Here is a 55,478-nt window from a genome sequence, read left to right on the forward strand (position 1 = left end):
AACATGACAATTTCACCGAGGCCAATCGGCTGGTGACGCCTGAGCACATCAAACCGGTCTGGTACTACACCCCGTATTACGCGATGTTGCGGGTGATCCCGAACAAGCTCGGTGGCGTGATGGTGATGTTCTCGGCCATCGCCATCCTGTTCCTGGTGCCATGGCTGGACAAGGCCACGGTCAAGTCGGTCCGTTACCGCGGCCCGATCTCCAAGCTGATGCTCGGTATCCTGGTGGTGTGCTTCGTGTGGCTGGGCGTGATTGGTTCCGGTCCGGGCACGGCGATCTGGGAGACCTGGGTGGGTCGCGTGCTGACCTTCCTGTACTTCGCCTTCTTCATCACCATGCCGCTTTGGACGAAGATCGACAGCACCAAGCAGGTACCGGACCGGGTGACGACGCATGACTGACAAGTGGATTGTGCGGTTGGCGATGGCTGCCGCGATGCTGTTCTGTGTGCCGGCGTTTGCCTCCGGTGGCGGCAAGTTGATGCAGGCCGGCAATGACCTGGGCGATCGGGCTTCATTGCAGCGCGGTGCGCAGGCCTATATGAGCTACTGCTCAGGCTGCCACTCGCTCAAGTACCTGCGCTACTCGCGCATGGGGGACGACCTGGGGCTCACCGAGCAGCAGGTGATGGACAACCTCAACTTCACCGGGGCCGCCTATGGCGAGCAGATCCAGGTGGCGATGCCGCACGATGAGGCGACCAAATGGTTCGGCAAGATGCCGCCGGACCTGAGCCTGATCTCGCGGGTACGTGGCAGCGACTGGGTCTACAGCTATCTCAAGTCGTTCTACGTGGATGAGTCGCGGCCGCTGGGCTGGAACAACAGCGTGTTCCCGAATGCATCCATGCCCAACCCGCTGTGGGAGCTGCAGGGCATGCAGCATGCAATCCATGGCAAGCCCGAGCAGGAAGGGCTGGAGCCGCCGGTAGTCGGCCTCAAGCTGGCCCAGCCGGGCAAGGTCGATGCGCGCAGCTATGACCAGACTGTGCGTGATATCACCAATTTTCTGGAATATGCCGGCGAACCTGCTGCCCTGAAGCGGCAGAGCCTGGGGGTCTGGGTGGTGTTGTTCCTGGCCCTGCTGACCTTCTTGGCCTATCTGGTGAAGACCGAATACTGGAAAGACGTACATTGAGCCTGGTGTAAGCCTTGGGTGTGCATGGGGGGCCTTGGCAATTGTGTCCAGGGCTTGGCACACTCGGGTAACCGTGGTCACCGTCGGCAATGGGCTGGCGGGGCCTTAAGGTTGGCGGAATCCGACCGATGGAGAGCCTTTGATGGCGGCGAGTGTGCGTATGCGTAATACCCTGACTTTGTTCTCTGCCAACGATGATGCCCTGTGCCATCGTGTGCGGTTGGTGCTGGCGGCCAAGGGCGTGACTTACGATCTGGTGCCGGTCGATGCGCAGAATCCACCGGAAGACCTGATCGACCTGAACCCGTACCACTCCGTGCCGACCCTGGTTGAGCGCGAACTGGTGCTGTACGCGGCCTCGGTGGTCAGCGAGTACCTGGACGAACGCTACCCGCACCCGCCGTTGATGCCGGTCGACCCGCTGTCACGGGCGCGGCTGCGCTTGGCGATGCTGCGTATCGAGCATGATTGGGTGCCGCAGGTGCAGGCTATTCAGATGGGCAACAAGACCCAGTCCGAGGCCGGGCGCAAGCGCTTGAAGGAGCTGGTGGCGCAATCCGTGCCGCTGTTCAAGGCGTCGAAATTCTTCCTCAATCCGGAAATGAGCCTGGCTGATTGCGCGATGGCGCCGATCATCTGGCGTCTGGAGTCATTGGGGGTTGCGCTGCCCAAGGACGGCAAGGCGATCGAGGATTATGGCAACCGCATTTTCCGCCACCCGGGTTTCATCCGCAGCCTGACCGATCAGGAAAAGAAGCTGCGTGACCTGCCAGGTTGAGCCAATACCTGGCTGTATCTGAACTTATCGATCGCCGCCTTCGGGCGGCGATCGCGCTTCAATGCCGCGTACACTTATGGCATGACTGAAGAAACTTTCCGGATGAGCAGCCACCGGCCGTACTTGCTACGCGCGTTGGTGGAGTGGATAAACGATAACGGCATGACGCCGCACGTGATGGTTGATGCCGGCGTGCCGGGCGTGCAGGTGCCGAGCAGTGCGGTCAAGGAAGATCGCGTCGTGCTCAATATTGCCGAGCGCGCCGTGGTTGGCCTGCATATCGACAATGATGCGGTGAGTTTCACTGCGCGTTTTTCCGGAACCAGTTTCCCGGTATATGTACCGATTTCCGCGGTGCTGGCGGTTTATGCGCGCGAGACCGGGCAGGGCATGGCGCTGCCCGACGATATCGCCGGTACCGACACCACGCCGGATGACGACGATACGCCGCCCACCGATCCGCCCGAGCGGCCACAGCCCGCTGCCAAGCGCCCGTTCCTGCGGGTAGTCAAATAATTCCACCGCCGCCGCAAGGCGGCGGTTTTGTTTTGTGCTGGCTGTGCCAATTGCTTTTGTGGGAGCGGCGTAAGCCGCGAAGCTGGTGACCCGCCAGATTGCATGCATTCGGTAGTTTCGAGGATGTCGGCTTCGCGGCTGACGCCGCTCCTACAGGGCGCATGCAGTCTTCAGGTTTGCTGGTAAGGCTTCTGCCGAGCATGGCTCGGCACTACCGAAGCGGTCCGCGCTGAGCGGAGAGTTGGCTTTGTAGGAGCGGCGTAAGCCGCGAAGCCGGTGCCTCGCCAGATTGCATGCATTCGGTAGTTTTGAGGATATCGGCTTCGTGGCTGACGCCGCTCCTACAGGACGCGTGCAGTCTTCCGGTGTGCCGGTAAGGCTTCTGCCGAGCATGGCTCGGCACTACGGTGGGTGTGTTGGTAAGGCCTCTGCCGAGCATGGCTCGGCACTACAGGGCTTAGATGTCTTCGGCTTCTTCGGTGCTTTTGCGCAGGCGGCCGATCTGGGCGGCGGCGGGGCCGCTGAACGAGATCAGTTCGCGGCCGCGCAGCACCATGCGCCCGGTATGCCGGTCCTGGCCGTCGTAGGAATAGTCGAAACGAAAGCTGCGCTCGAAGCCCAGCCAGCCATTGGGCAGGCGGCACAGGCGCAGGCCGGTGCTGTGCACGCTCTGGTCCAGCCATTGCACATCGGCGGCGCGGCAGGCATTGCGGCCCAGTTCGGTGGCGCGGTCGGCAGCGGCGCGGGAGCGGTCCCAGAACGCGAAACCAATCGCGCCGACAATCATCAGGATAAGAAGGGTAGGCATGCCCTCACTTTAGGCGATCCGCTCGCCCCTGCGCAGCCCCCGTCTCCGTGATTCGCGCCTTCGCGTCAGCCAACCTCAGTGGGTGACCGGAGCGGGAATGGGCTCATCCGGAGGCGGCGTCAATGGCGCGGTCGCGTTGAAGGCCGGTCAGGCGATCCGCTCTTCCCTGCGCAGCCCCCGTCTCCGTGATTCACGCCTTCGCGTCAGCCAAGCTCAGTGGGTGACCGGCGTGGGGATGGGCTCGTCCGGAGGCGGTGGCAATGGCGCGGTCGAGTTGAAGGCCGGTGCCGGGTTGGTAGCGGTCAGCTTCAGCAGTGCGGCCCAGTCCTGTCGGTTGAGGTTGCACTCTTCTTCATGGCCCGGGGAGCAATTCTGTTCGATGGGGGAGGCGCTTGCCGAGCCGGCATTGGCCTTGGTCAGCTCGATCAGCCCGGTGCGGTCGAGCATGAGCTTGCGCATCACCACCGAATTGGCAACGTTGCCGCCGATCAGATAGAGCGTGCGGTCACCGCCCATATTGGCGCTGACCACGATTTCGCAATGCGATTTCCAGTTGCCGGCACGGCCGCTGCCCAATGCCTGGATCAGCCCGCTGTAGTTCAAGGTGCTGCTGCGGTCGCGCAGGAAGCACAGCATGTCGCCGGGGGCGGGTTTTTCGCTGCCCGGGTCGGCCAGCCGGTACGGCATGCCATTGCTGCCACCTTGGTAGGCGGCGCGGATGTAGTCGATATGGCGCGGCGAGCGGGCAAAGCCGGGCACGGCGGCGCGGGTCATTACCCAGGAGATGAAGGCCGCGGACCACGGGTTGTCGATCAGAAACGCGCGGCAATCACTGTCGGTGTAACGATTGCCGGCCGGTTGCGCGCAGCTGCTGGCGCCGGCGATGGCGCCCATCGGGCCCAGCGTGGCGCTTTCGCGCCAATAGGCGGCGACCCGCTGCCAGGCGATCAGGCCGTTGTCGGCCAGGTGCTCGTTCTCGGCTTCGGTAACGCCAAGGCTGGCAATGCGGCCATCACGGTCGATGAAGGGGCGATACCACAGCCGGTGCTCGCCGCATGCGGCCGTGACAACGGCCTTCGCCACTTCGCTGACGCCATACCTGGGTGGGATATCGCAGGCTTCCGCTGCCATCGCAGGCAGGGCGGGGAGCAACAAGGTCATGCCGCACAGCAGGTATCGGTAGGCCACAGCAGGCTCCGCGAAAGAGGTTGGGAAAGTGTCGCAGCCGGGCCTGCATGCGCGCCGTGAGTCAGCCCGGTGGCGGGCCCAGCTTCAGCGACAGGTCGACGGCCTGCACGTGCTTGGTCAGCCCGCCGATGGAAATGCAGTCCACGCCGTCTTCGGCAATGGCGCGCAGGCTGGTCAGGTCGACGCTGCCGGAGACCTCCAGTGGAATCCGCCCGGCGGTGATGTGCACGGCGTCGCGGCGCATGGCCGGGCTGAAGTCGTCGATCAGGATGCGCTCGCAGCCCGCGGCCAGGGCTTCCTGCAGCTGCTGCAGGTCCTCCACCTCGACCACCAATGGCAGATTCGGCTGCTGCGCACGTGCGGCGTGCACGGCGGCAGTCAACGAGCCGGCGGCGCGGATGTGGTTTTCCTTCAGCATCACCGTATCGAACAGGCCGATACGGTGGTTGTCGCCGCCGCCGCAGCGCACCGCGTATTTCTGCGCCAGGCGCAGGCCGGGCAGGGTTTTGCGGGTGTCCAGGATGCGTGCCTTGGTGCCTGCCACGGCCGCGACATGGCGCGCGGTGGTGGTGGCGGTGCCGGACAGGGTCTGCAGGAAGTTGAGCGAGGTGCGTTCGGCGCTGACCAGGCTGCGGCTGCGCCCCTGCAGGGTCGCCAATACGGTGCCGGCGCTGACGTGATCGCCTTCCAGCACCCGCCAGGCGATCTGCACCTGCGGGTCGAGCGCACGGTGGGTGGCATCAAACCAGGGGCGGCCAGCGATCACCGAGTCCTGCTTGCACAGCAGGTAGGCGATGTCGGCGGTATCGGGCAACAGCGCGGCAGTGACGTCGCCGCTGCCGATATCTTCGGCCAAGGCACGGGCGACATCGGCGTCAATCTGTTCCTGCGGCGGGGCCAGGGGCGGGTGCGGCAGCATTATTTGGCCGGAAAGTCGGTGATCTGAGCGGTAGCGATGGCTTCATCGGCGAGTAGCACCGGAATGCCGTCATCGACGCGGAATACCTGTTTGCGGTCGCCGGTGATCAGCGCTTCGCGCAGCGGCTGGGCCTGGGTGCTGCCATCGGCGCGGGTGACGGTGCCGGCGCCAATGGCGCGGTTGAGGGCTTCCAGGCCGGCGCTTTCCAGCAGGAACAACGGCTGGCGGGTGTCGGGGGAGACAAGCAGGTCGAGTAGTTTGCGATCCATCGGGTCGTGGTCTTGCGGGGAAGACGGCTAGAATACGTCTTTGCAGCAGGTGACGGCCAATGACCCCAAACCACCCCGCGCCGCTAGTCGGCATCGTGATGGGTTCCCGCTCAGACTGGGAAACCATGCAGCACGCCGCTCAAAAGCTTGATGCTTTGGGTGTTCCCTACGAAGTGAAGGTAGTGTCGGCGCATCGCACGCCGGATGTGCTGTTCAGCTATGCCGAACAGGCGGGCCCGCGCGGCCTGCGCGCCATCATTGGCGGTGCTGGTGGCGCGGCGCATCTGCCGGGCATGCTGGCGGCCAAGACCGCTGTGCCGGTGCTCGGTGTGCCGGTGCAGTCCAAGGCGCTCAATGGCATGGATTCGCTGCTGTCGATCGTGCAGATGCCGGCCGGGATTCCGGTGGCGACCTTTGCCATCGGCAATGCCGGCGCGTCCAATGCGGCGCTGTTCGCCGCCGCCATGCTGGCTGCCGAACAACCGCAGATCGGCGCCGCGCTGGAGGCCTTCCGCGCCCGCCAGACCGAAGATGTGATGGCTGCGGACGATCCGCGCCAATGATCACGGTCGGCATTCTCGGTGGCGGGCAGCTGGCCCGCATGATGGTGCTGGCAGGGGCTCCGCTGGGCCTGCGTTTCGTGGTGTTCGATCCTGCCGCCGATGCCTGTGCCGGTCAGGTGGCGCCGCTGCAGGTAGGCAGTTTCGACGATACCGACGCCTTGGCCGCATTTGCCGCCAAGGTCGACGTGGTCACCTTTGATTTCGAGAACGTGCCTGCGGCCAGCGCGCATTGGCTGGCCGAACGCAAGCCGGTGTTTCCAAATCCGGCCGCGCTGGCGGTGGCGCAGGATCGCTTGAGCGAAAAGACCCTGTTCCAGGAATTGGGTATCGACCTGCCGGCGTTTGCCGATATCCGCAGCCACGACGAACTGGCGGCCAAGGTGGCCGAGTTCGGCATGCCCTGCATCCTCAAGACGCGGCGGCTGGGCTACGACGGCAAGGGCCAGTTCCGCATCCGCACTGCTGCCGACATCGACGCGGCATGGCAGGCGCTGGGTGCGCAGGTCGAGAAGACCGGGCTGATACTCGAAGGTTTCGTGGCGTTTGATCGGGAAGTCAGCGTGGTGGCCGTTCGTGGCCGCGATGGTGAATTCCGTGCCTGGCCGCTGACCACCAACTGGCATGTGGACGGCGTGCTGTCCGCCAGCCTGGCACCGGCCGTGCTGTCGGCCGAGCAGCAGGCCACGGCCATTGCATACGCGCAGCGGGTTGCCGAGCGGCTGGACTACGTTGGCGTGTTTGCGCTGGAGCTGTTCTGTCGCGGCGAGGCGCTGTTGGCCAACGAAATGGCGCCACGCGTGCACAACTCGGGCCACTGGACCAGCGATGGTGCGGAAACCTCGCAGTTCGAAAACCATCTGCGTGCGGTGCTGGGCCTGCCCTTGGGTGATACCCGCGTGCTGGGCCATGCCTGCATGCTCAACTGGCTGGGTCAGATGCCCGACAGCAAGCCGGTGCTGGCCGAATCGGCCGGTCATTGGCACGACTACGGCAAGCAGGCGCGCGAAGGCCGCAAGGTGGGCCACGCCAATCTGCGCGACGACTCGGCGCTCGCGTTGGCGGCGGCACTGCAGCGCGTAGGTGAGGCGTTGGGGCGGCAGGCACAGGTCGCGCCGGTGGTGGACACGCTGCGCGGCGGCGTGACGCAGAACTAAGCATTGCCGGCGTATGGTTCTCCAGTCCTCACTGGAGAACCTGCCATGCTCGATTGGAATGATTATCGTCGTGAGTTGAAGGGCCGCATCAGCGAGCTCGGCAAACTGTCGCCGGACACGCTCAAGGGCTACCTGACACTCAGCGGCGCCGGTGCCCAGACCAACCATCTGGACGCAAAGACCCGCGAGCTGATCGCGCTGGCGGTGGCGGTGACCACGCGCTGCGATGGCTGCATCACCACCCACGTCGACGCGGCATTGAAGCAGGGCGCCAGCCGCGAGGAGATCGCCGAGGCGCTGGGCGTCGCGGTGGCTCTCAACGCCGGCGCAGCGATGGTGTATTCGGCGCGTGTGCTGGATGCGGTGGCTGCGCACGATTGAGCCCGGCGCGGGTTCGCTTCACGTCGGTTCGAATATGCGCCAGCCCTATGCTGGCGCACATCCGTCATGGCGGCCAGCAAGCTTCGGGTCCTTTGATCCCGCCGGTGCGCGGATCAGGGTTCAATTGCGGGCTGCGGCGCGCACCATCCATTCGCCGCAGACCGGGGGGCGCAGCAAGCGTGCTCAGCGCAGCTGTGCCGCCACGAAATCCCAGTTCACCAGCTTCCAGAAGGCCTGCAGAAAGTGCGCGCGCTCGTTCTGGTAGTCGCTGTAATAGGCGTGTTCCCAGACATCGCAGACCAGCAAGGGGGTGCTGCTGCCGGTCAGTGGGGTGTTTGCATTGCGCGTGCTGACGATGGCCAGCTTGCCGTCCGGGTGCTGTACCAGCCAGGTCCAGCCCGAACCGAACACCGCCAGCGCGGCGCGGTTGAACTCCTCGCGCAACTTCTGCACGTCCCCGAACTGGCCGTTGATGCGCTCGGCCAGCAGGCCGTGCGGATCGCCGCCGGCGCGTGGATGCAGACATTGCCAGAAAAAGTCGTGGTTCCAGGCCTGTGCGGCGGCCTGGAACAGGCTGCCTTGGCTGTTGCGGACGATTTCCTCCAGCGGCAGCGCATCCAGCTCGGTACCGGCAATGCGCGCATTGACCGTGTCCACGTAGCCGCGATGGTGCCTGCCGTGATGCAGGTCCAGCGTTTCGGCCGAGATGTGCGGCTGGAGGGCGGTGCGGGAGTAGGGTAGGTCAGGCAGTTGGACGGGCATTGGAGATTCTTTTCGGGGCAGGGCGCCGGGAGTCGGCCGGCTCGGCTTACAATGGTCAACCACGGGAAAGTCTATCCGACCAGGACGGGCCGTTCTTTCGCAGTAGGGAGAATTCGAATGCCGGTGATGGAACAAATCCAGGCTGAGGTGGAGCAACACCCCCTCGTCTTGTTCATGAAAGGTACGCCGCAATACCCGATGTGCGGCTTTTCCAGCCGCGCGGTGCAGGCGCTGTTGGCCGCTGGTGCGATCAATCTGCGCACCGTCAATCTGCTGGAGTTCCCTGAGGTGCGGGCCAACCTGCCGCGCTATTCGAATCTGGCCACTTTTCCGCAGTTTTTCATGCATGGCGAGCTGATCGGCGGCTGCGACATTCTTCTGGAGCTGCTGGAGTCCGGCGAGCTCAAACGTATCGTTGCCGAGGCCGGGCAAGCGTGAGTGCCCAGCCTCGTGTGGGCGAGGGCGCCGATCTTGCCGGTCGGGTCATTCTGGTGGCAGGTGCCGCCGGCGGCCTGGGGGCTGCCGCAACCCGGGCGTGCGCGCAGGCCGGGGCTACCGTGGTGATGCTGGGGCGCAAGGTCGCCAAGCTCAATCGCGTCTATGACAGCGCCGCCCAGCTTGGTCCGGAGCCGCTGCTGTATCCGCTGGACCTGGAAGGGGCCAGCCCAGACGACTACGCAGCACTGGCTGAGCGGCTGGAGTCCGAGGTGGGGCGCTTGGACGGCGTGCTGCATTGCGCAGCCGATTTCGCTGGTTTGACCCCGTTTGCCTCCGGTGACCCGGCAGCCTTTGCCCGCGCCATCCACGTCAATCTGACCGCCCGCGCCTGGCTGACCCAGGCCTGTTTGCCACTGCTGCGGCAGCGTGATGACGCTGCGGTGGTGTTTGCACTGGATGATATCCAACGGGTCGGCCAAGCCTATTGGGGCGGTTATGGCGTGGCCCAATACGGGTTGCGCGGGCTGATCGAAAGCCTGCACCACGAGCTGCGCAATGGCCCGGTGCGGGTCTGCGGCCTGCAGCCCGGGCCGATGCGGACCGGCTTGCGGGCGCGTGCCTTCACCCATGAGGAAGATGCGGCGCCGGTGGATCCTGCCAATTACGCCGACGCAGCCGTGCAGCTGCTCGCCGCCGATGGCGTGGCCTGGCGTGGAAAGGTGCGGGACCTGGGCGGGTGACGATCCTTTCAGCGGCCCTGCTGCTGTTTCTGATCCTGGACCCGCTGGGCAATATCCCGGTGTTCCTGAGTCTGCTCAAGCCCTTGACGCCCAAGCGTCAGCGGGTGGTGCTGGTGCGCGAGCTGTTGATCGCGCTGGCGGTGTTGATGGCTTTCTTATGGGGCGGCAAGTACGCGCTGGAGCTGATGCACCTGCGGCAGGAGTCGGTGGCCATCGCCGGTGGCATCGTGCTGTTCCTGATCGGCATCCGCATGATTTTCCCGCGCCCTGAAGGCCTGATGGGCGCGGTGCCGGACGGTGAGCCCTTCATCGTGCCGATGGCCATACCGTTGGTGGCCGGCCCTTCGGGCATGGCGGCGGTGATGCTGATGGGCAGCAATGAGCCAGAGCGACTTGGCGATTGGAGCCTGGCCTTGCTGTTGGCCTGGGGCGGGACGGCGGCAATCCTGATGTCGGCAACCCTGCTTTACAAGCTGCTCGGGGCCCGCGCGCTGATCGCGCTGGAGCGCCTGATGGGAATGCTGCTGGTCGCAATTTCGGTGCAGATGCTGCTCGATGGTTTGGCGACGTATCTGGCCTCAATCAGGTAAGTGATTGATTGGCCGTGGGTGGCCCTGCCGCAGTGCAGCATGGCTGTCTTATGGCAGTCATAAACAGTCATTACCGTGTTAACCTTATCTTAACCGTTGCGGCTGAAACCGCCTCGGAAGGGACCCCCAAGATTCAAGACGATCAGGCGCTCGGTTGACCCCGGGGCTGATGGATCGCGCTTTTTCTCAATCGCCAACTCGTTTCGAGGCTACCCACCCATGAATCACCCGCGTATCAAGATGTCCAAGCTTGCACTTGGTCTTGTCGTCGCACTTGCGGCTGCTCCGGCTTTCGCCCAGAACACCTCCGCCGGTGTCGGTGGCCAGGTAACCAACAACGGCGGCCAGCCAGTTGTTGGTGCTGAAGTCACCATCACCCACGTCGAGTCGGGCACGGTCAGCCGTGCTACCACCGATGCTTCGGGTCGTTACAACGCACGCGGTCTGCGCGTGGGTGGCCCGTACACCGTCACCATCATCAAGTCCGGTGAAGGCACCAAGACCGAAGAAGGCGTGTACCTGAGCCTGAGCCAGACCAACACGGTCAATGGCACCTTGGGCGGCGACCTTGCAGCCACCAACCTGGAAGCCGTGCAGGTCATGGCTATCGGCGGTGGTTCGGACGTGTTCAGTGCGAACAAGATGGGTGCCGGTACCTCGGTGTCGCAGCAGCAGATTGAAGCGCTGCCGTCGATCAACCGCAACATCCAGGATTACGTGCGTCTTGATCCGCGCATCAGTCAGAGCGACAAGTCGCGTGGCGAGCTGACCGTCGGTGGTCAGAACCCGCGTTTCAATGCCATCCGCATCGACGGCATCAACACCAGCGACACCTTCGGTCTGGAGTCCAATGGCTTCCCGACCATGCGTCAGCCGGTTTCGATGGATGCCATTGAAGCCATCAACATCGACGTGTCCAACTATGACACCACCATCACCGGCGCCACCGGTGCAGTGGTCGATGCAGTAACCAAGTCGGGCACCAACGAATTCCACGGTTCGGTCTACGGCACCTACCGCGACAAGGACATGGTGGGTGACCACCCGGTCACCGATGCCAAGTTCAACGGCTTCGAAGACGAGAAGACCTGGGGCGCCACCTTCGGCGGCCCGATCATCAAGGACAAGCTGTTCTTCTTCGCCAACTACGAGAAGTACGAGCGTAGCCGCGCAGCCCAGTCCTACGGCCCGCGTGGTTCCAACGCCACCAACGTGGTCGACATCGATCCGGCGTTCATTGCTGAGGCCCAGCAGATTGCCAAGGACGTCTACGGCGTCGATATCGGCACCCTGGACGCTCCTGCTGAAACCAAGCAGGAAGTGGAAGAGTACGCAGTCAAGCTGGACTGGAACATCAACGACGACCACCGCGTCTCGGCACGTTTCTCCAAGCTGGAACAGGTTGATCCGAACCTGGTCGGCAGCAGCCGCTCCACCTCCTACGGTGGTCATGGCATTTCCGCCGCCGGTCCGGCGCTGGGCCTGAGCAGCCGTTGGTACGACATCAACAAGGAAGTGAAGACCAACGTCATCCAGCTGTTCAGTGACTGGAACGAGAACTTCTCCACCGAGTTCAAGGTCGGCCGCCGTACCTATGAATCGTTGAGCAACGTCTATTCCAAGCTGCCGCAGATCATCATCGGTAGTGGCCCGGGCAACTCCGCAGTTGCTCCGCCGTACCTCAATGCCGGTGCCGACGAATTCCGTCATGGCAACGACATCAGCACCAAGACCACCAATGCTTACGGCGCAGCCAACTGGTACCTCGGTGATCACACCCTGAAGTTCGGTTTCGATTGGGAATCCAACGACATCTACAACCTGTACGCGCAGAACATCTGGGGCACCTACGGCTTCGCCAACCTGGATGATTTCCGCAACGGCCACTACTGGGTGTATGACCTGAATGCGCCGGTGCCGGGCAAGGGCATGGATTCGGTGGCGATGCAGTACAAGCACCGCAATACCGGCCTGTTCGTGCAGGACACCTGGGCTGTCAATTACAACCTCAACCTGATGTTCGGCCTGCGCGTCGATATTCCGGATCTGGATGACGTGCCGGTGCACAACCTGCTGGTGCAGGAAATCTACGGTTACGACAACCGACAGACCCTGGACAAGGCGCTGGTACAGCCGCGCTTCGGCTTCAACTACACCTTCGACTACGACCGCCCGACGCAGCTGCGTGGTGGCCTGGGTCTGTTCCAGGGTGCGGCAGCCAACGTGTGGGTGGGTAACTCCTACCAGAACAGCGGCTTTGGTCTGATCGGCTACAACCAGCGCATCACCGCCAACCTGACCCAGGCGCAGCGCGAAGCGATCTGGGCCAACCTGCCGGTCTCGCTGGATGTGAACAACCCGACCGTGCCGTCGCCGGCATCGGGCTACACCATGATGGTCAACCTCATGGAAAAGGACATCGCACAGCCGTCGGTATGGAAGGCGAACCTGGCGTTCGATCACGAACTGCCGTGGTATGGCGTGGTCGGCTCGGTTGAGTTGCTGTACACCAAGGTCAAGGACGCCATCGCATTCGAGCGCCTGGATCTGGGCAACGTCAATGCTGTGCGCGGTCAGGACGGCCGTGACATGTATTGGGTGAACCCGTATGCGCCCAGCAACAGCACTGTTCGTGCAGGCAGCAACACCGGCGTCGCCGGTATCGCTGACACCATCCCGGGCTACGAAAACGTAACCGGCTGGCACAACGATGGTGTGATTCTGTTGAAGAACACCGACAAGGGCCGCAGCTACCAGTTCACCGCCAGCCTGAGCAAGCCGCTGACGGACGTTTGGGGCTGGTCGCTGGGTTACACCTACACCGACGCTACCGAAGTCAGCCCGCTGACCTCCTCGCGCGCTATCTCCAACTGGAACAACGTCGCCGGTATCAACCCGAACGACGTGGTCGCTTCGACCTCCAACTACGAGATCAAGAACCGCTTCACCGGCAGCCTGCAGTTCCGCAAGGCGTTCTTCGGTGACAACTACACGACCTTCTCGATGTTCTATGAAGGCCGTTCGGGCCTGCCGTACAGCTGGCGCTTCCTCAACGATGCCAACGGCGACGGTTACAGCAATGACCTGTTCTACGTGCCGGCAGGCCGTGGTGACGTCAAGTTCACCGGCGGCGCGGCAATGGAAGAAGCGTTCTTTGCCTGGTTGAATGGTCAGGAAGGTCTTGCCGGTTATGGCGGCCAGTCCGCACCGCGCAACAGCCAGCGCAACGCATGGGTCAACACCTTCGACGTGCGTATCAGCCAGGAACTGCCGACCTTCTTCAAGGGTCACAAGGCTGAGATCTGGTTGGACATCATGAACGTTGGCAATCTGCTGAATAAGGATTGGGGGCAGGTCAGCTACGCCTCGCCGTTCAGCGATCGCGGTGCCGCTTCCTTTGCGGGTATCGACCAGGCTACCGGCAAGTACATCTACAACTTCGACGAAAGCAAGGTCACCAAGGTCAACCTGACCGATTGGGAATCGCGCTGGTCGATGCAGATCGGCTTCCGCTACAAGTTCTGATCGTTTGACTGATCAGATGTGAATCGAAAACGGCCGGGGCAACCCGGCCGTTTTCTTTTTAATGGGGGGAGCGCTAAAGTCGATCGCCAAAGAGGAAGGAGCAGTTGTGGAAATGACCAAGAATGAAGGGGCAGCGAGGGCGCTGCCGGTGCAGGACGCACGTATTTATCCGCGTGGTGGTCTGGATGTGTTGTCGCGGGCAGAAGTGGCGCGGTTGCGCGACGCTTCCGGTGGCGGCATGCATGAACTGCTGCGCCGCTGTGCGCTGGCGGTGCTGACCAGTGGTAGCGCCTCGGATGACCCGCGCGCTGCGCGCGACCTGTATCCGGATTTCGATGTGCAGGTGACCCAGCAGGATCGTGGCGTCCGCATCGATCTGAGCAATGCGCCGGCGATGGCGTTCGTTGATGGCGAGATCATCCGTGGTATCGCCGAGCTGCTGTTCTCGGTGGTGCGCGATCTGGCCTACATGGCCATCGAGCTGGGGCCGGAATATGCCTCGGACCTGGAGACCTCGGACGGCATCACCAATGCGGTGTTCGGCGTGCTGCGCAATGCGCGCATTCTTGCGCCCAGCGATCCGAATCTGGTGGTTTGCTGGGGTGGGCACTCGATCTCGCGTGACGAATACCTGTACACCAAGCAGGTCGGCTATGAGCTGGGCCTGCGCAGCCTGGACATCTGCACCGGCTGCGGCCCGGGCGCGATGAAGGGCCCGATGAAGGGCGCCACCATTGCCCACGCCAAGCAGCGCAAGACCAATACCCGTTACATCGGCATCACCGAGCCGGGCATCATTGCCGCAGAGTCGCCGAACCCGATCGTCAACCACCTGGTGATCATGCCGGACATCGAGAAGCGCCTCGAAGCCTTCGTCCGTCTTGGCCACGGCATCATCGTGTTCCCGGGTGGCGTTGGCACCGCCGAGGAGATCCTGTACCTGCTCGGCATCCTGCTGCGCGAGGAGAACAAGGACCTGCCGTTCCCGTTGATCCTCAGCGGCCCGGCTATCGCTGCACCATACTTCCAGCAGATCGACCGCTTCATCCGGTTGACCCTGGGCGACAAGGCGGCGGAACGCTACGAGATCATTGTCGGCGACCCGGTTGCCGTGGCCCGCAAGATGTCACAGGGCATCAAGCGGGTGCGCGAGTTCCGCCTGGCCCACCGCGATTCGTTCTTCTACAACTGGCAGGTGGACATTCCGCTGGCCTACCAGCAGCCCTTCGTGCCCACCCATGAGGCGATGGCGGGCCTGGACCTGCACAAGGGGCGCCCCGCGCCGGACCTGGCCGCCGACCTGCGACGGGCGTTCTCCGGCATCGTTGCCGGTAACGTCAAGGAAGAGAGCATGGCGCGGATCGAGGAATTCGGCCCGTTCAAGATCCATGGCGACAGCGAGATGATGCAGGCGCTGGATGAACTGCTGCGCGCCTTCGTCGAGCAGCGCCGGATGAAGATCTCCGGTGAGTACCATCCTTGTTATCAGGTGGTTGCCTGATCAGTGTCGGGGTAGCTTGACTGTTGTCAGGTGTGTGTCGGCGGCGGTAGTGGTGCTCACTACTGCCTTGCCGCCGAAGTGCGCATCCAGGCGGCTCCGGGTTGATCTCAAGCCGAGTTGGTGTCCGGTAGTTGCCTCACGCGTGCCGGCTTGGAAAGGGTTGCTGATTTGAATGGTCACCCAGTCGGGATCTACGTCCACGCTGACGACCAGTGTGCCGCCATGGAGGCTGGGTTCGATGCCGTGGCGGATCGCATTCTCCATCAGCGGCTGCAGCGACAGGCTGGGGACCAACAGGGCGGGTAGGCTGTCCGGAACCCGCCAATCCAGGGTCAGACGTTCGCCAAAACGGGTTGCCTCTATATCCAGGTACTGGTGCGAAAGCTCCAGCTCCTGGGGCAGTGGCACCGTGCCGCTTCGCGACAGTGCCGCCCGGAACAGGTCGGCCAGATCGACCAGTAGCCGCTCGCTGGCAGATGGATTCTGGCGAACCAGTGCCACGGCGGAATTGAGTGCGTTGAACAGGAAGTGGGGATCGACCCGTGCGCGCAGTGCGTCCAGCTCCGCCTGTTTGGCCTGCAGGGCAAGCAAGCGATTGCGCCAGTGGCTCTGGAAGGCAGCTACCCCGAGTAGCCCGAAAATCAGGCTCAGCGCCACCATGTGGAACAGGAGCTGTCGCCAGCCTTCGGCGGGGGCAGGAACGGCACCGTCCAGCAACAGCCATAGCAGCAGGTAGGTGGTGCTGGTGCTGAGCAGTAGCGCGCCAAGAGCGGCTGTGGCGATCGTGGTGGGGCGATGTTTCTGTAACGGCTTCCGGAAAAGATAGAGCAGGCCCAGGCAGAGCAGGGTGGTCCACTGGATCGCCAGCGAGTTGAGCCCGAACAGTATCAGGCGGTCGCCGTCTACCCCTGGCGACAAGCTCATGGCCATGGCCAGCGCTTCGCCGATCATGATGATCCAGACGAGCGTATACGGCCGCCAGAGCACTTCAAGCGGCTCTGGTGCGTCCGCTGGCAGGTGGGGGGGGCTGGCAGTGTGGCCGTTCGTGGTGGTGGTAATACCGCTCATCCGGTTTGGGGTGACGCTCGCAATTGGACGCCGTTATCTTAACCATGGCCATTGCGCCGGGGGATGACGTAGATGCGTTTCGAAATACTAAAAGCGGGGTTGCGCTCAGCCGGGCGAGCCGAACGGGGCTTCACGCTGGTCGAACTGATGGTGACGGTGGTCGTGTTGGCGGTCCTTATCGCTATCGGCATGCCGGCCATGAACGGGCTGATCAACTCCAATCGCCTCACCACGCAGTCCAATGAGCTGGTCGGGGCGATTCAAATGGCGCGCAGCGAAGCGATCAAGCGCAACGCCCCGGTGTCCATGTGCGGCTCGCTTGACGGCCTTACCTGCGCAGCTGCGGGTAACTGGACGCAATGGCTGGTGGTGCTGGATTCGGACGATTCGGTGCTGCAGGCCGGGGAGGTCCGGCCGCCAGCTGTGGTCAATTCTGCCACCCCGCGTATCACGTTCAATTCCGATGGTTTGGCGCGGACTGCTGCAGGGTTGTTGTTTGCGGGCAATGTGGCGGTTTGCCTGCCAGTGACCCGTCCAGAACAGAACCTGCGCCGCGTGGCGGTCGTGTCGGGTTCCAGGACTTCCATTACGTCAGCGAACAATGGCGGGGCATGCCCATGAACACTTTCCGGACTTGCCGCCGCGAACCACTGCGTCGCCAGAAAATTGCCGGCGTCAGCCTGTTGGAAGTACTTATTTCAGTGCTGATCATGGGTATCGGCATGCTTGGTATTGCGGCCATGCAAGCGACTGCGTTGCGCAACAGCCAGAGTTCCGTTGAACGCAGCCAGGCGGTGATCCAGAGCTATACGATCATCGATGCGATGCGAGCCAACCGCGAATTGGCGCTGGGTGGCAGCTATAACACGGGGGGCTGGATGTGCAGCGCTCCCACCGGCAGCTCGTTGAGCGCAACAGACAGCGCATCCTGGTTGGCCTCGCTGCGTGCAGCATTGGGCAGTGCAGTCGATGATGCCGCTGTCTGCGGTCAGGTGAGCTGCACCACGAGCACGGGGATCTGTGTGGTGGGCGTGCGTTGGGACGACAGCCGTGCCGGCGCCAGCAATGGGAGCCAGCAAGGCTCCGACGAGTATTCGGTTGAAACGAGGGTGCGGCTATGAATGGGGGCCGGCGTATGGGGTCGCGCCGCGGCATTATCGGTCTGAGTCTGATCGAGTTGATGATCGCGTTGCTGTTGGGCACATTGGTGATTGGTGCGGCGATTGGCATTTTTCTGGCCAATCGGCAGACCTATAGGACCACCGATAGCCTGGGGCGGATTCAGGAGAACGTGCGTACGGCTTTCGAGCTGATGGCCCGGGATATGCGTGAGGCTGCGGGTAATCCTTGCTCCAATTCGGTGCCCCTGGTGAACGTGGTCAACAGCGCCGGCACGCGTTGGTGGACCCGTTTGGATACCTGGGGCAATGCGGCGCGCGGTTACGGTGGTACCGAGGCGTTTGCTGATTCGGCATTTGGTTCGGGCGCGGCGGAGCGGATCTCCGGCACCGACGCCATCGAGCTGATTTCAACCGACAGCAATGTCTCGACGTTGGAGAGTCATGATCCGGCTGCAGCAACGATGTTGCTCAACAAGGCCAACCATGGGTTTGTTGCCGGCGATCTGGCCTTGGTGTGCAACCCCAGACAGGCCAGTATTTTCCAGGTAAGCAGTGTTGTCGGCAGCAGCATCGGTCACGGCACGGGGGGTAGTCCTGGTAACTGTACGGCGGCGCTCGGGATGCCGCTCAACTGTGGAGGCGGGGCGACGTTCAAGTACCCGCAGCCCAGCTCGGTGGTTGCGCGGCTCAGCGCCACGCGTTGGTTCATTGCCAACAACCCCAATGGCCGGCCGTCCTTGTATCAGACCCGTCTGACCAGTGCCGGGCCGGTCTCACAGGAGGTGGTTGAAGGTGTCAGCAGCATGACCTTCACCTATTTGCTGGATGGTGCCGGGTCCTACGTCGATGCGGCAGCCGTGGGCAGCAGCTGGCCTCAGCTCAAGGCTGTGCGTGTTTCCATGACCTTCATTGGAGAGCCGAATACGGGGGTGGGTGGCGTGCCTTTGGCTCGTACCCTGACCCAGGTTGTCAGCATCCGGAATCGAAATCCATGAAGGCTTTCAATGGAAACAACGCAATGAGGGCGCAGCAGCGGGGCATCTCCTTGCTGATCGTGCTGGTGCTGCTATTGATCATGACGTTGCTGGGTCTGGCGATCCTCCGCAATACCATGATGGAGGAGCGCATGACGGCCAATATGTATGAGCGCAGCCTTGCATTCCAGGCCGCCGAATCCGCGCTCCGTCAGGGTGAGCTGATTGCCGCGGGGGCGCCAGCGGCACCCTCGTCGGGTTGCAACAATGTTGGCGTCTGCGCAAAGCCGGATGCAGTCGTTGCAGATCGCTGGGCGGATTCCAGCTTCACTGGTTGGGTGGAAGCTACCGCTATTCCGGATGCCAGTCCGGCGCCCCCGCCGTCGGCGTACTTCGTCGAGTACATGGGGGAGGCACCAACTTGGCCGGGCTGCGACCGTCAGGTGCCAATGCCTGCCCTGTGTATGGCTCCCAGTTTCCGGGTCACCGCGCGTAGTACGGACGATGCGCGGGCCACGGTGATTGTCCAGTCCAATTTCCTGGTTCGTTGAGGATTGACATGAAAACTCATATTCAAACCAAGCGTAGCCAGTGCGCGGACAGGTTGTCCAAACTTGCTCCTGGAGCTCTGGCATTCGCAGTGACATTGTTGGCGCTTCCGGTGAATGCTGGAATTAAGCTGCCGAATGACCCGCTGACCACCGAAACGCGGGTTGCGCCCAACGTGCTTTTCATTCTCGATGATTCGGGGTCGATGGCATTCGATGCAATGCCAGCGAATACAATTTCGGGTGTCACTGGCCAGGCGTACACCGTAAATACGCTTTACTACGATCCCTCCCGTACTTACCTGGCTTGGCAAAATGCCGATGGCGGGTTGATGACCGGCGGTACCACATACGGCGCTGTGTACGGGGATTTCAACCTCGTCGGTAATGCCACGATCGATCTTGCTGATAGCAGTAGCTGCCGCAGTTACAACCGGAATACCGACTCCACGAGTGGTACAACGGATAAGGGCACCAAGGTGTGCGGTGGTATCCAGACCTTTTATGTGCCTAAAGACAAGACACAGACAGACTCCGGCTATCTGACCAATCAGGCGAATTACTACCGTTATCAGATTCACACCGATGGTCGAGTGGTGCGTAGTCAGTATGCAACGCGGGTAGTTGGCACGGCCAATCGCGGTTGTGGTAACAAGAACAACGAGTGGGGTAGTTGCGAGTATCTGACCCCTACGACGCTCCGCGATGAAGCGGCGGAACGAGTCAACTACGCAACGTGGTTCTCCTATCATCGCACTCGCATGAAGGCGGCAAAAGCCGGTGCCGGCGTTGCGTTCAGCAAGCTTGGTCAAAATGTGCGGGTTGGCTACCGGACGATTTGGGGCCGTAACGGCTCCTCTACCGACAAGAACTGGCCAACCCAGACCGCACCGATTCCAGTCAACTATAACAACGGGATTTTCGCAGATCCCAAAGGTAGTGCCGGCGACAACAACAATCGCAGTCGTTGGTATGCCCGTCTGTACGGCACTATTGGCTACGACGGCACGCCATTGCATGGCGCGCTTGATAATGCTGGTCGGTACTTTTCCAGTGATGCCAGTGGCGGTGCCTATGGTCCTGAAGCGGCGAAAGACCAGTATTCATGCCGGCAGAATTTCACCATTCTGACAACCGATGGTTATTGGAACAATGTCAGCGGTGCGCCTGGCGAGCAGGACAATGAAGATGGCAAGGAGATCACTGGACCCGGTGATCGTTCCTATAAATATGTGAAAGGCGCTCCGTATGCCAGCTCCGCTTCCAATACGCTCGCTGACGTCGCCATGCGCTACTGGAAGAATGATCTTCGCACCGACCTGACCAATGATGTGCCCACCAATGGGTCGGATCCGGGGTTTTGGCAGCATATGGTCACCTTCGGTATCGCCATTGGTTTGGCAGGCAATACCGGCTACAAGAGTGTGTCGGAGGTTCCTGCGAATTTCAGCGCTTGGCCAGATCCGACCGACAAGGAAGACGGGGATCGCATTGACGATCTGCTGCATGCGGCGGTCAATGGGCGCGGGCAATTTGTTTCCGCTGGCGATCCGGACGCGTTTGCGCGCGGCCTTTCCAATGCACTTGCTGCCATTACTGAGCGCGTTGGCTCGTTCTCGAACGTGAGTGCGAACTCTACCTCGCTGGATACCGGTGCGAAGGTGTTTCAGGCCAGTTACATCTCGGGTGTCTGGACCGGCCAGGTTGCGGCGTATGGGGTGAGCAAACAGGTGGTGTCCTCGGACCCCACCTGGCGCGCCTCTGAAGGTGTTCCTGCGACCAATCGTAAGGTGTTCAGTAGTACTGGCAGTGCGGGCGCGGTGTTCCCCGCCGGTGCAACCGGCACTCAGTTGGCGGCATTGGCCCGTACCGGAGTGAATGACTATCCGGTTACCGCGGCGAACAACGCGGCTTACATCGCAGGGGCCCGAGATCTGGAGCAGCGCTTGGGTGGCACCCTGCGCAACCGCAACCACCTGTTCGGCGACGTCGTCAATTCATCTCCGGCCTATGTAAAGGAAACAGATACGATTTACGTCGGTGCAAACGATGGCATGCTTCACGCGATCAATGCCGCTGATGGCGCCGAGCTGTTTACGTTCATTCCCAGTGGTATCGATTGGACAAACCTTGGGTTGCTCAGTCGTCCGGACTACGCGCATCGGTTTTTTGTTGATGGGCCGATGGTGGTGTCAACGCGCGCACAGACCCCAGATCAGAATGTGCTTGTTGGCGCGCTGGGGAAGGGTGGTAAGGGCTTGTTTGCACTGGATGTGACCAATCCGGCAACATTCAGCGCGCGTAGCTATAAGTGGGAAACCAGTGCCAGCAATGCAAATATCGGCTTGGTACAGTCGCGTCCTATTATTGCCAAGCTCAACGATGGCTCGACTGCGGTCATCGTGGCCAATGGCATAAACAGTACGAATGGTCACGCGGTATTGATGATCTATGACCTGCAAACGGGTAGCCTGATCAAGCAGATCGACACCGGGGTTGGCTCGGCGGTCGATGCTGATGCCAATTCCAACGGTCTATTTGCCCCTACCGGTTGGGACGCGGATGGTAATGGCACCGTCGACTACGTGTATGGCGGCGACATGCTGGGTAATGTCTGGAAGTTCGACATCTCGGCGGCGGCTGCATCGAGCTGGGCTGTGTCCGGCGGGGCTCCGCTTTTTCAAGCGGTTGATTCTGCGGGTGTGGCTCAACCGATTACTTCAGGCCTCAGCGTTTCAATGCACCCGACTACCTATCAGACATGGGTGACGTTCGGTACGGGTCGGCTTATGACAGTGGGTGACATGAGCAACAAGGCGGTGCAGACGCTGTATGGCTTCGTTGACGATGGTTCGGCCAAGGCGCGGCGTGGGCAGAATGCCAACTTGACCGGTCGCAGTGTGGTTGCCAATGGAACGTATGGTGGCTACCTGGTCCGCTCGTTTGAAGCTAAGACAGCGCTGCCGGCAGGCTCCAAGGGCTGGTATGTGGATCTGTTGAACCCGACTGCAGATGGCGCCAAAGCTATTGGCGAGCGTGTCGTCAGTGACTCGCAGGTTGTTGGGGACGTGTTGATCGTTTCCAGTGTCATTCCGACGTCCGAGGCTTGCCAGCCTGACGGTAAGGGTTATCTGAACGCCCTTGATGCCTATACCGGGACCAGTACTGGGCCTTCCTTGTTCGATCTCAACGGTGATGGTAGTTACACCGATGAAGTCCTGACCAGCGGCGACACCAAGCTGCCTATCGGCTCGGTTGATCTGGGTGTCGGTATGCCGACCCTCGCGGACGTGCTGCGTGGCATCGCGGTGCTGGGTGGTTCCAGTGGCGGTCGAGCCAAGGTCAATGTGCGTGAGACGCGCAATGTGGGTCGCGTGTCCTGGCGTGAAATCATTAACAATTGATGGGGGCGGGGATGAAGCAGTTGAGGTGTCGGCAGCGTGGCTTCACGCTGGTTGAAATAATGATTGTCGTGGTGATCATCGCTGTACTGTCGGCGATCGCTTACCCGAGCTACCAAAACCACGTTGTCAAGACGCGGCGTGCGGCAGCTTCGGCCTGTTTGCTGGAGTCGGCGCAGATGGCCGAGCGCTATTTCACGACCAACCTCACCTATGTGGGGGCGGCAGTGAGCCAGTGCGGTAATGGTTTGGATAATTTCTACACCATCGGTTTTGACGGCGATCCAGCCGCACGTTCTTACACGCTGCAGGCTGTTCCGAAAGGCTTGCAGGAGACCAAGGATGTCAAGTGTGGGACGCTCAAGGTGACGTCGCAGGGCGTAAAGAGTGTTACTGGCTCGGATAGTGGTGCGCCGACCAAGTGTTTTTGATCGGCCGAAGGGGAGTTGCGGTGCAGCTCCCCTTCGCTATGTTTCATGCAAAAAAAAACCTGCCGATGGCAGGTTTTTTTTTGGCGCCCGAAGTTGGACTCGAACCAACGACCCCCTGATTAACAGTCAAGTGCTCTAACCGGCTGAGCTATTCGGGCGGGGAGGCGCATTATAGGTAGATGAGCGGCGGTTCGCAACACCTTCCGTTCGAGTGCGCTGTCAGTGGCAGCTTGTACGCACTGGAGCGGCTTCGCTACGGACGCGTCCGCCATTGCTGACCACGATTTTGCTCAGCATGACGCCCGATGTGCAGATTCGAAAGCTTGTGTTCGCGCCGCTGCTGCGGCCATCGGGAAGATAGCGCAAGCGCGTCCGGCCTTTGTTGCTGTAAATGTGAACCCGGGTGTTGGCAGATAGTTGCGCCGTCATCAGGATTCGCGTTGAGGTTGTGGTTGTTGGGTTTAGCGCCGAATCCATTACCAGCCAGCCAAAGCTCCAGTTGTTGTCCGCGCGGCAGCTGTTGCCGTCCGAGGATGGGCAGAGTATGGCAATGCGGCGCTGGGTCACGGCGTGGTTGCGCGCGAAAGCGATATGGGTAATCAACAGGTTCGCGGAGCTGATGGCGCCTTGTCTTTCGCTCAGTTTTCGCATGTAGGGCAGGGCAATGGCGCCAAGAATCAGTCCGATTGCCATCACCATGGTGGCTTCCAGCAGCGTAAGGCCGCGCATGGCATGAGGGGTGGCTGTCCTGGGCTGGTTCATGTTCGGCCTGTGGCTGCGCGGATGGCGCAGGATGATCATCCTGTGGCAGTGCTTGCTTCGCCTTCGGCATGGGCTGCTCTGAGAGGTCAGGCTAGTGCGTGATCAGGGCTCCGTGACGGCGGGGCTATACTTGGCTGTCCGTATAGGCGCCATCGATATGTCAGACAGCTTCCAGCTCGTATCGCCGTATTCGCCCTCCGGCGACCAGCCGGCTGCCATCGAAAAGCTGGTGGCCAACTTTGAAGCGGGCATCGCCAAGCAGACCCTGCTGGGCGTTACCGGCTCCGGCAAGACCTACACCATCGCCAATGTGGTGCAGCAGGTGCAGCGGCCGACGCTGGTGATGGCGCCGAACAAGACCCTGGCCGCGCAGCTGTACGGCGAGTTCAAGGCGTTCTTCCCGAACAACGCGGTGGAGTACTTCGTCAGCTACTACGATTACTACCAGCCCGAAGCTTATGTGCCGTCCTCGGATACCTTCATCGAGAAGGACAGTTCGATCAACGAGCACATCGAGCAGATGCGGCTGGCGGCGACCAAGACCCTGCTGTCGCGGCCGGATGCCATCGTGGTGGCGACGGTGTCGGCGATCTACGGCCTGGGCGCGCCGGAAGACTATCTGTCGCTGCGGCTGATCCTGTCCAAGGGCGAGCGCATCGATCAGCGTGACCTGATCAAGCACCTGACCCAGCTGCAGTACACCCGCAACGAGTACGAGTTGCAGCGCGGTACCTTCCGCGTGCGCGGCGAGGTGATCGATGTGTTCCCGGCCGAGCTGGACAGCGAGGCGCTGCGCATCGAGTTGTTCGATGGCGATATCGAACAGCTCAGCATGTTCGACCCGCTCACCGGTGAAAGCCTGCGCAAGATGCAGCGCTACACCATTTACCCGAAGACCCATTACGCCACCACGCGCGAGCGGGTGCTGGCGGCGGTGGAGACCATCAAGGCCGAGTTGAAGGAGCGGCTGGAGCAGCTGTACGCGCAGAACAAGCTGGTCGAAGCGCAGCGCCTGGCGCAGCGCACCCAGTTCGATCTGGAAATGATGGCCGAGGTCGGCTACTGCAACGGCATCGAAAACTACTCGCGGCATCTCACTGGCAAGGCGCCGGGCGAGCCGCCGCCGACTCTGTTCGACTACCTGCCGCCGGATGCGCTGCTGGTCATCGATGAGTCGCACGTGACCATTCCGCAGATCGGCGCCATGTACAAGGGTGACCGTTCGCGCAAGGAAACGCTGGTCGAATTCGGCTTCCGTCTGCCATCCGCGCTGGATAACCGCCCGCTGCGTTTCGAAGAGTGGGAAGCGCGCTCACCGCGTGCCATCTATGTGTCGGCCACGCCCGGCCCGTATGAACTGCGCGAGTCGGGCAATGACATCACCGAGCTGGTGGTCCGCCCGACCGGCCTGATCGATCCGCAGGTGGAGATCCGCCCGGTCGGCACCCAGGTTGATGACCTGATGTCGCAGGCCAATGAGCGCATCAAGATGGGCGACCGGGTGCTGGTCACCACGCTGACCAAGCGCATGGCCGAAAACCTCACCGAATACCTTAGTGAGCACGGCATCCGCGTGCGCTATCTGCACTCGGACATCGACACGGTGGAGCGCGTGGAAATCATCCGCGATCTACGCCTGGGCAAGTTCGATGTGCTGGTCGGCATCAATCTGCTGCGCGAAGGTCTGGATATGCCGGAGGTGTCGCTGGTGGCAATCCTGGATGCGGACAAGGAGGGCTTCCTGCGCTCCACCGGTTCGCTGATCCAGACCATCGGCCGCGCTGCTCGTAACGTGCGCGGCAAAGCCATCCTGTATGCCGACAAGATGACCCGTTCGATGCAGGCGGCCATCGACGAAACCGACCGTCGCCGGCAGAAGCAGGTTGAATACAACGAGGCGCACGGCATCGTGCCGCAGTCAGTGGTGCGGCCCATCGTCGACATCCTCGAAGGTGCGCATGAGGAGAGCTCGCCCAAGTCCAGCGCCAAGGGCAAGGGGCGGCGCGTGGCTGAGCCCGAGAGCGATTACCTGCCGCTGGAGCCGGCCAAGCTGGCTGCGCGCCTCAAGGAGCTGGAGCAGCGGATGTACCAGCATGCGCGTGACCTGGAATTCGAGGACGCCGCGCGCGTGCGTGACCAGATCCATCGCCTGAAGGAGGCGAATCTGGGCTGAAGTCGGCCGGTGTGAAGTTTTTCCAGAAAACGGTTGTTCTTCGTGAAGAGCGGGGTTAAGATACGCGCCCTCGCAGCGAAGATTTGTTGCTGAGAAGGGCGGTTAGCTCAGCGGTAGAGCACTACCTTGACATGGTAGGGGTCACAGGTTCGAACCCTGTACCGCCCACCACTTCCTCGGGAAGTGGCCACCAAAGCCCGGCGCAGGCCGGGTTTTGTGTTTCCAGGTGATGTTGCGCGTTGCGGTGTGGGTGGGTTTGGCCCTCGCAGCGTGGATAGTTTCAAAACGGGCGGTTAGCTCAGCGGTAGAGCACTACCTTGACATGGTAGGGGTCACAGGTTCGAACCCTGTACCGCCCACCACTTCGGTTTCCTGCGGATCGAGGTGAAAAGTACAAAAGCCGGCACATGTGCCGGCTTTTTTTGTGCCCATTGATTTGTCATGTGTTGCTGTCGCGGAGGCTCATCGTGAACTCCCGTTGTGAAGGGAAGTGCTGGAGCATCATCGGTAAGGGCGTTCCGGTTGGGGCGCCTCATGGCTTGGCTGGCCGGTCGTTGAGTCAGCGGGCCTGACAAGTAGTGATGCCATTGGCGGAAGCGCAGCCAATACGGAAGCTGGGGCCGATTGGACCGGTGATCGGAATGCCCCTTCTTTGCGCCTCGATCAAGAAGTTCTGTAGATCGGTTGCGGGTGGGCCATTGAACTCGTATTCACGGTATCCACCCTTTGCGAAATCATCGTTGCTCCTCGGGATGGAGTTGTTGTGCGCGTCCTTGGCGCTGTTTGAGTCCTCTTCCCAGCGTTTGGTCTTGACGTTGTAGAAGATTTCCATCGAGCTTCCGTCGCCGAAGCCCAGTTCGACCGTCACCTGGGCGCCATCTGATTTCAGCCATGTGTACGGGTTGAGTACCCGCAGCACGCTGTTACCGCCGGCGATCAGGGCCGGCCACCGGTAGTCCATGTCGTCCAGCAGGTTGTTCATTTTTGCTGAGTTGTTGATTGCTTCCCAGGCGCTTTCGGGAAATTCTGCTTGGGCTGCAGGCGTAGCGCTGCGCGCGGAACTGCTGGCCTGGATGATCGCCAGATCGGCTATGTCTACGTGTACTCGTAATGAGTTGCCATTGGCTTGATATACCGCGATCAGATCGGCGAAGTAGTCGTCCAGGGCTGCTGGTGGTGTTGATTCGTGGAGTTCGAGGTTGCCGGTAATTACGTAAGTCTTGAGGTCGGCGGTGGAAAGGCTGAAGACTGCGACAGCGCCAAAGTCGATTTCGGATCTCGCGGCGGCTTGCATTTGTTGAGAGGAGCAGCTTTCACATTGTGCTGCGGGCCATTCTTGGGCATCGGCGCTTTGCAGGAAGCCTAGTGTGAGGAGCCCTGTCGCGAACAGTTTGTGATGCATGGCGATTTTCCCGTTAGATGATCCATATCAGTCGGACAAGGCAGAGGCTTGTCAGGGTAGTCATCCAGATGACGGCTCGTGGCTTGGAGGTCCGGGAAACAAATACGGCTGCCAGCGCGCAGATTGTTGCTGAGCCAGCTGCGGTGATTGCCAGGTTGCCGCGCGTTGTCGTGGTTGCGCCCAAGGCGCCGAGTGTGACGAGGGTTAGTGCCAGTAAGCTTCGGGTCGGATTGTGGGAGATGGGCCGCATTGCGGGGCGTTCCTTGCAATAAGTCGTCCTGGTTTATTGATGCTAATGAGTATCAATTACAATAACGTGACGACGGGCTGCTCGTTGAAAGGGCAGGTGAGGCGAAGTGTCGGAAGTCGTTTGGCGATCAGCGTTGTGGCTGTTCGTCATGTGATTGGCATTTATCGATAGGCCGCGGTTGCATGCTTGCGGCGATTTCAGGCAGTTTTGTCGTGATTGGTTTAATATCGTCCCAGTAACCTCTTCGGCAGCCAAGGTGGCCCGCGCAAAGCGTCGGCCGAGCGTGTGACATGAGCACTACCATCGCCCATTGCTGAACCCCGCCACCGCCCTGATGCCAGGCGCCGTCGTGGCGCTTTTTTATTGCCCTGATTCCCATGAACTCCCTTGAAACCGCGCCTGTTGGCGTTGTTTCCAGCCCGCCCGGCGGGCCGTGACCTTTGGTGACCCCATGATCAACATCACTCTCCCAGACGGCAGCGTCCGTCAGTTCGAAAACCCGGTCAGCGTCATGGACGTTGCCCAGTCCATCGGTGCGGGTCTGGCCAAGGCCACCATTGCCGGCGCCGTTGATGGCGTGCAGGTCGATGCCAGCGACGTGATCGACCACGACGCTTCGCTGCGCATCATCACCGCCAAGGACGAGGAGGGTGTGGAGATCATCCGCCACTCCTGCGCCCACCTGGTTGGCCACGCGGTGAAGCAGCTGTACCCGGAGGCCAAGATGGTGATCGGCCCGGTCATCGCCGAAGGTTTCTACTACGACATCTACAACGAGCGCCCGTTCACGCCGGAAGACCTGGCGGCGATCGAGAAGCGCATGGGCGAGCTGATCGCGCAGGACTATGACGTCGTCAAGAAGGTCACGCCGCGTGCGGAAGTGATTGAAATCTTCAAGGCGCGTGGCGAGGAGTACAAGCTGCGCCTGATCGAGGACATGTCCGACGACATCACCGCGATGGGTATGTACTACCACCAGGAATACGTGGACATGTGCCGTGGTCCGCACGTGCCGAACACGCGCTTTCTGAAGTCCTTCAAGCTGACGCGCATCTCTGGTGCGTATTGGCGCGGCGATGCCAAGAACGAGCAGCTGCAGCGCATCTACGGCACCGCATGGGCCGACAAGAAGCAGCTTGAGGCCTATATCAAGCGCATCGAAGAAGCTGAAATGCGCGACCACCGCCGCATCGGCAAGCAGCAGGATCTGTTCCACCTGCAGGAAGAAGCGCCGGGCCTGGTGTTCTGGCATCCGAAGGGCTGGTCGATCTGGCAGGTTGTCGAGCAGTACATGCGCAATGTCTACCGCGAAAGTGGTTACGGCGAAGTGCGCTGCCCGCAGATCCTGGACGTGAGTCTGTGGAAGAAGTCCGGTCACTGGGATAACTACCAGGACAACATGTTCTTCACCGAATCGGAGAAGCGCACCTATGCGCTGAAGCCGATGAACTGCCCGGGTCACGTGCAGTTGTTCAACCAGGGCCTGCACAGCTACCGCGACCTGCCGATCCGTTACGGCGAGTTCGGTGCCTGCCACCGCAACGAACCGTCCGGTGCGCTGCACGGCATCCTGCGTGTGCGCGGTTTCACCCAGGACGATGGCCACATCTTCTGCACCGAAAGCCAAGTCGAAGCCGAAGTGACGGCGTTCCACCAGCAGGCGCTGGCGGTGTACAAGGCATTCGGCTTCGAAGAGATCCAGATCAAGATCGCGCTGCGTCCGGAATCGCGTCTGGGCGACGACGAAACCTGGGACAAGGCTGAAGGCGCACTGCGCACCGCATTGTCCAGCTGCGGCGTCGAGTGGCAGGAGCTGCCGGGCGAAGGCGCGTTCTATGGCCCGAAGATCGAGTACCACCTGAAGGACGCCATCGGCCGTACCTGGCAGCTGGGCACCATGCAGGTCGACTTCATGATGCCGGGCCGCCTCGGAGCTGAATACGTCGATGAGAACAGCCAGAAGCGCCATCCGGTGATGCTGCACCGGGCAATCGTGGGCTCGATGGAGCGTTTTCTGGGCATTTTGATCGAGCAGCACGCCGGCTCGTTCCCGACCTGGCTGGCGCCGGTGCAGGTGATGGTGGCCAATATCACTGACGCCCAGGCCGATTACGTCAACGAAGTTCGCAAAAGCCTTGCAAATCAAGGCTTCCGGGTTGACGCCGATTTGCGCAACGAAAAGATCGGCTATAAGATTCGCGAGCATACGCTGCAGCGGGTGCCGTATCTGCTGGTCGTGGGTGACCGCGAGAAGGAGAACGGGGCGGTGGCGGTACGCACGCGAGCCGGTGAAGACCTTGGCTCGATGTCGGTTCAGGCCTTCGTCGAGCGGCTGCAGGCAGAATTGAAACACTGAAGTAAGTAGGGCCCCGGCCCCGGCGGACACTCCGCAGGGCCGGTACTAATCCACTTGGAGATTGCAATATCAGTATCCCTGACAACAAACAGAACCGTCGTAACCAGGAAATCCGCGTTCCGCGCGTGCGCGTGATCGGTAGTGATGGTGAAATGATCGGCGTGCTCACGCGCGACGAGGCGCTGTCGATGGCCGAAGACGAAGGTCTGGACCTGGTCGAGATTCAGCCGCAGGCTGATCCGCCGGTGTGCAAGATCATGGACTTCGGCAAGTTCAAGTTCGAAGCGCAGAAGAAGGCCAACGAGGCCAAGAAGAAGACCAAGCAGGTCGAGATCAAGGAAGTGAAGTTCCGTCCGGTTACGGATGAGGGCGACTACCAGATCAAGCTGCGCAAGATGCGCGGTTTCCTCGAAGAGGGCGACAAGATCAAGGTCAACATCCGCTTCCGTGGCCGCGAAATGAGCCATCAGGAACTGGGTCGCGAAATGGCCAACCGGATCGAAGCCGATCTGGGTGAGGACATCGTGATCGAGTCCCGTCCGCGCCTGGAAGGCCGGCAGATGGTCATGATGATCGCGCCGAAGAAGAAATAAGCCGCCGGCCTGCGGGCCGCTGCTTTGCTGAGCGGGGAGGGGCCTTGGCTACCTCCCTGTTTGCATGCCTGTTCAGCTGATTTGAGCGCCAGCCCACTTGCTGTTTGCAAGCGACTGACGCGCAAGGCATAATGGGCGGCCCGGTTCGCCGGGTTTGTTGTTTGCTTCACCCAGGACCTGCCTGCCTCCAGTGGGAGTGTGGGCTTTAAACAGACAAGGGCAGGGACGGAAAGTGTGGGTAAAACCACCGCCCAGTCAGTGAAAAGAGACCATCAAGGACATAGCAATGCCCAAGATCAAGACCAACCGGGCGGCGGCCAAGCGTTTCCGCAAGACCGCCTCCGGCAAGTACAAGTGCGGTCACGCCAACCGTAGCCACATCCTCACGAAGAAAGCGACCAAGCGGAAGCGTAACCTGCGTCAGACGAATCACGTCCGCGCAGAAGACGCAGGCCGTCTGGACCGTATGCTTCCCTACCTCTGAGGACTGAACCATGGCACGAGTAAAGCGTGGTGTGCAGGCGCGCCGCCGCCACAAGAAAGTATTGGATCTCGCAAAGGGCTATTACAACGCCCGTCGCAAGGTCTTCCGCGTTGCCAAGCAGGCAGTCATCAAGGCACAGCAGTACGCCTACATTGGCCGTAAGCAGAAGAAGCGCAATTTCCGTTCGCTGTGGATCACCCGCATCAATGCGGCTGCCCGCATCAACGGCCTGAGCTACAGCCGTTTCATGAACGGCCTGCTGAAGGCCGGTATCACCCTTGACCGTAAGGTTCTGGCTGATATCGCCGTGCACGACGCAGCCGGTTTTGCCGCTCTGGCAGAAAAGGCCAAGGGCGCACTGGCGGCATAAGTTCTTCCTGCAGCGGTTGTAGCGTTCACGCGCAACGGCTGTGGTGAGACAATGCATGGGGAAGGGCGCAAGTCCTTCCCCATTCTTTTTTGTGTTGGTTGCCGCTGCCGATGGTTGCGCGGCGATCAGGCACTGGTGGCGACGGGGGTCGGCCCGGCGCATACCGCGTAGGCATGCCGGCCAGAGGTTTCGTCGATCCCATGAGTGACATCCAATCCTTGACCGCGCAGGCGCTGGCCGATGTGGCCGCGGCGCAGAGCCCTGACGTACTGGAAAGCCTGCGTGTTTCCCTGTTGGGCAAGAGTGGCAGCATCACCGCCCAGCTCAAGCAGCTCGGTGGCTTGCCGGCCGACGAGCGCAAGGCAGCAGGCGAGGCGATCAATATCGCGCGCGATGCGGTGTCCTCGGCCCTGGGTGAGCGCAAGGCGCTGCTGGAAAACGCTGCGCTGGACGCGCGTCTGGCTGCTGAAAACATCGATGTCACCCTGCCGGGCCGCCATGGCGAACGCGGTGGCCTGCATCCGGTCACGCGCACCCTGGAGCGCATCACCGAAATCTTCGGTCGCCTCGGTTACGAGCTGTCCGAAGGCCCGGAAATCGAAGACGACTGGCACAATTTCGAAGCACTGAATTTCCCGCCGCATCACCCGGCGCGTGCCATGCACGACACCTTCTACTTCGGCGACGGCCGCCTGCTGCGCACGCATACCTCCGGTGTGCAGGTGCGCTACATGGGCGACCACAAGCCGCCGCTGCGCATGATCGCCGCCGGCAAGGTGTACCGCAGTGACAGTGACCAGACCCACTCGCCGATGTTCCATCAGGTTGAAGGCCTGCTGGTGGACGAACACTCCAACTTCGCCGACCTCAAGGGCACCTTGTCCGAGTTCGTGCGCGCCTTCTTCGAGCGCGATTTTGAAATGCGTTTCCGCCCGAGCTACTTCCCGTTCGTGGAGCCGGGTGCGGAAGTGGACATCGCCTGGCAGCAGCCCGATGGCAGCACCCGCTGGCTGGAAGTGCTGGGCTGCGGCATGGTCCACCCGAACGTGCTGAAGTCGGTTGGTATCGACCCGGAGCGCTACACCGGCTTCGCCTTCGGCCTGGGTGTGGAGCGTTTCGCGATGCTGCGCTACGGCGTCAACGACCTGCGTGCCTTCTTCGAAAACGACGTCCGCTTCCTCAAGCAGTTCGCCTAACCGCAACTGTAGTGCCGGGCCATGCTCGGCAGCTTTTAAACGTTGACCAACCCCAGGCGCAAAGCGCCGGGTATCAACAAAAAACCGCAACGGGAGGCGCGCCTCCCATCAAGGTAAAGACATGAAATTCTCTGAAAGCTGGCTGCGCAGCCACGTACCGACCAGCGCATCGCGCGACGAACTCAGCGCTGTGCTGACCGCGATCGGCCTGGAAGTCGAAGAAGTCACCGCACTGGGCGCAGGCCTGGACAACGTGGTGGTGGCGCGCATCGTTGAAGCGACCCGCCATCCGGAAGCCGACCGTCTGCAGATCTGCAGCGTCGACGCCGGTCAGGCTGAGCTGCTGCAGATCGTGTGCGGCGCGCCGAACGCGCGTCCGGGCCTGGTTGCACCGCTGGCCATGATCGGCGCACAGATCGGCGAGCTGAAGATCAAGCCGGCCAAGCTGCGCGGCGTGGAATCCAACGGCATGCTGTGCTCGGCCAAGGAGCTTGGCCTGGACAACGACGCCTCCGGCCTGCTGGAACTGCCGGACAACGCACCGGTCGGTACCACGCTGGTCGAATACCTCGGCCTGCCGGACGCCAGCATCGAGATCAAGCTGACCCCGAACCGCGCTGATTGCTTCAGCGTGCGTGGCATCGCTTTCGACGTGGCAGCCGCCACCCGCAGCGAAGTGAAACCGTTCGCCGCCGAAGCCGTGCCGGCGCAGGCGACGCGCGAGCTCGCCATCCAGCTCGACGCCGGTGCAGAAGCGCCGCGTTACCTGGGCCGCGTGATCGAAGGTGTCAATGCCGCCGCAAGCACCCCGCTGTGGATGGCCGAGCGCCTGCGCCGCAGTGGCGTGCGTCCGGTGTCGCTACTGGTCGACATCACCCAGTACGTGATGCTGGAACTTGGCCAGCCGATGCACGCCTACGACCTGGATGCGCTGAAGGGGCAGATTGCCGTGCGCCGCTCGCGCGCCGGTGAAACCCTCAAGCTGCTCGACGGCCGCGATGCCGCGCTGGACGACAGCTTCCTGGTGGTCACCGATGCCGACCGTCCGGTTGGCCTTGCCGGCCTGATGGGTGGGTTCGACACCCGCGTCACCGATGCCACCCGCAATGTGTTCCTGGAGGCGGCGCACTTCGCCCCGGCCGCGATCATGGGCCGTGGCCGCAAGCTCGGCCTGCACACCGACGCCGGCCACCGCTTCGAGCGCGGTGTCGACCCGCAGCTGCCGCGTATCGCCATCGAATACGCCACCCAGTTGGTGCTGGACCTGGCCGGCGGCACGCCGGCGCCGGTTACCGAAGCCGTGCGCGAAGCCGATCTGCCGGTCGCCGCGAAGATCCAGCTGCGCCGCGCCCGTATCGTGCGCGTGCTCGGCATCCAGATTGAAGACGCCGAAGTCGAGCGCATCCTGCGTGCGCTTGGCATGCAGGTCGAGGCTGTCGCCGATGGCTGGAACGTGACCGGCCCGAGCCGTCGCTTCGACATCGCCATCGAAGAAGACCTGATCGAAGAACTGGCCCGTATCCACGGCTACGAGTCGATCCCGACCACCTTGCCGGGCGGCGCTGCACGCATCGCCATGCCCAGCGAAACCCGTCTGGATGACCTCAGCGTGCGCCGCCAGCTGGTGGCCCGCGAAATGCTGGAAACCATCAATTTCGCCTTCGTCGATGCCGAACTGCTGAAGCAGTGGCAGCAGAATGAAGGCCTGGTCGCGCTGGCCAATCCGCTGTCGGCCGAGCTGGCGGTGATGCGCCCGCTGCTGCTGCCGGGGCTGGTCGCCACATTGGGCCGCAACGTGGCCCGCCAGGCTGGCCGCGTGCGCCTGTTCGAGATCGGTCGCGTGTTTGAAGCGCAGGCCGGCGAGGGCAAGCCCGTGCCCAAGGAAACCGTGCGTATCGCTGCGGCTGTGTGCGGCGATGCCGCCGCCCTGCAGTGGGGCGAGAAGGCGCGCAAGGTCGATTTCCATGACCTGAAGGGCGACCTGGAGTCGCTGGCTGCCGCTTCCGGCGCCGTGCTGGAATTCCGCGCCTCGCAGCGCCCGTATGCGCACCCGGCACGTTCGGCCGATATCTGGCGCGACGGCCAGTGCATCGGCTGGATCGGCCAGCTGCATCCGCGCCTGGCCAAGGCCATGGAGGTGGACGTGGAGGTCTACGGCTTCGAGCTGGACCTGGCGCCGCTGGCCGCGCGCGCACTGCCGCGCTCCAGCGAACTGTCGCGTTTCCCGGTGGTACGCCGTGACCTGGCGGTGGTGGTAGCTGAATCGGTCAGCTGGGCCGAACTGTCGGCCACCATCCGGGGTGCAGCTGGCGAGCTGCTGCGCGAAGTCGCACTGTTCGACCGTTATATCGGCCAGGGTGTCGAGCCAGGCTTCAAGAGTTTGGCTATGGGCTTGATTTTGCAGGACAAGTCGCGCACATTGACGGACCGTGACGTGGAAGCCGTAGTCACCGATGTGGTGGCGGCGATTGATCACGGGCACGGCGCAAAGATCCGTGGCTGAGGCGGGATACAGGGAGCAGGCATGGCATTGACCAAGGCGGAGATGGCAGATCGTTTGTTCGACGAAGTTGGTCTGAACAAGCGCGAGGCCAAGGAGTTTGTCGACGCGTTTTTCGATGTGTTGCGCGATGCATTGGAGCAGGGACGTCAAGTGAAGCTGTCGGGCTTCGGCAATTTCGATCTGCGGCGCAAGAACCAGCGCCCGGGTCGCAACCCAAAGACCGGCGAGGAAATTCCGATTTCCGCCCGTACGGTAGTCACCTTCCGTCCGGGCCAGAAGCTCAAGGAGCGGGTGGAGGCATATGCTGGATCCGGGCAGTAACCGCGAACTTCCGCCGATTCCGGCCAAGCGCTACTTCACCATTGGTGAAGTCAGCGAGCTGTGCGATGTAAAGCCGCACGTGCTGCGCTACTGGGAAACCGAGTTCCCCAGCCTTGAGCCGGCCAAGCGCCGTGGCAACCGCCGCTACTATCAGCGCCACGATGTGCTGATGGTCCGGCAGATCCGCGGCCTGCTGTACGAACAGGGCTACACCATTGGTGGCGCCCGCCTGCGACTGGAAGGCGAGGGCGCCCGCGAAGAGTCGGCGCTGAGCAACCAGATCATCAAGCAGGTGCGCATGGAGCTGGAAGAAGTACTGCAACTGCTCCGACGCTGAGTTTTTTTGTGTGAAAGCCGGTATAATCACCGGCTCGCCGCAAGGCGAAAGCAGTAACGATCGGGGCGTAGCGCAGCCTGGTAGCGCATCTGCCTGGGGGGCAGAGGGTCGTCGGTTCAAATCCGGCCGTCCCGACCAACTACTGCAACACGAACAAGGGCTTGCGCTTCATTGCGCAGGCCCTTTTTCGTTGTGGTCAGCACGTGTGCGCTATCGCGGCGTTGCAATGGCGGTGAACAGAGCATGCATAAGGCCTCATGGTCCCTCGCTGCATTACAGCCGCCAATGAGCGCCAGAACCTGCAACTGGCGCCCAAGACAGTGCCGTCATTCTTCCAGGATGGCGTTGATGAGCTGCTTGTTGCGCTTGAACTCCTTCACTGCGGCGCGCATGGCGGCTTCGAGCGTCAGGACGCTTACCAGCTCACCTTCGATGTCGATTTCTTCGATATCCGCGTCGGATTCGGCGCGCTGCAGATTGATCCGGATTTCCCGTGCGCGCTTGCTGATCAGCAACGCCCGAATGTCTTCCAGCAGTTGAGTGTCCATATTGCCCTCCATGCGGGCTGTTTGTTTGGAAACAACAGCCTACCGCAAAGGAGGTTGGCCCTTGCCGGGCTTGCATGGAATGCGCGCGTGTTCGCTGGACGCATGCCGCCGAGCGGCCTTCCCCAAGTTGGGTGAAGAGCAAGGCTCTCGTAGGAGCAGCGTAAGCCGCGAAGCTCGTAGTGAGTCAGATTGCAGGGATGACCGACGTTTCATTACTGCCAGCTTCGCGGCTTACGCCGCTCCTACAACGCTTGGAGCGTGAGCAGTCGTAGTGCCGAGCCATGCTCGGCAGAGGCCTTCCCGACAGTCCATCAGGTTTTGTGGGAGCGGCGTGAGCCGCGAAGCTCGTAGCCGGCCAGATTGCAGGGATGACCGACGTTTCATTACTGCCAGCTTCGCGGCTTACGCCGCGCCTACAACGCTTGGAGCGTGAGCAATCGTAGTGCCGAGCCATGCTCGGCAGAGGCATTCCCGATAGTCCATCAGGTTTTGTGGAAGCGGCGTAATCCGCGAGGCACGTAGCCGGCCAGATTGCAGGGATGACCGACGTTTCATTACTGCCAGCTTCGCGGCTTACGCCGCTCCTACAGACGGGTATTGGGCTGGCGCATTCTCAGCATCACCGACGCAAAAACAGCCACAGCCCATTCCTATCCTCAGGGCTTGCCCAGGTAGCCTTCCAGGACTTGCCTGGCAAGCGTCAGGTTGGTGGCGATGCTGGGGCCGAGCAGCGCTCGTGTGGCGGGGCCATTGGTGAGGCTCAAGCCGCGAATGTCGAGAGACTGCCTAATGCGTTTACCGACGAATCTCTCCAACACCGCAGATGCAGGCAGTGAGGCGCGGATAGCGCGCATCTCGGTGATCGCGTCTCGCCAGGCTTTCTCATCCGGAGTGGCGGAAGCGAAGACGGCGATGAGCCTATCCAGGGTGGTCATCATGTCGTGAAGCAGCTCGTCTTGTGGCATATCTCTCTCCTGATTCGAAGCGCGAACCTTGCTGGCTGGCAGATCGGCGCGCAAAATCCAGTGATGTCGTGGTGGTGGAGCTGCCGCTGGCTGTGTTGCTGCCGCATGCAGGCTGTTGGTGAGTGGCAATTTGGGAGCGAAACACCCATGGCCGCCTCCCGGTGATTGGGGCCTGCGTGTGCAACACTTCCCCGCAATGCTTCCAATGCACTCGATCTGATGCCTTGGTCGTGTGCCGCGAGGGCACTACAATCCTTGGCTAGTCTGCGCCTGAAAACAGTGACGGGCCATGGCCCTGGAGTCCACCCATGAAATTCCTTGCTCATTGTATTGCGGTCCTGCCCTTGGTTGTTGTGCTGGCAGCCTGTGCTCCGAAGAATGACGCGAAGACCGAGGCCGGCCCACGACGCGTTGGCATTGCCAATCCCGCCTCCGAGCACTGTGTGAAGAAGGGCGGCAAGCTTGAGATCAAAAAGAACAGCGAGGGCGGTGAATACGGCATCTGCCATCTTGCTGACGGCACGCAGATCGACGAGTGGGAACTGTTCCGTCGTGATAATGCGGCCAGCTCCAACTAGAACCCGATGGGTCGCCTGGGCTGGATGAACCAGCTGGCGTCTGGGCCTATCGTTTTCCGTGTAGATGGACCACGACCAATCCAGGCGCGTGGTTCATTGCGTTGCAGAAAGCGGCTTCAGCGGTCCCACTCAGTCGACTGTTGATGTCGAGAACCAACTTCGGGTACGCGTCGTCAGTCAGCTGCTGCACCTGATGATCGAAACAGGGAGGGCTCTAGCTCTGCTCGGTCACGCGCAGTTTCGACACATCGAAACCCTGCAGTTCTGCTTTTTTGCTGAGTTCTTTAAGCAGACCCTCGGAAATCTTTTTGTCCCGGCTCAAGATCCACAGATATTCCTTGTTGGGCGTGCCCACAACCGCCCATCGGTAGCCTGGATCAAGTGCGATGACCCAGTAGTCGGCCCATACGAAAGGCAGGAACGACAGGAATGAGGGCGCAAAGCGCACCTTGAGTTCGGCCGGGCCATTGCCTGAAGGCTTGGCGATGCCTTCTGCCTGCAACGTGTCGCCGTCGGTTTTTTCGCAGCGGTTGATGACCTCGATCCTGCCCTCGGGAAGCAGGCGATAGTTGGCCGTTGTATTGCGCGCGCAGTTGCGCTGGAAGTACATCGGGAAGTTCGCCTGCTCATACCAGGTGCCGGCATAGCGTTGCAGGTCGATGTTGTCGACGGACTTCACTTCGGCGCCGTGGGCGGATGATGCCGCAATTAGGAGTGCCGCAAGGGCGATGGTTTTATTGATCATTTCGAGTCCATGTCATTGGTCGCAAGGCAGGATGCGCCAACTGCTGCTGGCGGCGCGTGACGGATGAGCAGTCAGGGGAGGGGAGCCCCATGCGAGGCAACAGCCGCCCGATGCCAGTTGCCCGTGCGATGGAGGCAGGTTTGAGTGAGATGGATAGTGGCGGCTGCCGACGATTTTGATCGACAAGGTCGGGTTTTGTCAGCGCGGCAATCATGCAGTACCATGCGCGCAACTCGTACTGCCGCGGCTGCTGAACCCGGTACTTACGAGAGATGATCATGGACATGGATAGAACCCGTGGCTGGAGACGCTTCCAGTCGCGTAATCACGCGGGCGACCGCATTGCGCAACCACTGAAGTTCAAACCCGAAAAAAACTGGAAGCTGTTGTACACCCGTAGTGCGAAATGTACGCGGGCCAGACAGTTGGGCTTTGAGTATCCGGTGCGGACTGTGCGGCAATTGCTTTTGGATGAGCCATGACACGCCTGTTGTTCGTTTGCAGTCGCAATCAGCTACGCAGCCCGACTGCCGAAGTGATGTGGAGCAAACGAACCGGGTTTGAAGCCCGCTCCGCAGGCACCAGTCCACATGCGCGCAGAACCATCAGCCCGGCGGATATCCGCTGGGCTGATGTCGTCTTGGTAATGGAAGCCAAGCATCGTGACCGCCTGCGGGCGACGTTCGCACGCCTGCTTGAGTACAAGCCTGTTCACTGCCTGGATATTCCTGACGACTACCGCTTCATGGAATCTGCGTTGGTGGTGCTGCTTGATGTGCGCGTAACTGCATGCTTGGCCTCGGAGTGCGGGCGCTAGCTGGCCGCGCTACGCTTTTTCCTAGGTTTGAAGCATCGCTCTTCGAGCACGGTGTAGTACCGAGCCATGCTCGGCATGAATTGCTTGGGAAATGCTTCTGCCGAGCATGGCTCGGCACTACAGTGGTTTGTTGTTTGGGCCGGCGATGGTCTGGCGTACTTTTTCTGGCAGAACGATGTTCTAACGCATGGACGCAGGGAAATGGCTAATGTCGCCAGCCAGGTCGCCTCAAGGAAGACATCATGTCGGTCGTGCACAGCTTGCGTGGTTGGTGTCTGCTGGCGTGTCTGCTTGCTGGAGGGGTACCGGCCCAAGCCTTGGTTGAAGCCGGTGCCGATGCGGAGGCGGCGCCAATCCGCGATCTTGAGGCCGTCGTCGTCCACGGTGCACAGCCCGGGCCGGGTTTGTGGCGGGTGAGCAAGGACGGGCATGTGCTGTGGATCCTGGGCACGGTGTCGCCGTTGCCCAACCAGATCGAATGGCGGGCCGATGAGGTCAGTTCGGTGATCGCGCGCTCGGGCCAGGTGTTGCTGCCGCCGGGCGTGATGTTCGATGCGGACCTTGGGTTCTTCGGCAAGGTGGCATTGCTGCCATCGGTTTGGAAAGTCATGCGCAACGAGGACGGCGCAGAGTTGAGCGATGTGCTTGCACCTGCAGTTTATGCGCGCTGGCTTGCTGTCAAACAACGCTATCTACCGCGCGACGGTGGCATTGAACGCAAGCGTCCGATGTTTGCGGCCGTTGAGTTGCAGTCGGCGGCGACCAAATCGATAGGACTGGGCCAGAAGCCGGTTGTCTGGCCGGTGGTGGATGCGGCGGCAAAGGCGGCAGGTATCACCCCGACCCGCACGACGTTGAAAATAATGATTGACGATCCCAAGGCGGCCGTCCGCGAATTCCGTGAAGGCGGCATGGACGATGCGGCGTGTCTTGAGCGGACCGTGGCTTTGGTCGAGTACGATCTGCCAACCTTGGTGGAGCGGGCAAATGCGTGGGCGGTGGGTGATATCGAGGCATTGCGGCGCTCACCGTATGAAGATGCCGGCAGCGCCTGCATGCAGGCGGTGACCGAATCCGGCTTTGTGCGCAACCGTGGCTACGGTGATCTGAGGGCGCGCGTGCGGCAGCATTGGCTGTCGATTGCGGAAGCCGCGTTGCAGCGCAATGAAGAAACGTTTGCGATGCTGCCGGTGGATCGACTGCTGGAAGCCGATGGCTATCTGGCGCAGCTGCAGGCGCGTGGTTACGAGGTTGAGTCGCCGTAGGCGGCAGGGCCTGCGCTGCTGTGGGAGCGGCGTAAGCCGCGAAGCTGAGATAGCTCGAGCAATCGGTTTTTCTATTACCAGATAGTGTTTTTGCTTCGCGGCTTACGCCGCTCCCACAAAGAAAAATCCGATGCCACAGGTGTGGCATCGGATCAGGGGTGACTCAAGGTGATGAGTGAAGAGCTTTCGCCTGCTCAGCTCGCTGCGCTCAATGGCGCTGCGCTGTCCTGCAGCTTCGGCCAACGCTTGAGGATCGCCGCGCGGATGCCGGCTGCATCGATACCGGCCTCTGCCAGCAGGTCTTCGCGGCTGGCATGGTGCTGGTAGCTGTCTGGCAGGCCGAGGTGCAGCATCGGCATCACCACCGCTTCGGCGTTGAGCAGTTCGGAGACGCCCGAACCGGCGCCGCCCGCGACCACGTTGTCTTCAACGGTGACGAAGCCGTCATGCGTGCGTGCCAGTTCCAGCAGCATCGCCTTGTCCAGCGGCTTGATGAAACGCATGTTGACCACGCTCAGGCCCAGTTCGCGGCCAACCTGTTCGGCTGCCGGCAGGGCCGCGCCGAAGGCGAGGATGGCGATGCGGCTACCTTGTACGCGCAGCTGCGCCTTGCCGATCTCCAGCGTGGACAGGTCGGTCCCTACGGCAGCGCCGGGGCCGGTACCGCGCGGGTAGCGCACTGCGGCCGGGCCCTTGTACTGCAGGCCGGTGCTGAGCATCTGCCGGCACTCGGCTTCATCGCCGGGAGCCATGACCACCATGTTCGGCACGCAGCGCAGGTAGCTCAGATCGAGGTTGCCGGCGTGGGTGGCGCCGTCCGGGCCGACAACGCCGGCGCGGTCGATGGCAAACAGCACGTCCAGATCCTGGGTGGCAACGTCATGCACCAGCTGGTCGTAGGCGCGCTGCAGGAAGGTGGAATAGATGGCGACCACGGGCTTGGCGCCCTGCGTGGCCATACCGGCAGCCAGCGTCACCGCATGCTGTTCGGCGATGGCGACGTCGAAGTAACGCTCCGGGTATTCCTTGCTGAAACGCACCAGGCCTGAGCCTTCGCGCATGGCGGGGGTGATCGCCAGCAGCTGCGGATCGGCTGCGGCGGCATCACAGAGCCAGTCGCCGAAGATGTCGGTATAGGTCGGCTTCTTGGGTGCGCCCTTTTCCGGCAAGCCTTTGCTGGGGTCGAACGGGCCGACGGCGTGGTAGCCGATCTGGTCGTCCTCGGCCGGCTCGTAGCCTTTGCCCTTGGTGGTCATGATGTGCAGCAGGTGCGGGCCCTTGGCATCTTTCAGGTGCTTGAGGGTGGAAACCAGCAGCGGCAGATCATGGCCGTCGATCGGGCCGGTGTAATGGAAGCCCATCTGCTCGAAGGCGGTGGACGGCACGAACATGCCCTTCCACTGTTCTTCCCAGCGCTTCACGAAGCGGGCAGGGGGGCTGTGGCGCTTGTCGCCGAGGATCTTCTTGCCGCTCTCGCGCAGGGCGTTGAGGGTGCGGCTGGCGGTCGCGCGGCCCAGCATCTTGGTCAGTCCACCGACGGCTTCGGAGATGGACATGTTGTTGTCGTTGAGGATGACCAGCACGTTCGGCTCGTCGTCCATGCCGCCGGCGTGGGCCAGCGCTTCAAACGCCATGCCTGCGGTCATCGCACCATCGCCGATCACTGCGATCACCTTGCGGTCATCGCCCTGGTTCTGGCGCGCGATGGCCATGCCCAGCGCAGCGGAGATCGAGGTCGAGGAGTGGCCGACGCCAAACGTATCGAACTGGCTTTCCTCGCGCTTCGGGAACGGCGCCACGCCGTCCTTCTGCTTGACGGTGTGGATGCTGTCGCGGCGGCCAGTGAGGATCTTGTGCGGGTAGGTCTGGTGGCCCACGTCCCACACCAGCTGATCGACCGGCGTGTCATACAGGTAGTGCAACGCGACCGTAAGCTCGATCACGCCCAGGCCGGCAGCGAAGTGACCGCCGCTCTTGCCCACCGATTCGATCAGGTAGGCGCGCAACTCGCCGGCGATGGCCCCCAGTTCGCTCTCGTCGAACATACGCAGGTCATCGGGGGTTTTGATGCGCGACAGGCGCGGGTAGCTGGCAGAGTCGATCATGGTCTTCGCGTTTCACTCGAACCGGTATTTTCCCCGTCCGGAGAGGGTGGGGCAAGCAAAGCACACCTTCGATGAGTGCCGGATGAGGTGGTTTGGCGCCAAGCTGAAGGCCCTGTTCAGTCTGGATGGCGTTTGCGCGTGAATACGCAGCGGTTGTGGGCTGGGCTCAAAGCCCACGCAGCAGGGCTTTGCGCGGCAGCTGCGACTTCAGGAAAGCCATCTGGTCGGCCAGGATGTTGCGGTTGGACAGGATCAGGTGTTCGATCCAGCTGGGCCGGTATGGCACCGCCAGCAACGGCATGTTGGCCTGTTGCGGGGTGCGGTTGCTCTTGCGCGAGTTGCAGTGGAAGCAGGCGCTGACCACGTTCTCCCAGGTGTCCTTGCCGCCCTTGGAGACCGGCAGGACATGATCGCGGGTCAGCTGTGGACGGCTGAAGTGCTGGCCGCAGTACAGGCACAACTGCGCGTCGCGGGCGAACAGCGCCGTGTTGGTCAGATTGGGCGTGGGATCGATCGCGCGCGAACGGGCATGGCCGCGTGAGGCGATGATCGGGTGCAGGTCCATGCCGCTGCGCAGGCCGGTCAGCCGCGAGATTGCGCCGTGTACGTGCAGGCAGGGGTCGCCCATGGTCCAGGCGACGGCATCGCGTGCATACAGGCAGGCAGCGTCCTGCCAGTTGATCCAGTCCAGTACGCGGCCATGCGCATCCAGCGACAGCAGTCGCACGGAGCCAAGGCGGTGCAGGGGAAGTGACGGCGAAAACCCGGCTGTCGGAGCGGAAAGTTCGGCTCCGGTATCGATCAGACTACGCGGTGTAGTGTCTGTCTCCATCGGGTTAACAGCTTATACACGATGCGTGACACTTTGTGTAAAGGCGGGCGAGGCCGGTGGTTTTGTGGGAGCGGCGTGAGCCGCGAAGCTGATGGTGTTTCAGTCGCCTGAGGCTTACCCCTCCCCAACCCTCCCCTCCGCCTTCGGCGCAAGGGAGGGGGCGAAGCAGAAGCTGCCCTCACCCCAACCCCTCTCCCGCATGCGGGAGAGGGGCTTTCAGATTGCAGGTTTGTTTGATGGCTCCCTTCTCCCGCTTGCGGGAGGAGGGCTTTCAGATTGCAGGCTTGTTTGATAGCTCCCTTCTCCCGCTTGCGGGACTGCAGCCCCTTCTTGGGAGAAGGGGCCCGAAGGGGCGGATGAGGGGAGCTTTGCGCTGCTTTTGCTGCCGGATCAATCGCCGAAGCGGACCGACTCCATCGCCATCAGCGAGTCGGCACCGGCGGCGATGCCGGCGGCGTGGCTCAGGGTGCGCGGCAGGATGCGGGCGTAATAGAAACGCGCGGTCTCCAGCTTGGCCTGCTTGAACGCTTCCGGGTGGCTGGATGCCTGTGCCGCAACCACCGAACGCGCCCACCAGTAGGCGACGGCGACATAGCCGCTGTAGAACAGGTAATCCCAGCTGGCTGCGCCCAGTTCTTCCGGGTTGGCAGCGGCGCGCTGTAGCACGTCGATGGTCAGCTTGCCCCATTCCTTGGCCTTGCCGCCCAGCGCCGGCAGGAACTCGGCCACGGCCGGGTTGCTGGCGTTGGCGGCGATGAACTGCTCGATCTCGGCCAGGAACAGCTTCAAGCCGGCGCCTTGCGAGGCTGCGGTCTTGCGGCCGATCAGGTCCAGCGCCTGGATGCCGGTGGTGCCTTCGTACAGCGTGGTGATGCGCGCGTCGCGTGCGTACTGCTCCATGCCGTGCTCGGCGATGTAGCCGTGGCCGCCGAATACCTGCTGGCCGTTGTAGGTGGCTTCAATGCTCCACTCGGTCAGGCAGGCCTTGACGATCGGGGTGAGGAAACTGACCAGGGTGTCGGCGTCGGCGCGTGCCTGTGCATCGGCGCTGCGGTTGGCGGCGTCCAGCTGGGTGTAGGCATGCGCGGCGAGCAGGCGGCCACCTTCGGTCAAGGCCTTGGTGGTGAGCAGCATGCGGCGCACATCGGGCTGGGCGATGATGGGGTCGGCCGGCTTGTCTGGCTGCACGGCGCCCTTGGGCGCGCGCGACTGCAGGCGCTCGCGGGCATACGCCAAAGCACCTTGATAGGCGCGCTCGGACTGGGCCAAGCCCTGCACGCCAACGCCGAGGCGGGCGGAGTTCATCATCACGAACATCGCCTGCAGGCCCTTGTGCGGCTGGCCGACGAGGTAGCCCTGGGCACCGTCGAAGTTCATCACGCAGGTGGACGAACCGTGGATGCCCATCTTGTGTTCCAGCGCACCGCAATGCAGTTCGTTGCGTTCGCCCTGCTTGCCGTCGCGGTCAACCTTGTACTTGGGGGTGACGAACAGCGAGATGCCCTTCGGGCCGGCCGGTGCGTCGGGCAGTTTGGCCAGTACCAGATGCACGATGTTGTCGCTGAGGTCGTGCTCGCCGGCGGTGATGAAGATCTTGGTGCCGGTGATCGAATAGCTGCCGTCGGCATTGGGCTCGGCGCGGGTCTTGAGCAGGCCCAGATCGGTGCCGGCATGCGGCTCGGTCAGGCACATGGTGCCGGTCCAGTTGCCGGCAACCAGCGGCTTGAGGAAGGCTTCCTTCTGCCAGTCTTCACCGTAGTGCTTGAGCGCTTCAACCGCGCCGTGCGACAGCATCGGGAACAGGCTCCAGGCCAGGTTGGCCGAGGACACCATTTCGCTCAAGGCCATGCCCATGGTTTCCGGCATGCCCTGGCCGCCGAAATCCGGTGACGCGGTCAGGCCGGTCCAGCCGCCTTCCACGAACTGCGCATAGGCTTCCTTGAAGCCCGGTGCGGTGGTCACTTCATTGGTGGCCTTGTCCAGCTTGCAGCCGGTCTGGTCGCCCACCGCGTTGAGCGGGGCCAGCACGCTGCCGCTGAAACGGCCGGCTTCTTCCAGCACTGCGTCGATGAGATCGGCGCTGGCGTCTTCGAAACCCATGGCTGCAAACAGGGACTCGGCCTTGAGTACATCGTGCAGGGCGAAGCGGAGATCGGTAACGGGGGCTTTGTAGTTGCTCATCAGACGGTTCTCGAACGATGCGGAAACGGGTGGGGGATCAGCGCAGCACGCCGGGCAGGCCGGGGGCCTGGTTGAGGCTGTTGCGCGACTTGATGTCGAAACTGCGTTGCTTCTTTTCTTCAGGGGTGGCGCTGACGCTGCCTTCCAGCTCGTAGAACAGCGAGCGGCCGCCGGCCAGTGCATCGGCCACGATGATGCGGGCCGAGGAGGAGGGCTGCAGGCGCACCTTGATGACGTCGGCCGACTCCGGGCCAATTGACAGCGCCGGGTTCGCGCTGAGCGTGCCAGCGGCTTCGTCGCCAACCTTCACCGCCAACGACACGCTGTCAAAGCGCATCGGCATGGAGCTGTAGTTGCGCAGCCGCAGTTCCACCTCCCAGTTGCCGTCATTGCCAACGCTCAACTGCTGGATGCTGGCGGCCGGTTCGGAAACGCGCTTGACCGGGCCATTGCCGCAGGCCGTGAGTACAAGGGCTAGCACCGCCATCAAGGCGTACTGGGGGCGAAAGCGCATGGGGCGTGGTCCTCGGTTCCTGAGCTTATCCACGGAGAATACTACGGCGTATGGCAGCTTGCTCGGTACAGGTATGCCAGATCGGCGGCCATGGCCATGGGATGGGGGAACCGGCGCGCAGATCCGTCGATTCAGGCAGGGGCAGGGGGTGCCGTCATTCGCGGCATTTTTTGGATTTATCCATGCGTTCATTCACGCGGCCGCCGCTTGCAGGCGCTATGGCGGCGGTCTGGCAGTTGTGGCGCTGTTCCGCCGGGGTTCGGGCGCTGGCCGCAGTTCAATCTTCGAACTGGCGGCACTGCGCGGCAAGCGCGCGGGTCCACTGCTGACGACGCGCTCGTCGGTGGGAGAGCAGCGGCGCAGTGTCCGGGCCAATGTTGGGCGGGTGCCGACGACCTTGCCGCCAGCTACCGCAGCGGAACGCGATGTTGCAGCACTGTCGCCGCAAGCCGAAGGACTGAGACGCACTGTCGCGTGATTGCAACCTCGGTTCGACGCGGGCTTCACCGCAGTATCGGCAATGTGATTGCGGAGCGATGTTGCTGGGTAGCCCATTGCTCCAGGGCGGCGGCCCGATCCCCTCCATCGGGTCACCGCTCGATTGCTGCGATGCATGCCGTGCAGCACTGCGCGGGCCATGGCGTCGTCAGCGCCAACTGGGCATCATGCCGAGGTACTCCTTGCGGACGCCTCGGCACCATGAGATTGCCCTTCAAACTTCTCGCCCTGATCGTTTGTGTTGTGGCCGCCGCCGCGGCAAGCGGTTGCGCGCAGCGCACTGCCGTCACCGAGCTCGCATCACCGTTGACGTCGATTGTGCCGATTCCACAGTCGATGCAGCCGGCAGCGGGTGAATTGCGCTTTTCCTCGATCAAGGTGGAAGCAGCGGCTGGCACGCCCCATGCCACACAGGCGCTGACGGAGCTGCTGGCGAGACTTGGCCTGAACGGATCAGGCGGAACATCGGTAACCATCCACCTGCAGCTGGTTGATGAGCCGGCATTGGGCGAGGAAGGCTATCGGCTGGTGATCGACGATGCCATCCGGCTCAGTGCGCGCACCGATGCAGGGTTGTTGCATGGCGCGCAGAGTCTGCGCCAGCTGCTGCCGACACAAAGCCAGGCCGAGTACAGGCTGGCGCAGCTGGCCATCCGTGATGTGCCCGCCTACCGCTGGCGCGGCGTCTCGCTGGATGTGGCGCGCAGCTTTCTGCCGGTGGAGTATCTGGAAAAACATATCGACCGCATGGCGCTGTTCAAGTTGAACCGCCTGCACCTGCATCTGACCGACGACCAAGGCTGGCGCATCGAGATCAAGCGCTACCCGAAGCTGGTGGAAATCGGCGGCCGCAGCGCGGTGGAAGGCGGACGTGCCGGTTACTACACACAGGATCAACTCAAACATCTGGTGGCCTATGCGCAAGCGCGCGGCGTCACCATCGTGCCGGAGATCGATATGCCGGGGCACGTGCAGGCGGCGCTGGCCTCCTACAACGAACTGGCCTGCTCGGATGTAAAGAACCTTTCCCCATATTCCGGGGTGGAGGTTGGCTTCAGTGTGTTCTGCCTGGAGAAGCCCGAGATCGTTTATCCCTTCGTCCGCAATGTGTTGGAAGAAGTGGTGGCGATCTTCCCGTCCCAGGAGATCCACATCGGCGGCGATGAGATCAAGGATCCGCTGTACGCCGATTTTGTCGCGCGCACTGCGGCGATGATGGATGAGATGGGGCGTACTCCCATCGTATGGGAAGAAGGCTCCGTGGCTGACATGAAGCCCAGCGCGATACTGCAGCTGTGGAATGACGGCTACGCCATCGATGCTGCGGTTGCCAAGGGTCATCCACTGATCCTGTCGCCTTGCTCCTATCTGTATATCGACCATGGCAATTATGCGGGCCAGCCCGGTGCTGATTGGTGCCGCGCGGAAGGCGTGCCGCTGAAGCGTCTTTACAGCTTCGACCCGGCGCCATTCAAGACGGCGGTTGGTATCGAGGCGGCGCTTTGGACTGAGTTCGTGCACACCGATGCGTCGGCGGATGAGCATCTATGGCCGCGCCTGGCTGCCGTAGCGGAGCTTGGCTGGAGCCCGGCGGGGCAGCGCAGCTATGCCGGTTTCGTACAACGCATGGGCGCTTTGCGTCCGCAGCTGGATGCGCTGGGCGTGCAGTACCACCCCGAGCCGGATCTGGGATGGGCGAAGCCCGAGTAATGCGGGCGAGGTGTGGCTATAGGAGCGCTTACCCGGGCTACGGTGCTTCTCGGCTTGAAGCCCCTCTCCCTTCGCGGGAGAGGGGTTGGGGAGAGGTACGCAGGTGAGGCCCCTGCCGAGCATGGCTCGGCACTACAGGTTGAGCCGAGGCTGCGCAGGTAAGGCCCTGCCGAGCATGGCTCGGCACTACAGGTTTAGCTGAGGGCTACGGTGCTTGTCGGCTTGAAGCCCTTCTCACTAGTAATCGAAACGCACGCGCAGGCCTACGGTGCGCGGGTCGTTCCAGTAGGCGCGGATGAAGCCGCCGGCATCGTCGGCCCAGTTCTTGGTCATCTTGTCGGTGGCGTTGAGCACGTACAGCTCGGCGCGCCAGAACGAGGGTGACTGCAGGCTCAGGCTGGCATCAACGGTGGCATAGGCCTTCTGGCCATCGGAGATGTGCGGGTTGTCGATGTTGCGCAGGGTGAAGTACATCTTGTCCTGCCACTTCACGTTCAACCACGGCACCAGCTCGTAACCATTGCCGAACTTGAAGGTGTGGGAGACGTTGACGCCGGCGGTGAACTTCGGCGTCATCGGCAGGTGGTTGCCGGTGATGTCGTAGATCTGGCGGCCGGCCAGGGTGGGATCCGGGCCGGTATACGGATCAGGGCAGGGCACGGCGCCGAATTCTTCGCGTACACCGCAGTTCCACTCATCGCTGAAGGTCGGGTAGTCCTTGATCTTGCTGTTGATGTACGAGAAGAAGCCGCCGATACGCGTGTTGGGAGTGGGCAGGTAGTCCACTTCCACTTCCAGGCCGGGGATGTTCACCGTGCCGACGTTCACCGTCTGCCACTTCTTGATCACATCGCAGGTCGGGTCCCAGTCCGGGCATGGTTCGTTGACGTGCACCTTGGCCGCATAGAAATCGCCGGTGACCTGCATGTCCTTGTAGCGACTGTAGAACGCAGTAACCGCCAGGCTCAGGCGCTTGTCCAGCAGCAGCCCCTTGTAGCCGATCTCCAGGTTGGTGATGGTTTCCGGCCTGTAGGGGAAGAAGGAATACTGCGGGCCTGCCGGGCCATCGAGGCAGTCCTTGCCGCCGCAGATATCGTCCTTGTCACCGAAGCCGCCGGCCTTGTAGCCGGTGGACAAGGAGGTGAACAGGATTTCGTCCTCGGACAGGTCCTTGGTCAGGCCCAGGCGCCAGGTGACCTTGCTCCATGACTCGGAGTGGGCGTTTTCGGCCGGCGGCCCCCACAGCTTGTAGGCATCAATGCCACCGAACGGACCCATCTGCTCGGTCAGGTCGCGGCCATTGTGCGGGCGGAAGCCAGGCTCGCCCGGCGTACCCGGGTTGTACAAGTCGTTGTAATACGCCGCCGAGGTGGCATCCCAACCGCCATACACCTGGCCGCCGCGATCAGTCTTGGAGTCGCGGCTGTAGCGCGCGCCCAGCGTGGCCGTCCAGGTTGGCGCGAAGTGCCAATCGGCCTGCGAGAAGATCGCCTTGGCATCTATCTGGCGATCGGGCTGGTGATAGAACTGGCTGATCGGAAAACCGTAGGGTGCGTTGACCAGCATTTCCTGCGCGTAGTTGATCGCGTTCTTCTCGCGCATCCAGAACAAACCGGAAACCAGGTTCAAGCGCTCGCCCTGATGCTTGAACTGCAGCTCGTGGACGAATGATTTGTATTGCGAGTCCAAAGTAATCGAGGTGTTGTCACGCACCGGCCAGACGCCCCAGTCGCCCTCTGCAGGTACCGGCAGAGTGGCGGTTACCTGCGAGGGGATCTCGTGATAGCCGCCATCATCGTCGGACATCTGGGAGCGTTTCTGGTTGGCGAAGGCCACGCTGTACTCGATGCTGTTGCTGTCGCTGAGGAACCAGTTGAGGTTGGACCGCACGGTGTCGATCGACATGTCGGTGCGGCCGGGCACGTTGATCTTCACGTCCCACTTGCCGCCTTCGCAGGCGAAGCGGGTGCCGGCAGCCTGGTCGCAGTCCTTTATCCCGACCTGGCCGGCACCGGAGTTCTGGAACTTCTCATAGGACAGCAGCCATTCGACATCGTCGGTGATGGCGAAGCGTGCGGCGATGCGCGCTGCCCACTCGTCGCGGTTGTAGTAGTAGTCCTTGCGCGAGACCTTGCGGTTGCGGCGCTGGTCCACATCAGGGATGCCGTCGGCGATGAAGCCGCGCTCGGGGATGTTCACATCGGTGAAATCCTGCTGCTGGTCGATCCAGCCATCGCGCTCAACCTTGGTGGCTGCAACACGCAGTGCGAAGCGTTCGCTGACCGCGAAGTTCTGGATCAGATTGAGCTGGCGCAGGTTGTAGCTGCCGAGCTCAAGCTCGGTGCTGCCGAAGGTGGAATCGAAGCGCGGCTTGGCCGGAATGATGTTGATGCTGCCGCCGGTGGAGTTGCGCCCGAACAAGGTGCCCTGCGGGCCGCGCAGTACTTCCACCTGGTCCACGTCGAACATCAGCGCCAGCGCGCCCTGCGGTCGCGGCGAGTACAGGCCGGCCACATGCAGGCCAACGGCAGGGTCGCCGATCTCGGTGAAGTTGTTGGCGCCGATGCCGCGGATGCTGACCTGCACGCCGGAGTCCGGGCCATTGGCAATCTGCAGGTTGGGCATGCTGCCGGACAGACCACGCACGTCGCGGATGCCTTCGCGGGTCAGTGCTTCCTGGGTGACGGCAGTGACGGTGACCGGCGTTTTCAGCAGATCGGATTCAACCCGGGTGGCGGACACACGCACCGTTTCCAGCGTGGTTTGGGCGTTACCGGTGCTGGGCTTCTGCTCTTCGTCCGTGTTGGTGGACTGCGCCAGCGCCGGCGCAGCCGCACAGCTGATCAATACCGCTGCCACCGCGGCGGCGATGCCGGTCGGTCGAACAGCGCTGGGATGCTTTCTCATTGTTGGCTCCTGGTTGTGCGGCGACTTGGGCCGGCAGGCCCGCGCGGTGGCTGTTGCGGTTGCCCGATCAGGGCGAGGCGGGGGTGTTCTTCCCGGAATACACAGTCTGGTTGCGCACCAGCGGCCTGGCCCAGGCGCTGACGCTGAGGATGTAGAGCAAGGGGATGAAGACCAGCGACATGCCTGCGCGCAGGCCCAGGTGGTCACCGACCACACCGATCAACAACGGCACGATGGCGCCACCGAGGATGCCGCTGCACAGGATTCCCGAGAACGCACCGTGGTGTTGGGTGACCGAGTTCAGGCCCAGCGAAAAGATCACCGAGAACATCACCGACAAGAAAAAGCCCGCAGCAGGAAAGGCCAACAGAGAGATGGCTGCCGGGCCGAAAAGGGCGAGTGCAAGGCAGGCAATGGCCAGCGTGGAGAAGATGGCCAATACCAGTTTGGAATCCAGCAGTTTCAGCAGCCCCAGCCCGGTCAGACAGCCCAGCGACATCAGGCCCCAGAAGCGGCTGACGGCGATGGCGCCTTGTTCGGTGGCCGACAGGCCGTGGTAGCTGTGCAGGAACTGCGACATCCAATTGGCGATGGATTGCTCGGTGCCGACATAGGCAACGATGGCCAGGAAGAACAGGCGCACATCGCGGCGACGCAGCAGGCTACGGTATACCGCGCGGCTGCCTGCGCGCTCATCGTCTTTGAGTTGCACGGAGGGCAGTGGCAATTTGTAGTTGAGCAGGGCCAGCAGCACAAAAGCCGCTGCGAAGTACCAATAGAAGGCCAGCCAGGCCAGCGGCTGCCCCTGCACGTCCGGGCGCTGCATGTACAGCCGGAATCCCAAGGGGCTGAGGAAGGACGCCAGGCCGAACACCAGCTGCGCCATCACCGAATAGAACGCGAAATGCTGCTCGCCGGCAGCGGTGCGCATCAACGGATTTATCACCACCTGCAGCAGTGCCATACCCAGGCCGATGACGAACAGGCCAGCAACGACCGAGACATAGCCGGGCATTACGGCGATGGCCATGGCACCGATGAAATTCAATGCGAAGGCGGTAAAGAGAGTGAAACGGGTGCCGCGGACCTCGATCAGCATGCCGCCGGGTATCGAGATCAAACCGTAGGCGAGAAAGAACGAGAACGGCATGAAGCCGGCCATGGTCAGGCTCAGCTTGAAATCCTGGATGGCGATCGGCATCAGCGGCCCGATCAGATTGGTGATGAAGGAGATGGCGAACCAGATCAGGAGGATGTAGCTGATGATCAACGGCCGGTGCGTCATGGTCGTGGCTCCGGGGTCAGGGATACGACTGCAGGCAATGGGAGAGCTCGCCCGCCGCGATGCTCTTGCGAGGGAAGCGCGGCAGGATTGCTGCAGCGGTGCGGCAACCCGCAGCCAGTGCGTCGAGCAGGTTGGCGTGGTTCAAGGATGCCGCCAGGTAACCGGTGTTGAAGCTGTCGCCGGCGCCGACGGTGTCGAAGATGTCGGCGGCCGCCACACCGGTGTAGTGGGTGCTATGGCCGTTGACCTGGCCCAGTGCGCCGGCAGCGCCCAGCTTGACGATCAGGTGGGCGCCGGGCTTGAGCAGGCGGGCTACCTGTTGCACTGCCGGCTCCAGTTGCTGGTGGCCGGCGATGCTCATCGTTTCAAGTTCGTTGAGCAGCAGATGGTCGCAATGCGCCAGCCAGCCTTCGACTTCCTCAAGTACCTGCGGGGTCCAGCCCTCGGGCGGCCAGCCGGTATCCAGCGCAACCTGATAGCCACGGGCCGACGCCTCGACCAGCAGTTCGCAGAACTGCGCGCGCAGGTTGGGCAGCAGGAAGGGCGCGGTGAACAAGGCGATGCTGCCCGCCGCTGCCTGCGGCAGGTGTGCAAGAACAAAGGCCGGGGTCAGGTGCTGCAGATGCCCGCAACTGGTGAAGAAGGTGCGCTCGCCATCGGCGTGCAACAGCCCCACCGACATGGTGGTGTCGCTGGCGCAGCTCTGCAGTTCGACATCGATGCCGGCCAGCTGCAGCAGCAGCCACTGGGCGAGGTCGTCGTCGCCGATTGCACCAATCAGGCGTGGGCTCAGCCCGAGATGGCGGGCGGCCAGTGCCGAATTCGCCGCTGAGCCACCGGCGCGCAGCTCACTGCGGGGCAGCAGCTGCTCGGTACCGATCTCGGGCCAACGGCTCAGCGTGCCCAGGACCAAGTCCACGCTGACGTCGCCGATGATGCTGAACTTGGGCTGATCGTTGCTCATGGGGCGACTATAGTCACCCCAATTTGAGCCTGTCAATAAAAATATCCAGTGGAAGTTTAATTAAATTCGGCGGCCGCCAGCTCCCGCGCGGTGGCCGAGCAGCTCGGCGGCCTGGGCCTCGCCCTGATCGTCCCGCTGGACCCCTTCCAGACGCGGCGACAGCAGTTCATGGATGGGCAGGACCGCCGCGCCAAGCAGCGAACAATCCTCCTCGCGCAGCGAGATCATGATGCGCGGCAGTTCGGGCTGCGGGCGGCCACGGACCGAGCGATGCAGCGGCTGGGCAAGTTCGACCAGGCGCTGCACCAGCTTTTGCGGGGCCGAGCCACCAATGACGATGGTCTGTGGATCGAGCAGGTTCTCGATCATGCAGATGGCATCGCGCAGGCGCTGGGCTGCCTGCAGGCACCATTGCTGCAGTGCTTGGTCGTTGGGGTCGTCCAGGCGGCTGAGCAGGTCCGATGTGCGTATCTGCCCGTCATCCATGCCCAGCGCCTCGGCCAGCGAGTGCAGCGAGAGGTAACGTTCCAGGCAGCCCTGGTTGCCGCAGTAGCAGGGCGTGCCACCGGGAACGACCGGCACATGGCCGATCTCGGTGGCGTTGCCGTCGGCGCCGCGGTAGGTGTTGCGGCCGACAATCAGCGAGCCGCCCAGGCCCACGCTCAGGTGCAGGTAGAAGAAGTTGTCCAGGTGCCGGGCCACGCCGTACAGGGTTTCACCGAGCGCGCCGGCGACGCTGTCCACGCTGTGGAACAGCGGCAGGCCGGTGGCTTCCTGCAATTGGTCGAGGATGGACAAATCCTTCCAGCCTTCCAGCGCGGTGGGGCCGACAAAGCTCAGCTCGGTATCGCCGAGCGGGCCGGGCAGGGCCACGCCTATGCCCCACAGCCGGGCGCTGGCCTGGCGGCGCAGGCTGGCGACCAGTTCCAGCAGGCCGGCGAGCAACTGCGCGCGATCGCAGCCCTGCAGGCGCACTTCGCAACGGGCATCGATCTGCCCCACCAGATTGACCAGTGCGCCGGAGGCGCGGCCAGGCTCAAGGCTGATGCCGATGGATTGACCGGCGTCCGGGTTGATCTCGAAGGCAATGGGCGGCTGACCGCGGGTTTTCAGGTCCTTCTGCCGGCGCGAGACGATCAGGCCGATGGACTCCAGCTCATTGGTGATGTTGGCCACCGTCTGCGGGCTGAGCGAAACCTTTTCCTGGATGTCCTTGCGTGACGCTGCGCCGTGCTGGCGGATGAAATCCAGGACAAGGCGACGGTTATAGGGGGCGCTGGACTGCTGGGTGGCGCCACGGCCGATATTCATAGGCATTGAAACCGATTGAACGTGGGGATAGGGGAGGTGGAACAGGTGCCTGTATTATTCATACATCCACGTGAAGTATTTATTGACGCGGAATGACCGGATGGCTAAGTTTCGTTTCCTAGTCTATCCGGAACCGTGCAGATGCCTCCTTTGTCGCATTCCCGCAAGACCAGCGTCCAGCTTTGCGCCGCAATGGCCCTGGCCCTGTCCAGTTTGCTGCCGGTGGCAGCCGCCGCCCCGGCCGAGGAGCCCGCCAAGACCACCGTATCGGTGAGCCTGCCGGCCGAGCCCTTGCTGGTGCAGATCAACCAGGTGGCACTGGAGCGGCGCGGGCCCAAGCTGGCGGTCGTCGAGTCTGTGGGTGCGGCTAGCGCTGGCACCTATACGCTGCTGCGCGATGGTCAGCCGCTGCGCAGCGGTGATCTGCAGCCGCTGCCGGGTTTTTCCGAATGGGGCGCTGGCAAACAGTACTTCCGCATTGATTTCAGCGATGCCGAGCAGGCCGGCCAGTACCAGCTGGACGTGCAGGTGGGGCAGCAGCATGTGCGCTCGGCGCCGGTGACGGTAGCTGACAACGCGGTGTTCGCCACGACAGGCGCACAGCTGCTTGGCTACTTCCAGCGCAGCCGCCATACCGATGCCGCCGACCGCGACCTGCGCATCTTCCAGACCTCGCGCAAGGTGG

Annotated in this window: 52 protein-coding genes and 4 tRNA genes (2 of these 56 only partly in view); 35 read left to right on the top strand and 21 right to left on the bottom strand. The window is 62.3% G+C overall.

Going from position 1 to position 55,478, the window contains the following annotated elements; all coding sequences use genetic code 11:
* The 4 genes from ACVOKO_RS04875 to ACVOKO_RS04890 form a co-directional block, all read left to right on the top strand.
* Positions 1-410 carry the end of a cytochrome b gene (locus tag ACVOKO_RS04875; RefSeq protein WP_346497835.1) on the top strand. 853 nt of this gene lie to the left of the window's left edge, so 410 of the gene's 1,263 nt are visible here — the last part of the coding sequence; its start codon lies off the left edge, out of view; the stop codon is at positions 408-410.
* Positions 403-1,146 (top strand): cytochrome c1, encoded by a 744-nt coding sequence (locus tag ACVOKO_RS04880; RefSeq protein WP_346497837.1) that lies wholly within the window; start codon positions 403-405, stop codon positions 1,144-1,146. The genes ACVOKO_RS04875 and ACVOKO_RS04880 overlap by 8 nt, the downstream gene beginning before the upstream one ends.
* Positions 1,147-1,288: 142 nt before the next feature.
* Positions 1,289-1,924, top strand: a complete 636-nt coding sequence (locus ACVOKO_RS04885; RefSeq protein ID WP_057629367.1) for a glutathione S-transferase N-terminal domain-containing protein — start codon at positions 1,289-1,291, stop codon at positions 1,922-1,924.
* Between the two features lie 81 nt (positions 1,925-2,005).
* Positions 2,006-2,440, top strand: a complete 435-nt coding sequence (locus ACVOKO_RS04890; protein WP_346497839.1) for a ClpXP protease specificity-enhancing factor — start codon at positions 2,006-2,008, stop codon at positions 2,438-2,440.
* A 457-nt stretch (positions 2,441-2,897) separates the two neighbouring features.
* Here ACVOKO_RS04890 and ACVOKO_RS04895 read toward each other — a convergent pair whose 3' ends face one another.
* The 4 genes from ACVOKO_RS04895 to ACVOKO_RS04910 form a co-directional block, all read right to left on the bottom strand.
* Complete coding sequence (locus ACVOKO_RS04895) at positions 2,898-3,248, bottom strand: DUF3301 domain-containing protein (RefSeq protein WP_062166374.1); 351 nt, start codon at positions 3,246-3,248, stop codon at positions 2,898-2,900.
* Positions 3,249-3,461: 213 nt separating this feature from the next.
* Positions 3,462-4,409, bottom strand: coding sequence for a DUF2272 domain-containing protein (locus tag ACVOKO_RS04900; RefSeq protein ID WP_346497908.1), 948 nt, complete (start codon positions 4,407-4,409; stop codon positions 3,462-3,464).
* Between the two features lie 88 nt (positions 4,410-4,497).
* A complete protein-coding gene (gene nadC, locus ACVOKO_RS04905; protein WP_346497841.1) occupies positions 4,498-5,355 on the bottom strand; it encodes a carboxylating nicotinate-nucleotide diphosphorylase in 858 nt (285 codons plus the stop codon).
* Positions 5,355-5,624: a Trm112 family protein gene (locus ACVOKO_RS04910; protein ID WP_346497843.1), complete on the bottom strand. Its 270-nt coding sequence runs from the start codon at positions 5,622-5,624 to the stop codon at positions 5,355-5,357. The genes nadC and ACVOKO_RS04910 overlap by 1 nt, the downstream gene beginning before the upstream one ends.
* Positions 5,625-5,683: 59 nt before the next feature.
* Between ACVOKO_RS04910 and purE the strand changes: the two genes are divergently transcribed.
* The 3 genes from purE to ACVOKO_RS04925 are packed head-to-tail and all read left to right on the top strand — an operon-like array spanning position 5,684 to position 7,722.
* Positions 5,684-6,187 carry a 5-(carboxyamino)imidazole ribonucleotide mutase gene (gene purE / locus ACVOKO_RS04915; RefSeq protein WP_057629361.1) on the top strand — a complete coding sequence of 168 codons (504 nt, stop codon included), beginning with the start codon at positions 5,684-5,686 and terminating at the stop codon, positions 6,185-6,187.
* Entirely contained in the window at positions 6,184-7,341 is a 1,158-nt protein-coding gene (locus ACVOKO_RS04920) for a 5-(carboxyamino)imidazole ribonucleotide synthase (RefSeq protein WP_346497845.1), read from the top strand. The genes purE and ACVOKO_RS04920 overlap by 4 nt, the downstream gene beginning before the upstream one ends.
* A gap of 45 nt (positions 7,342-7,386) precedes the next feature.
* On the top strand, positions 7,387-7,722 hold the full coding sequence (locus ACVOKO_RS04925; protein WP_346497847.1) for a carboxymuconolactone decarboxylase family protein: 336 nt from the start codon (positions 7,387-7,389) through the stop codon (positions 7,720-7,722).
* Between the two features lie 183 nt (positions 7,723-7,905).
* On the opposite strand, the gene ACVOKO_RS04930 is transcribed toward ACVOKO_RS04925, so the two are convergent.
* Entirely contained in the window at positions 7,906-8,484 is a 579-nt protein-coding gene (locus ACVOKO_RS04930; protein ID WP_346497849.1) for a superoxide dismutase, read from the bottom strand.
* A 117-nt stretch (positions 8,485-8,601) separates the two neighbouring features.
* On the opposite strand from ACVOKO_RS04930, the gene grxD reads away from it, so the two are divergent.
* The 5 genes from grxD (at position 8,602) to ppnN (ending at position 15,278) form a co-directional block, all read left to right on the top strand.
* Positions 8,602-8,922 (top strand): Grx4 family monothiol glutaredoxin, encoded by a 321-nt coding sequence (gene grxD / locus ACVOKO_RS04935; protein ID WP_062166369.1) that lies wholly within the window; start codon positions 8,602-8,604, stop codon positions 8,920-8,922.
* Positions 8,919-9,662 (top strand): SDR family NAD(P)-dependent oxidoreductase, encoded by a 744-nt coding sequence (locus ACVOKO_RS04940; protein ID WP_346497851.1) that lies wholly within the window; start codon positions 8,919-8,921, stop codon positions 9,660-9,662. The genes grxD and ACVOKO_RS04940 overlap by 4 nt, the downstream gene beginning before the upstream one ends.
* Entirely contained in the window at positions 9,659-10,252 is a 594-nt protein-coding gene (locus ACVOKO_RS04945; RefSeq protein ID WP_346497853.1) for a YhgN family NAAT transporter, read from the top strand. Before ACVOKO_RS04940 ends, ACVOKO_RS04945 begins: the two co-directional genes overlap by 4 nt.
* 219 nt (positions 10,253-10,471) lie before the next feature.
* Positions 10,472-13,777: a TonB-dependent receptor gene (locus ACVOKO_RS04950; RefSeq protein ID WP_346497855.1), complete on the top strand. Its 3,306-nt coding sequence runs from the start codon at positions 10,472-10,474 to the stop codon at positions 13,775-13,777.
* Between the two features lie 112 nt (positions 13,778-13,889).
* Positions 13,890-15,278: a nucleotide 5'-monophosphate nucleosidase PpnN gene (gene ppnN / locus ACVOKO_RS04955; RefSeq protein ID WP_346497857.1), complete on the top strand. Its 1,389-nt coding sequence runs from the start codon at positions 13,890-13,892 to the stop codon at positions 15,276-15,278.
* Here the strand turns inward: ppnN and ACVOKO_RS04960 are convergent, their stop codons facing one another.
* The gene (locus ACVOKO_RS04960; protein ID WP_346497859.1) at positions 15,279-16,346 is read right to left on the bottom strand and encodes a sensor histidine kinase; all 1,068 of its coding nucleotides are present in this window, start codon (positions 16,344-16,346) and stop codon (positions 15,279-15,281) included. It lies immediately after the preceding gene.
* Positions 16,347-16,418: 72 nt separating this feature from the next.
* On the opposite strand from ACVOKO_RS04960, the gene ACVOKO_RS04965 reads away from it, so the two are divergent.
* From ACVOKO_RS04965 to ACVOKO_RS04990, 6 genes are read left to right on the top strand one after another with little or no spacing between them, the layout of a single operon-like run.
* On the top strand, positions 16,419-16,967 hold the full coding sequence (locus ACVOKO_RS04965; RefSeq protein ID WP_346497861.1) for a GspH/FimT family pseudopilin: 549 nt from the start codon (positions 16,419-16,421) through the stop codon (positions 16,965-16,967).
* Entirely contained in the window at positions 16,964-17,467 is a 504-nt protein-coding gene (pilV, locus tag ACVOKO_RS04970; protein ID WP_346497863.1) for a type IV pilus modification protein PilV, read from the top strand. Before ACVOKO_RS04965 ends, pilV begins: the two co-directional genes overlap by 4 nt.
* A gap of 59 nt (positions 17,468-17,526) precedes the next feature.
* A complete protein-coding gene (locus tag ACVOKO_RS04975; protein ID WP_346497865.1) occupies positions 17,527-18,462 on the top strand; it encodes a PilW family protein in 936 nt (311 codons plus the stop codon).
* The gene (locus tag ACVOKO_RS04980; RefSeq protein ID WP_346497867.1) at positions 18,459-18,992 is read left to right on the top strand and encodes a pilus assembly PilX family protein; all 534 of its coding nucleotides are present in this window, start codon (positions 18,459-18,461) and stop codon (positions 18,990-18,992) included. The genes ACVOKO_RS04975 and ACVOKO_RS04980 overlap by 4 nt, the downstream gene beginning before the upstream one ends.
* A gap of 8 nt (positions 18,993-19,000) precedes the next feature.
* Positions 19,001-22,393 carry a pilus assembly protein gene (locus ACVOKO_RS04985; protein WP_346497868.1) on the top strand — a complete coding sequence of 1,131 codons (3,393 nt, stop codon included), beginning with the start codon at positions 19,001-19,003 and terminating at the stop codon, positions 22,391-22,393.
* Positions 22,394-22,404: 11 nt separating this feature from the next.
* On the top strand, positions 22,405-22,821 hold the full coding sequence (locus tag ACVOKO_RS04990; protein ID WP_346497869.1) for a type IV pilin protein: 417 nt from the start codon (positions 22,405-22,407) through the stop codon (positions 22,819-22,821).
* 81 nt (positions 22,822-22,902) lie between these two features.
* Here ACVOKO_RS04990 and ACVOKO_RS04995 read toward each other — a convergent pair.
* Together ACVOKO_RS04995 and ACVOKO_RS05000 are read right to left on the bottom strand one after the other, a co-directional pair.
* Positions 22,903-22,979 (bottom strand) — tRNA-Asn (locus tag ACVOKO_RS04995).
* Between the two features lie 61 nt (positions 22,980-23,040).
* The gene (locus ACVOKO_RS05000; RefSeq protein ID WP_346497870.1) at positions 23,041-23,622 is read right to left on the bottom strand and encodes a GspH/FimT family pseudopilin; all 582 of its coding nucleotides are present in this window, start codon (positions 23,620-23,622) and stop codon (positions 23,041-23,043) included.
* A 118-nt stretch (positions 23,623-23,740) separates the two neighbouring features.
* On the opposite strand from ACVOKO_RS05000, the gene uvrB reads away from it, so the two are divergent.
* From uvrB to ACVOKO_RS05015, 3 genes are all read left to right on the top strand, one after another.
* Positions 23,741-25,756: an excinuclease ABC subunit UvrB gene (gene uvrB, locus ACVOKO_RS05005; RefSeq protein WP_346497909.1), complete on the top strand. Its 2,016-nt coding sequence runs from the start codon at positions 23,741-23,743 to the stop codon at positions 25,754-25,756.
* Between the two features lie 96 nt (positions 25,757-25,852).
* A tRNA-Val gene (locus ACVOKO_RS05010) sits at positions 25,853-25,927 on the top strand.
* Positions 25,928-26,043: 116 nt separating this feature from the next.
* Positions 26,044-26,118 (top strand) — tRNA-Val (locus ACVOKO_RS05015).
* A gap of 197 nt (positions 26,119-26,315) precedes the next feature.
* Here ACVOKO_RS05015 and ACVOKO_RS05020 read toward each other — a convergent pair.
* Complete coding sequence (locus tag ACVOKO_RS05020) at positions 26,316-27,158, bottom strand: hypothetical protein (RefSeq protein ID WP_346497871.1); 843 nt, start codon at positions 27,156-27,158, stop codon at positions 26,316-26,318.
* 701 nt (positions 27,159-27,859) lie between these two features.
* On the opposite strand from ACVOKO_RS05020, the gene thrS reads away from it, so the two are divergent.
* From thrS to ACVOKO_RS05065, 9 genes are all read left to right on the top strand, one after another.
* Positions 27,860-29,764: a threonine--tRNA ligase gene (thrS, locus tag ACVOKO_RS05025; protein WP_346497872.1), complete on the top strand. Its 1,905-nt coding sequence runs from the start codon at positions 27,860-27,862 to the stop codon at positions 29,762-29,764.
* 68 nt (positions 29,765-29,832) lie between these two features.
* A complete protein-coding gene (gene infC / locus ACVOKO_RS05030; protein ID WP_057629344.1) occupies positions 29,833-30,357 on the top strand; it encodes a translation initiation factor IF-3 in 525 nt (174 codons plus the stop codon).
* Positions 30,358-30,643: 286 nt separating this feature from the next.
* On the top strand, positions 30,644-30,841 hold the full coding sequence (gene rpmI, locus ACVOKO_RS05035) for a 50S ribosomal protein L35 (RefSeq protein ID WP_002811096.1): 198 nt from the start codon (positions 30,644-30,646) through the stop codon (positions 30,839-30,841).
* A 10-nt stretch (positions 30,842-30,851) separates the two neighbouring features.
* On the top strand, positions 30,852-31,211 hold the full coding sequence (gene rplT / locus ACVOKO_RS05040) for a 50S ribosomal protein L20 (RefSeq protein WP_054657697.1): 360 nt from the start codon (positions 30,852-30,854) through the stop codon (positions 31,209-31,211).
* Positions 31,212-31,411: 200 nt separating this feature from the next.
* Positions 31,412-32,407, top strand: coding sequence for a phenylalanine--tRNA ligase subunit alpha (pheS, locus tag ACVOKO_RS05045; protein WP_346497873.1), 996 nt, complete (start codon positions 31,412-31,414; stop codon positions 32,405-32,407).
* A 121-nt stretch (positions 32,408-32,528) separates the two neighbouring features.
* On the top strand, positions 32,529-34,910 hold the full coding sequence (gene pheT / locus ACVOKO_RS05050) for a phenylalanine--tRNA ligase subunit beta (RefSeq protein ID WP_346497874.1): 2,382 nt from the start codon (positions 32,529-32,531) through the stop codon (positions 34,908-34,910).
* Between the two features lie 21 nt (positions 34,911-34,931).
* A complete protein-coding gene (locus ACVOKO_RS05055; RefSeq protein WP_054657702.1) occupies positions 34,932-35,231 on the top strand; it encodes an integration host factor subunit alpha in 300 nt (99 codons plus the stop codon).
* Complete coding sequence (locus tag ACVOKO_RS05060; protein WP_057629341.1) at positions 35,212-35,568, top strand: MerR family transcriptional regulator; 357 nt, start codon at positions 35,212-35,214, stop codon at positions 35,566-35,568. Before ACVOKO_RS05055 ends, ACVOKO_RS05060 begins: the two co-directional genes overlap by 20 nt.
* 61 nt (positions 35,569-35,629) lie before the next feature.
* A tRNA-Pro gene (locus ACVOKO_RS05065) sits at positions 35,630-35,706 on the top strand.
* Between the two features lie 188 nt (positions 35,707-35,894).
* On the opposite strand, the gene ACVOKO_RS05070 is transcribed toward ACVOKO_RS05065, so the two are convergent.
* Together ACVOKO_RS05070 and ACVOKO_RS05075 are read right to left on the bottom strand one after the other, a co-directional pair.
* Positions 35,895-36,116, bottom strand: coding sequence for a hypothetical protein (locus ACVOKO_RS05070; RefSeq protein WP_346497875.1), 222 nt, complete (start codon positions 36,114-36,116; stop codon positions 35,895-35,897).
* A 656-nt stretch (positions 36,117-36,772) separates the two neighbouring features.
* Positions 36,773-37,081, bottom strand: coding sequence for a hypothetical protein (locus tag ACVOKO_RS05075; protein WP_346497876.1), 309 nt, complete (start codon positions 37,079-37,081; stop codon positions 36,773-36,775).
* Between the two features lie 308 nt (positions 37,082-37,389).
* Between ACVOKO_RS05075 and ACVOKO_RS05080 the strand changes: the two genes are divergently transcribed.
* Positions 37,390-37,659, top strand: coding sequence for a putative hemolysin (locus ACVOKO_RS05080; RefSeq protein ID WP_346497877.1), 270 nt, complete (start codon positions 37,390-37,392; stop codon positions 37,657-37,659).
* Between the two features lie 214 nt (positions 37,660-37,873).
* On the opposite strand, the gene ACVOKO_RS05085 is transcribed toward ACVOKO_RS05080, so the two are convergent.
* Positions 37,874-38,404: a lipocalin family protein gene (locus ACVOKO_RS05085; RefSeq protein ID WP_346497878.1), complete on the bottom strand. Its 531-nt coding sequence runs from the start codon at positions 38,402-38,404 to the stop codon at positions 37,874-37,876.
* Positions 38,394-38,690, bottom strand: coding sequence for a hypothetical protein (locus tag ACVOKO_RS05090; protein ID WP_346497879.1), 297 nt, complete (start codon positions 38,688-38,690; stop codon positions 38,394-38,396). Before ACVOKO_RS05090 ends, ACVOKO_RS05085 begins: the two co-directional genes overlap by 11 nt.
* A gap of 192 nt (positions 38,691-38,882) precedes the next feature.
* Here ACVOKO_RS05090 and ACVOKO_RS05095 point away from each other — a divergent pair, with 192 nt between their 5' ends.
* Entirely contained in the window at positions 38,883-39,221 is a 339-nt protein-coding gene (locus tag ACVOKO_RS05095) for a low molecular weight protein tyrosine phosphatase family protein (RefSeq protein ID WP_346497880.1), read from the top strand.
* A gap of 242 nt (positions 39,222-39,463) precedes the next feature.
* Complete coding sequence (locus tag ACVOKO_RS05100; RefSeq protein ID WP_346497881.1) at positions 39,464-40,486, top strand: TraB/GumN family protein; 1,023 nt, start codon at positions 39,464-39,466, stop codon at positions 40,484-40,486.
* Between the two features lie 194 nt (positions 40,487-40,680).
* Here the strand turns inward: ACVOKO_RS05100 and dxs are convergent, their stop codons facing one another.
* The 4 genes from dxs to ACVOKO_RS05120 all read right to left on the bottom strand — a co-directional run bounded on the left by dxs (position 40,681) and on the right by ACVOKO_RS05120 (position 46,118).
* Positions 40,681-42,591 carry a 1-deoxy-D-xylulose-5-phosphate synthase gene (dxs, locus tag ACVOKO_RS05105; RefSeq protein ID WP_346497882.1) on the bottom strand — a complete coding sequence of 637 codons (1,911 nt, stop codon included), beginning with the start codon at positions 42,589-42,591 and terminating at the stop codon, positions 40,681-40,683.
* A 166-nt stretch (positions 42,592-42,757) separates the two neighbouring features.
* Positions 42,758-43,423 (bottom strand): HNH endonuclease, encoded by a 666-nt coding sequence (locus tag ACVOKO_RS05110; protein WP_346497883.1) that lies wholly within the window; start codon positions 43,421-43,423, stop codon positions 42,758-42,760.
* Positions 43,424-43,813: 390 nt separating this feature from the next.
* A complete protein-coding gene (locus ACVOKO_RS05115; RefSeq protein ID WP_346497884.1) occupies positions 43,814-45,604 on the bottom strand; it encodes an acyl-CoA dehydrogenase C-terminal domain-containing protein in 1,791 nt (596 codons plus the stop codon).
* Between the two features lie 37 nt (positions 45,605-45,641).
* Positions 45,642-46,118 (bottom strand): LEA/WHy family protein, encoded by a 477-nt coding sequence (locus ACVOKO_RS05120; RefSeq protein ID WP_346497885.1) that lies wholly within the window; start codon positions 46,116-46,118, stop codon positions 45,642-45,644.
* Positions 46,119-46,922: 804 nt separating this feature from the next.
* Between ACVOKO_RS05120 and ACVOKO_RS05125 the strand changes: the two genes are divergently transcribed.
* Positions 46,923-48,326, top strand: a complete 1,404-nt coding sequence (locus ACVOKO_RS05125) for a beta-N-acetylhexosaminidase (protein WP_346497886.1) — start codon at positions 46,923-46,925, stop codon at positions 48,324-48,326.
* A 237-nt stretch (positions 48,327-48,563) separates the two neighbouring features.
* Here ACVOKO_RS05125 and ACVOKO_RS05130 read toward each other — a convergent pair whose 3' ends face one another.
* The 4 genes from ACVOKO_RS05130 to ACVOKO_RS05145 form a co-directional block, all read right to left on the bottom strand.
* Entirely contained in the window at positions 48,564-51,233 is a 2,670-nt protein-coding gene (locus tag ACVOKO_RS05130; protein WP_346497887.1) for a TonB-dependent receptor, read from the bottom strand.
* A 67-nt stretch (positions 51,234-51,300) separates the two neighbouring features.
* A complete protein-coding gene (locus ACVOKO_RS05135) occupies positions 51,301-52,518 on the bottom strand; it encodes an MFS transporter (RefSeq protein WP_346497888.1) in 1,218 nt (405 codons plus the stop codon).
* 16 nt (positions 52,519-52,534) lie between these two features.
* A complete protein-coding gene (locus tag ACVOKO_RS05140; RefSeq protein WP_346497889.1) occupies positions 52,535-53,482 on the bottom strand; it encodes a carbohydrate kinase family protein in 948 nt (315 codons plus the stop codon).
* A gap of 60 nt (positions 53,483-53,542) precedes the next feature.
* A complete protein-coding gene (locus tag ACVOKO_RS05145) occupies positions 53,543-54,793 on the bottom strand; it encodes an ROK family transcriptional regulator (protein ID WP_346497890.1) in 1,251 nt (416 codons plus the stop codon).
* 192 nt (positions 54,794-54,985) lie between these two features.
* Here ACVOKO_RS05145 and ACVOKO_RS05150 point away from each other — a divergent pair, with 192 nt between their 5' ends.
* Positions 54,986-55,478, top strand: the beginning of a protein-coding gene (locus ACVOKO_RS05150) for a glycoside hydrolase family 9 protein (RefSeq protein WP_346497891.1). 1,322 nt of this gene lie beyond the right edge of the window; 493 of the gene's 1,815 nt are visible here — the first part of the coding sequence; the start codon lies at positions 54,986-54,988; the stop codon falls past the right edge of the window.

This window comes from Stenotrophomonas sp. STEN240 (assembly GCF_056756175.1).

Excerpts from the sequence above, each read along its gene's own strand:
- ACVOKO_RS04880 (WP_346497837.1), top strand. The coding sequence starts at position 403 with ATGACTGACAAGTGGATTGTGCGGTTGGCGATGGCTGCCGCGATGCTG.
- ACVOKO_RS04885 (WP_057629367.1), top strand. The coding sequence starts at position 1,289 with ATGGCGGCGAGTGTGCGTATGCGTAATACCCTGACTTTGTTCTCTGCC.
- ACVOKO_RS04890 (WP_346497839.1), top strand. The coding sequence starts at position 2,006 with ATGACTGAAGAAACTTTCCGGATGAGCAGCCACCGGCCGTACTTGCTA.
- ACVOKO_RS04895 (WP_062166374.1), bottom strand. The coding sequence starts at position 3,248 with ATGCCTACCCTTCTTATCCTGATGATTGTCGGCGCGATTGGTTTCGCG.
- ACVOKO_RS04900 (WP_346497908.1), bottom strand. The coding sequence starts at position 4,409 with ATGACCTTGTTGCTCCCCGCCCTGCCTGCGATGGCAGCGGAAGCCTGC.
- nadC (WP_346497841.1), bottom strand. The coding sequence starts at position 5,355 with ATGCTGCCGCACCCGCCCCTGGCCCCGCCGCAGGAACAGATTGACGCC.
- ACVOKO_RS04910 (WP_346497843.1), bottom strand. The coding sequence starts at position 5,624 with ATGGATCGCAAACTACTCGACCTGCTTGTCTCCCCCGACACCCGCCAG.
- purE (WP_057629361.1), top strand. The coding sequence starts at position 5,684 with ATGACCCCAAACCACCCCGCGCCGCTAGTCGGCATCGTGATGGGTTCC.
- ACVOKO_RS04920 (WP_346497845.1), top strand. The coding sequence starts at position 6,184 with ATGATCACGGTCGGCATTCTCGGTGGCGGGCAGCTGGCCCGCATGATG.
- ACVOKO_RS04925 (WP_346497847.1), top strand. The coding sequence starts at position 7,387 with ATGCTCGATTGGAATGATTATCGTCGTGAGTTGAAGGGCCGCATCAGC.
- ACVOKO_RS04930 (WP_346497849.1), bottom strand. The coding sequence starts at position 8,484 with ATGCCCGTCCAACTGCCTGACCTACCCTACTCCCGCACCGCCCTCCAG.
- grxD (WP_062166369.1), top strand. The coding sequence starts at position 8,602 with ATGCCGGTGATGGAACAAATCCAGGCTGAGGTGGAGCAACACCCCCTC.
- ACVOKO_RS04950 (WP_346497855.1), top strand. The coding sequence starts at position 10,472 with ATGAATCACCCGCGTATCAAGATGTCCAAGCTTGCACTTGGTCTTGTC.
- ppnN (WP_346497857.1), top strand. The coding sequence starts at position 13,890 with ATGACCAAGAATGAAGGGGCAGCGAGGGCGCTGCCGGTGCAGGACGCA.
- ACVOKO_RS04960 (WP_346497859.1), bottom strand. The coding sequence starts at position 16,346 with ATGAGCGGTATTACCACCACCACGAACGGCCACACTGCCAGCCCCCCC.
- ACVOKO_RS04965 (WP_346497861.1), top strand. The coding sequence starts at position 16,419 with ATGCGTTTCGAAATACTAAAAGCGGGGTTGCGCTCAGCCGGGCGAGCC.
- pilV (WP_346497863.1), top strand. The coding sequence starts at position 16,964 with ATGAACACTTTCCGGACTTGCCGCCGCGAACCACTGCGTCGCCAGAAA.
- ACVOKO_RS04975 (WP_346497865.1), top strand. The coding sequence starts at position 17,527 with ATGATCGCGTTGCTGTTGGGCACATTGGTGATTGGTGCGGCGATTGGC.
- ACVOKO_RS04980 (WP_346497867.1), top strand. The coding sequence starts at position 18,459 with ATGAAGGCTTTCAATGGAAACAACGCAATGAGGGCGCAGCAGCGGGGC.
- ACVOKO_RS04985 (WP_346497868.1), top strand. The coding sequence starts at position 19,001 with ATGAAAACTCATATTCAAACCAAGCGTAGCCAGTGCGCGGACAGGTTG.
- ACVOKO_RS04990 (WP_346497869.1), top strand. The coding sequence starts at position 22,405 with ATGAAGCAGTTGAGGTGTCGGCAGCGTGGCTTCACGCTGGTTGAAATA.
- ACVOKO_RS05000 (WP_346497870.1), bottom strand. The coding sequence starts at position 23,622 with ATGATCATCCTGCGCCATCCGCGCAGCCACAGGCCGAACATGAACCAG.
- uvrB (WP_346497909.1), top strand. The coding sequence starts at position 23,741 with ATGTCAGACAGCTTCCAGCTCGTATCGCCGTATTCGCCCTCCGGCGAC.
- ACVOKO_RS05020 (WP_346497871.1), bottom strand. The coding sequence starts at position 27,158 with ATGCATCACAAACTGTTCGCGACAGGGCTCCTCACACTAGGCTTCCTG.
- thrS (WP_346497872.1), top strand. The coding sequence starts at position 27,860 with ATGATCAACATCACTCTCCCAGACGGCAGCGTCCGTCAGTTCGAAAAC.
- rpmI (WP_002811096.1), top strand. The coding sequence starts at position 30,644 with ATGCCCAAGATCAAGACCAACCGGGCGGCGGCCAAGCGTTTCCGCAAG.
- rplT (WP_054657697.1), top strand. The coding sequence starts at position 30,852 with ATGGCACGAGTAAAGCGTGGTGTGCAGGCGCGCCGCCGCCACAAGAAA.
- pheS (WP_346497873.1), top strand. The coding sequence starts at position 31,412 with ATGAGTGACATCCAATCCTTGACCGCGCAGGCGCTGGCCGATGTGGCC.
- pheT (WP_346497874.1), top strand. The coding sequence starts at position 32,529 with ATGAAATTCTCTGAAAGCTGGCTGCGCAGCCACGTACCGACCAGCGCA.
- ACVOKO_RS05055 (WP_054657702.1), top strand. The coding sequence starts at position 34,932 with ATGGCATTGACCAAGGCGGAGATGGCAGATCGTTTGTTCGACGAAGTT.
- ACVOKO_RS05060 (WP_057629341.1), top strand. The coding sequence starts at position 35,212 with ATGCTGGATCCGGGCAGTAACCGCGAACTTCCGCCGATTCCGGCCAAG.
- ACVOKO_RS05070 (WP_346497875.1), bottom strand. The coding sequence starts at position 36,116 with ATGGACACTCAACTGCTGGAAGACATTCGGGCGTTGCTGATCAGCAAG.
- ACVOKO_RS05075 (WP_346497876.1), bottom strand. The coding sequence starts at position 37,081 with ATGCCACAAGACGAGCTGCTTCACGACATGATGACCACCCTGGATAGG.
- ACVOKO_RS05080 (WP_346497877.1), top strand. The coding sequence starts at position 37,390 with ATGAAATTCCTTGCTCATTGTATTGCGGTCCTGCCCTTGGTTGTTGTG.
- ACVOKO_RS05085 (WP_346497878.1), bottom strand. The coding sequence starts at position 38,404 with ATGATCAATAAAACCATCGCCCTTGCGGCACTCCTAATTGCGGCATCA.
- ACVOKO_RS05090 (WP_346497879.1), bottom strand. The coding sequence starts at position 38,690 with ATGTCCATGATCATCTCTCGTAAGTACCGGGTTCAGCAGCCGCGGCAG.
- ACVOKO_RS05095 (WP_346497880.1), top strand. The coding sequence starts at position 38,883 with ATGACACGCCTGTTGTTCGTTTGCAGTCGCAATCAGCTACGCAGCCCG.
- ACVOKO_RS05100 (WP_346497881.1), top strand. The coding sequence starts at position 39,464 with ATGTCGGTCGTGCACAGCTTGCGTGGTTGGTGTCTGCTGGCGTGTCTG.
- dxs (WP_346497882.1), bottom strand. The coding sequence starts at position 42,591 with ATGATCGACTCTGCCAGCTACCCGCGCCTGTCGCGCATCAAAACCCCC.
- ACVOKO_RS05110 (WP_346497883.1), bottom strand. The coding sequence starts at position 43,423 with ATGGAGACAGACACTACACCGCGTAGTCTGATCGATACCGGAGCCGAA.
- ACVOKO_RS05115 (WP_346497884.1), bottom strand. The coding sequence starts at position 45,604 with ATGAGCAACTACAAAGCCCCCGTTACCGATCTCCGCTTCGCCCTGCAC.
- ACVOKO_RS05120 (WP_346497885.1), bottom strand. The coding sequence starts at position 46,118 with ATGCGCTTTCGCCCCCAGTACGCCTTGATGGCGGTGCTAGCCCTTGTA.
- ACVOKO_RS05130 (WP_346497887.1), bottom strand. The coding sequence starts at position 51,233 with ATGAGAAAGCATCCCAGCGCTGTTCGACCGACCGGCATCGCCGCCGCG.
- ACVOKO_RS05135 (WP_346497888.1), bottom strand. The coding sequence starts at position 52,518 with ATGACGCACCGGCCGTTGATCATCAGCTACATCCTCCTGATCTGGTTC.
- ACVOKO_RS05140 (WP_346497889.1), bottom strand. The coding sequence starts at position 53,482 with ATGAGCAACGATCAGCCCAAGTTCAGCATCATCGGCGACGTCAGCGTG.
- ACVOKO_RS05145 (WP_346497890.1), bottom strand. The coding sequence starts at position 54,793 with ATGAATATCGGCCGTGGCGCCACCCAGCAGTCCAGCGCCCCCTATAAC.